Below are 57413 nucleotides of genomic sequence, written 5' to 3' on the forward strand. Positions count from 1 at the left end.
TCACCTCGCGTCACGGCCTCGAATATTTCCGCGCCATCGCAAAGGGCTGGACACTTAGAGACGTGTGCATGCCGTAGACGCCTTCGCGGGAGAGGGTGACCTCGGCAGAAGCAATTGCTTCTACCTGACGGCAGCGGCCGGGTGAGGGTGGTTGCGTCCGCCCGCGCCGAGCATTCGCGCTGGAATAGATAGCCCAGTCCGCTTCAAAAAGCGGACGAGGGTTTACGCGCACAGCGAGATCAGCTTCGTCCCCATTCCCCATTCCCCATTCGCCGCTCGCTGCTCGACGGCTTCAACCGGAAACATTCCTGCCCTAGCATTCCGTCCTCCCTCGGCTGGGGCTGGCCTCATGATCGCAGACTATCTCTCGGGTTTTCCCGCCTTCCTGGCGCATTTTGTTCTGGCGATCGGTTTCGTCGCCATTTTCATCTGGATCTATACCTGGATCACGCCGCATGACGAGATCGCCCTGATGCGTCAGGGCAATGTCGCCTGCGCCATCGCCTTCACCGGCAGCATTGTCGGGTTTTCGTTTCCGCTGGCGAGCGCCATCGAATATTCGGTGTCGATCCTCGACAATACGATCTGGGCCGCCGTGTCGCTGCTGGTGCAGCTCGGGGTCTATCTGATCGTGAAACTTGTGTTCAAGGATCTGTCGAAGCGGATCGAAAACGGCGAACTTCCGGCCGCGATCTGGCTGGCCGGCGTGTCCATTGCCGGCGGCCAGCTGGCCGCGGCATCCATGACCACCTGAGGCGCGCCATGACCATGGGCTCTCCGCATCCCAATCCCGATCAGAAGCGCTCGCGCCTGCTGTCGCCGGCGGGCATCGGCGCCGTCGCGGTCGTTGGTGTCGGCGCCCTGGCCGTGACCAATGGCTTCGGCCTTGGCGGCCAGCGCAATTGCAACACGACGAACCGCATCGCCACGACGGTCCAGCAATGCGAGGCATCGGTCCCGGGGCCGAGCTGCGCGGCGGCCTTTGCCGGCGGGGTGGCGGCCGTCGGGCTGACCCAGACCACCACCGGCGGCTGGCAGCATCAGCCCCTGCGCGTGGCCTCCGGCGGCGGTTATGTCGACATGGCCGGGCGGACCTTCGCCGTCGGCCGGTCATGCCGGTCGTCCTCGTCCGGGTCCTATTATTTCTGGGGCAGCGGCAACAATTCCAGCGCGGGATCGTCGAGCCTGTCGAGCAATCAGAGCCAGAGCGTCCAGCGTGCCGGCTTCGGCTCGACGGCCCGCGGCATGTCCGGTTCGAGCGGGGGCTGAGCGATGCAGCGCAAGACCATGGCGGAGCGGCCGAACTGGCGCGCGCTCGCCGACGAATACGGCTTTGCCTATGCGATGCCGGATGGCGAGCGCTATTGGGACGAAAGTGCCGCCTACCTGTTCACGCTCCGCGAGATCGAGGACGATCTCGAACATGCCGCGGAAGAAATGGTGGCGCTGTGCGGCGAATTCGTCGGCAAGGCGGTGCGCGACGAAGCCTATCTGAAACGCCTCAACATCCCCTCGAATTTCTGGAACTGGATCGCCGAGAGCTGGAACCGGTCGGATCCGAGCCTCTATGGCCGGTTCGATTTCGCCTATGGCGGCAACGGCCCGCCCAAGCTGCTCGAGTTCAACGCCGACACGCCGACCGCGCTCTACGAGGCCGCGGTGTTCCAGTGGCTCTGGCTGGAGGATCGCATGGCGGCCGGCGCGCTGCCGGCGGGCGCCGACCAGTTCAACAGCCTGCACGACAAGCTGATCGCCCGTTTCGCCGCCTGGCCACGTTTTGGCCCGCTGCACCTGACCGCCTATTCCGCCGAGATCGAGGATCGCAAGACCGTCGAATATCTCTCGGAATGCGCGACCGCGGCCGGCCACAAGGTGGTGCTGATCGACATTGCCGATATCGGCCGCGACGGCCAGGGCCGTTTCGTCGACGAACAGGGCAGGGCGATCCAGACCCTGTTCAAGCTCTATCCCTGGGAGTGGCTGATCCACGAGCCGTTCGGCACCTCCATTCCGCTCGCCTCGACGGCGTGGATCGAGCCGGCCTGGAAGATGCTGCTGTCGACCAAGGCGATCCTGCCGGAGCTCTGGCGGCTGGCGCCTGGCCATCCGAACCTGCTCGAGGCCTATTTCGAGGAGGATCCGGCGGCGAAGTCGCTCGGCGATACCTATGTGGCGAAACCCATCCTGTCGCGCGAGGGCGCCAATATCGAGATCTGCAAGCGTGGCATCACGGCGGTGGCGCCCGAAGGTCCCTATCGCAACCAGCCGCGCATCCTGCAGGCGCTGGCCCCCGATGCGGTGTTCGACGGCATGCGGCCGGTGATCGGCTCATGGATCGTCGACGACCAGCCGGCCGGCATCGGCATCCGCGAGGACAAGGGACTGGTCACCGGCAATATGTCGCGCTTCGTGCCCCACGCGATCGTCGGTTGATCCCGCGGCCACGGTCTGCCAGAACCCTCTCCGATCCGGAGAGGCCCATGACCGCACAAACGACCGTTACCGTCGGTTCCGTCCGCTTTGGCAATCGGCTGCCCCTGGCGCTGATCGCCGGTCCCTGCGCCATGGAAAGCCGGGCGCATGCGCTCGAAGTGGCCGCGGCGCTGAAGGAGATCGCGCAGCGCGCCGGCATCGGGCTCGTCTACAAATCCTCGTTCGACAAGGCGAACCGGACCTCCGGAAAGTCTTCCAGGGGCATAGGCCTGAAGGCGGCCATGCCGATCTTCGCCGAAATCAAGGAGGCGCTCGGCCTGCCCGTGGTCACCGATGTCCACGAGATCGAACAATGCGCGCCGGTCGGCGAGGTCGTCGACATCCTGCAGATTCCGGCCTTTCTGTGCCGCCAGACCGACCTGCTGGTCGCCGCCGCCCGGACCGGCCGGGTGGTCAATGTCAAGAAGGGCCAGTTCCTGGCCCCCTGGGACATGGCCAATGTCGCGGCCAAGGTGACCGAGACGGGCAATCCCAATGTGATGGTGACCGAGCGTGGCGCCTCCTTCGGCTACAACACGCTGGTCACCGACATGCGCGGCCTGCCGATCATGGCCGAGACCGGCGCGCCGGTGATCTTCGACGCCACCCATTCGGTGCAGCAGCCTGGCGGCAAGGGTGCGTCGTCGGGCGGCCAGCGCGAATTCGTGCCGGTGCTGGCGCGCGCGGCGGTGGCGGTCGGCGTTGCCGGCGTGTTCATCGAAACCCATCCGGACCCGGACAAGGCGCCGTCCGACGGCCCCAACATGGTGCCCTTGCACGAAATGGAAGGCCTGCTGAAGACCCTGGTCGCCTTCGACCGCCTCGCCAAAGGGCTGAACTGATCGCAAGATCACCGCCTGCTCGAATCGGATGCCTTCGATGACTGACCGCACCTGCCTGTCCGTCGTGCTCGCCGCAGGCGAAGGCACGCGCATGAAATCGGCCAAACCCAAGGTGCTTCACGAGATCGCCGGCCTGTCGATGGTCGGCCATGTGCTGAACGCGGTCGCCGACGCCGGCGGCACGGCGGCGGCCGTGGTGGTCGGTCCGGGCCGCGACGACGTCGCGGCGGAGGCGCGCCGGCTGGTGCCGTCGGCGACGATCCACATCCAGACCGAGCGGCTGGGAACGGCCCATGCCGTCCTGCACGCCGAGACCGAACTCGCCAAGGGTTATGACGACGTGATCGTCGCCTTCGGCGATACGCCGCTGGTGGCGCCCGAGACCTTCGGCCGCCTGCGTTCGGCGGTGGCGGCGGGTGCCGCGGTGGTGGCGCTCGGCTTCGAGGCGGCCAATCCGTTCGGTTACGGCCGGCTGGTGGTCGAGCACGGCCGGCTGACGCGGATCGTCGAGGGCAAGGACGCGACCGAGGACCAGCGGCGCATCAGGCTGTGCAATGGCGGCCTGATGGCGCTGAGCGGGGCCCATGCGCTGGCGCTCCTGAAGCGCATCGGCAACGTCAATGCCAAGGGCGAATATTACCTGACCGACATTGTCGAGCTGGCGCTGGCCGAAGGGCTGTCGACCGCGATCGTGGAAGCGCCGGAAGAAGAGGTCCGCGGCGTCAACGACCGTATCCAGCTCGCCGAGGTCGAGGCGATCGCGCAGGGGCGGCTGCGCGAGACGGCGATGCGCTCCGGCGTCAGCATGACGGCACCCGAGACCGTGTTCATGAGCTATGACACCCGGTTCGGCCAGGACGTCTTCCTGGAGCCGCATGTGGTGTTCGGCCCGGGCGTCAGCATCGACAGCGACGTCACCATCCGGGCCTATTCGCATCTTGCCGGCTGCCATGTGGCCTCGGGTGCCGTGATCGGGCCGTTCGCGCGGATCCGGCCGAAGAGCCGCATCGGCGAGAAGGTCCATATCGGCAATTTCGTCGAGGTGAACCGCAGCGTGCTCGGGGCGAAGGTCGAAGCCAATCACCTGGCCTATCTCGGCGACACCACGGTCGGCGAGGGCAGCAATATCGGCGCGGGCACCATCACCTGCAATTTCGACGGCGCCGACAAGAACCCCACCGTCATCGGCCGGGATGTCTTCGTCGGCTCGAATTCGACGCTGATCGCCCCCCTGACCATTGGCGACGAGGTGCTGATCGCGGCCGGCAGCACGATCAGCCAGGATGTCGAGGCCGGCGCGCTGGCCTTCGGCCGGCCGCGCCAGGCGGCCTTGCCGGGCCGCGGCGCCGAGAAGGTCCGCGCCAACAAGGTGAAGCGGGCCGCACGCAAGGCGCGTGGCGGGTAGGGCGAAGAGTGGTTGGCCCTGCACGAAGGTCGGCCGTCCTTCGAGGCTCGCTTCGCTCGCACCTCAGGATGAGGTTTGTCGTGTATGGCATTGACGCGGCTCATGAAGCGCGATCGATGAAGCGCATCTGGCACCGCCAGAGTTGCAACTCCCAACAGTCCTCATCCTGAGGTGGGAGCGAAGCGACCCTCGAAGGACGGCCGACCGTCGTGCCGCGCAACAAGCGGCACCCAGCGCCTTACTGCCGGCTCATGTTCCAGAACACCGTCACCGGCGCCGGCACGACACCCGTGATGTTGCTGCGCGTGGCCATGCGGTCGCGCCTCTGGCCGAGCGGCACCATGGGCGTCCATTCGATCGCCCGCCGCTGCACGGCCGCCGCGATCTCCTTCTGCCTGATAGGATCGGTCTCGCGGCCGAAGCTGTCGCGCAGGCGTTCCATCTCGGGATCGCAGGGCCAGCCGATCATGGCCCGTTCGCAACGCGAATTGAGGAAGCCGTTCATGACGGGATCGAGAATGTCGGCGGCGCTCCAGGACGAGGCATAGGCGCTCCAGCCGCCGGCATTGGCCGGATCGCGCTTCTGCAGCCGGGAAACGAGGGTCGCCCAGTCCATCGCCTGCATGTCGACGACGAAGCCGGCGCGCTCGAGCAGGGCCTTGGCGACCGGCGCGAGGTTGGCGAGCGAGGCGACATCGGTCGCGTGCAGCAGCACGATCGGCGTGCCGTCATACCCCGCCTCCTTGAGGAGTTCGCGGGCGCGCCTGGAATTGCCTTCGAGCAAGCCGTCCATGCCGGCCTCCGTCATCAGGCGCGACGGGCAGACGAAGATCGAGCGGCAGACCGAATAGAATTCCGGATTGCCGACGGTCGCCTGCAGGAAGTCCTCCTGGTTCAGGGCATGCCAGAGAACCCGGCGGATGCGCGGGTCGTCGAAGGGTTTCTGCAGGTGGTTGGGACGGAAGCTGTACTGGCTGCCCAGGGGATTGGCGCTCCACATGCGAATGGCGCGGTCGGCCTCGAGCAGCGGCGCCTGATCGTGGGGCACCGCCTCCAGCACGTCGATTTCGCCGGCGAGCAGGGCGTTCACCGCCTGCTGCTGGTCGGCCAGCACCAGCCATTCGATCCGGTCGAAACGGGCGACCTTGCCGCCGGCGAGCGCCGACGGCGGCTCGGCGCGCGGCCTGTAGCGGTCGAAGCGGACATAGACCGCCTTGTTGCCCGGCCGCCATTCGTCGCGCCTGAACATGAACGGTCCGGAGCCGATGACCTCGGAGATCTGCACCGTCGGCGGCGTCTCGGCGAAACGCTTGGGCATCATGAAGGGCACGGTGGAGGAGGGCTTGCCGAGCGCATAGATCAGCAGGCCGGTCTTCTCCTTCAAGGTGATGGTGAAGCTGTCGGCGCCGGTGGCGGTCATGTCGGCGACGAAACCCAGCACGGTCTGGCCGAGCGTGTCGCGGGCGCCCCAGCGCCGGATCGAGGCGATGCAATCTTCCGCGGTCACCGGCTGGCCGTCATGCCAGAGCAGGCCTTCGCGCAGCTTGAAGGTATAGGTCAGCCCATCCGCCGAGGCCTCCCAGCGGTCGACCATCTGGGGTTTGATCTCGCCATTCGCATCCATCGCGAACAGCGTGTCGTATACCATGTAGCCGTGATTGCGGGTGATGTAGGCCGTCGAGAAGATCGGGTCGATGGCCCGCACATCCGCATGCATGGCCACCCGAAGGACGGTCTGGGCGGAGGCCTCGAGCCCCCACAGGCAGGATGCGAGCGCCAGGATGGTCCAGGCGAGGGACCTCTTCAGGAATGTCATGATGGATTGTCCCCCGATGAATCTCGCCTGGCGGCGACGATCGATGTCGGCCAGCCGATTAGCACCGGCGCCGCGACCTGTCTCCCGTCGCGTGGGGAAGGTCTTGGCATGACGCTACGTGAGGATTATTGGGCGGATCAAGTGTATTGATTCGCAATACGTTTTCGACCAGACCTTGTGACGCCACCCTGTCTCAATCCGAAACATCAATTCATTTCAGTCGGATATGTCTTCGCCGTTAAACGGACCTTGGTAACGGACCGGCTATCGGTAGCCGGATTCGGATGGAGCTATCAGCATGTGTGGGATCATCGGCATCCTCGGCAAGGACCCTGTCGCGCCGCAACTCCTCGACAGCCTGAAGCGCCTCGAATATCGCGGTTATGATTCGGCCGGGGTCGCGACGCTGGAGAAGGGCGTGCTGGTGCGCCGGCGCGCCGAGGGCAAGCTGCGCAACCTGCAGGCCGTGCTGGCGCGCGAGCCGCTGGAAGGCCGCATCGGCATCGGCCACACCCGCTGGGCGACCCATGGCGCGCCGACTGAGGTCAATGCCCATCCACATGCCTCCGAAGGCGTGGCGGTGGTCCATAACGGCATCATCGAGAATTTCCGCGAGCTGCGCAGCGAGCTCGAAGCCAAGGGCGTGGTGTTTTCGACGCAGACCGACACCGAAGTGGTGGCGCATCTGGTCAGCCAGGAAATGAAGGCCGGCAAGAGCCCGGTGGAGGCGGTCGGCAACACGCTGCCGCGGCTGCGCGGCGCCTTTGCGCTGGCCTTCGTGTTCGAGGGCAACGAGGACCTGCTGATCGGCGCGCGCAAGGGCTCGCCACTGGCGGTGGGGTATGGCGAGGGCGAGATGTATCTCGGCTCGGATGCCATTGCGCTCGCCCCGTTCACCTCGGCGGTTGCCTATCTCGAAGAGGGCGACTGGGCGATCCTCGACCGCAAGTCGGTGGAGATCCGCGACGAGGCCGGCCAGACCGTGCACCGCCCGGTGATCCAGTCCTCCGCCTCGGCCTTCCTGGTCGACAAGGGCAATCACCGCCACTTCATGCTGAAGGAAATCTACGAGCAGCCTGAAGTGGTGGCGCGCACGACGGCGCATTACCTCGACATGGCCAATGGCAAGGTGCGGCTGCCGGCCGACCTGCCGTTCGACTGGGCCAAGCTGCCGCGCATCTCGATCGCCGCCTGCGGCACCGCCTATCTGGCCGGCCTCACCGCCAAATATTGGTTCGAGCGCTTCGCCCGCATCCAGGTCGACATCGATATCGCCTCGGAGTTCCGCTATCGGGAGACGCCGATGGTGCCTGGCGGCCTGATGATCGTGGTGTCGCAATCGGGTGAGACCGCCGATACGCTGGCCTCGCTCCGCTATGCCAAGGACAACGGCCAGCACGTCCTGGCCGTGGTCAATGTGCCGACCTCGACGATCGCGCGCGAAAGCCACATCGTCATGCCGACGCTGGGCGGACCGGAGATCGGGGTTGCCTCGACCAAAGCCTTCACCTGCCAGCTCGCGGTGCTGGCCTCGCTGGCGATCGCTGCCGGCAAGGGCCGCGGTTTCGTCGACGAGGCTGACGAGGACCGCCTGGTCCGCGCCATGATGGAAGCGCCGCGCTACATCAACGAGGCGCTGAAGCTGGAAAACGATATCGCGCAGATCGCCAAGTCGCTGTCCAAGGCGCGCAACGTGCTCTATCTCGGCCGCGGCACCAGCTTTCCGATCGCGCTCGAAGGCGCGCTGAAGCTGAAGGAACTGTCCTATATCCATGCCGAGGGTTATGCCGCCGGCGAGCTCAAGCACGGGCCGATCGCGCTGGTCGACGAGACCATGCCGGTCGTGGTCATCGCGCCCTATGACCGGATCTACGAAAAGACCGTCTCCAACATGCAGGAGGTGGCGGCGCGCGGCGGCCAGATCATCCTGGTGACCGATGAGAAGGGCGCCGAGCACGCCGCGGTCGACACGACCGCCACCATCGTGATGCCGGACCTGCCCGCCATCATCACCCCGCTGGTCTATGCGGTGCCGATCCAGCTGCTCGCCTATCACACGGCGGTCGAGATGGGCACGGATGTCGACCAGCCGCGCAACCTGGCCAAGAGCGTCACGGTGGAGTGACGCGGGCGCGGCTGCGGCAGGGCCCACCGCTCGTCATCCCCGGGGCTTGGCCCGGGGATCCACCATTCAACAGGCAACACGTCGTGGACATCAGGGACAAGCCCTGCCAGGACGATCCAAGACCTCGCTGGAGCGAGTTCTCAAACGGGCCGCTCAAACCTTGCCGCGCGCCCTGACGATGCGCACCGAGACCACCACGACATAACAGGCGAACAAGGCCGCGAGCGTCGCCGGCAGGCCGTTTGGCGGCCACAGGTCCATGCCGATGCCGGCCATTGGCGGCCCGACGATCAGCCCGACCGAATACATCACGATGAAGGCGGCATTGGCCTGGGCGAGATCGGCGCCGCGAAAGCGGCTGCCGAGATGGGTGAGGCCGACCGTATAGAGCGCCGAGACGATGCCGCCCCAGGCGAACAGCAGCACCATCAGCGCCGCGCGCGGCATCGCGACGGCGGCGATGAGCGCCATGCCGACGGCGCCCGCGATGCCGCAGGCCAGGAGGACGAGGCGCCGGTCGACGCGATCGGCGATGAGGCCGATCGGGATCTGGAACAGCAGGTTGCCGAGTGCGACCAGCGAAATGAGCGTCGCGGCGCCGGCGGCGTCGAAACCGACGGATGTGCCATAGAGCGGCAGCAGGGCGAAGGCTCCGGTTTCGGCGGCGCCGAAGACCAGCGCCGCCAAGGTCGCGGCCGGCGCTGCCCACAGGAAGCTGGCGAAGCCGCGTGACGGTTTCTCGTCGATGGTCGGCGCCATGCCCTTGGCGAGCGCCACCGGCAGCGCCGCCAGTGCGAACAGGGCCGAGCCGACCCAATAGGGCGTGGCGCCCGATGTGCCGACCAGGCTCAGGATCTGCGGACCGGCGGCGAAGCCGAGCGACAGCGCGGTGGCATAGATGCCCAGCACCAGGCCGCGGCGGGCTTCGGGCGCGACCGCGTTGATCCAATATTCCGACAGGACGAACAGCACGGCCAGCGCCGCGCCGAAGGCGAAGCGCAGCGGGAACCAGGCCCATAACGGCTCGATCACCAGGAAACCGAGAAACGACATGACCCCGAGCGCGATGGCCGCCGCCAGCACGGAGCGAACGCCATAGCTGCGGGCCCAGCCCGAGATGAACGGCGCGAAGACGATGGTGGCGACCCCGCCCATGGCGGTGTTGAGCCCGATCATGGTGCGCGAGGCGCCCTTGGCGTCGAGCGCGAAGGACAGAAGCGGGATCGACAGCGACAGGCCGAGGCCGACCGCGACGATGCAGGCGACCGCGGCTCCGATCGACAGGACGAGGCGGCGGGTTTCAGGCGCAGGGGTGGTGGCGATGCTGGTCATGGTTGCGGCGTGTCATGGCCGGGCAACACGGCCATGACAAGGCGGCGCCGCGAAGAGCAGCCCGGCAGCCGACCGCGCCGGCCTCGGCGGGGCGGGCCGTGATCACCGGATGACAGGCAGATCGCGGCCCCCGCGGGCGATCGCCGGGGCGCCGGCCTGATGCCGGGCGAGCCTCGGTCGGCACGCCGGCGGGCCGGGTTCCGTACGGTTGTTGATGTCGATCTGTGCAATCACAGGTGTTGCGACAAAGACGGTCCGGGATATCCGGATTTCGCGGCTTGACGGGCTAAATCGCGCATGTAATCGTTGTCATGCTTCATTTTTAGCTGAAGTCAGGGTTCAAGCTGCATGGCTGTGACGGCACAGATTGGCGACGCGGGTATCGGCCGGAAGGCCGAGGGGCGCTCGATCGTCCTCGATCAGATCGAGAAAATGTATGGTGGCACCGGCGGCGTGCGCGCGATCGCGCCGTTGAGCGTCGCGCTGCGGGCGGGCGAAGCCGTCAGCATCGTCGGGCCGAGCGGCTGCGGCAAAAGCACCCTGCTGCGGCTGATCGCGGGATTGGACATGCCGAGCCGCGGCGAGATCCGTTTCGGCGACAAGGCGGTCAAGGGGCCGGTCACCGATGTCGGCATCGTGTTCCAGCGCGACCTGCTGCTCGAATGGCGCAACGTGCTCGACAACGTGCTGCTGCCGGCCGAGATCAAGGGGCTGAGCGGAATGGAGCCGCGGGCGAGGGCGCTCCTGCAGGAATTCGGCGTCGCCGACTTCGCCGGGTCCTATCCCTGGCAGCTTTCGGGCGGCATGCGTCAGCGCGTGGCGATCGCCCGGGCTTTGCTCACCAATCCCTCCATGCTGTTTCTCGACGAGCCGTTCAGCGCGCTGGATGCCCTGACGCGCGATCAGATGAACGTGCTGCTGCAGCGGGTGCAGGCGAACCAGGGCGTGACGACGCTGCTGATCACCCACAGCATCCCGGAAGCCATCTTCTGCGCCGACCGGGTGCTCGTCATGTCGGGCCGGCCGGGCGCGATCATCGACGACATCGCCATTCCGTTCGAGCGCCCCCGGCGGCTCGCCCTTCGCGAAACCAGCGCGTTCACGGCCATTGGCCGCCGCGTTCGCGAGCAATTCGAGAAAGTCGGAGTTCTGGTCGGATGAGCGCTGTGGTGGGGACGGACGCCGCCAATGACGTCGAGCCGCGCGGCACGGCGCTGTTTCGCGGTCTCGGCAACATGGTCGCCGGCGTGCTCTGGCCGCTGATCAGCGGCGCATTGGGGCTGGCGCTGTGGGAGGGACTGGTACGGATCTTCAAGGTGCCGGTGTTCATCCTGCCGGCACCGTCGGTGGTGGTCGCCGCCATCGTGCAATACTGGTCCTATCTGTTGAGCCAGCTGGCGATCACGACCTTCGCCGCCGCGCTGGGCCTGGTCATGGCGGTCGTGCTGGGGCTGGCGGCGGGGGCGGCGATCAGCTCCTCGCGGCTGGTCGACCGGATGCTGACGCCCTGGCTGGTGATCGCGCACGCGGTGCCCAAAGTGGTCATCGCGCCCTTGTTCCTCGTCTGGTTCGGGTTCGGGCTGCAGAGCGAAGTGTTCTTCGTCGTGGCGTTCACCTTCTTTCCGGTCATCGTCAACACGGTGTCCGGGCTGAAATCGGCCGATCCGGAGCAGTTGACCATGGTGCGGGCCATGGGCGCGACGCGGGCGCAGACGCTGCGCAAGATCCAGTTTCCGAACGCGCTGCCGAGCATCTGCGCCGGCATCAAGCTGGCGGTGACGCTGGCGCCGGTCGGTGCCGTGATCGGTGAGTTCGTCGCCTCCAACAAGGGCCTCGGCCACCTCCTGATCCGGGCCGTCGGCGACATGGACACGCCGCTCGCCTTTGCCGCGGTGACGGTGTTCTCGATCTTCGGCGTCCTGTTGTGGCGCCTGGCGGAATGGGGCGAGCGCCTGGTCCTGCCGTGGCATCCGAGCCAGCGCGACGCCGCGCCGCTGCGCGCGACCAATGTCTGAACCTGAGGAGAGCTTTGTGGTCGAACGTGTTCCGGTTTCGCGCGCCCGTCTGCGCGCCGTCCTCTCGGCGGGCCTGCTGGCCCTGGGTCTGCTTGGCGCCGCGACCGTTCCGGCGACGGCGCAGGCGCGGGTGAAGGTGCTGCTCGACTGGGCCTGGCTGCCCTATCACGCTCCGTTCCTGATCGCCGAGGAGCGCGGCTTCTACCGGGAGGCCGGGCTGGCGGTCAGCCTCGAGCAGGGCCGCGGCTCGGCGACGACCGCGCTGCTGCTGTCGCAGGGCGGTTTCGACATCGCCCATCTCAACATCACTAACGCGGCCCAGATGATCGGCCGTGGCGGCGCCATCAAGATCGTCGGCCTGTACCAGCACAGGACGGCCGCGGCCTTCATCGGCATCCGCGGCCGGGTGAAGCTCGATGGCCCGGCATCGCTGCGCGGCCTGAAGATCGGCAGCACGCCGGGCGGATCCGACGCGCTCAGCCTGAAGATCTTCATGCGCGCCAACGGCATGAGCCCGGCCGACCTGAACGTCGTCTCGCTCGACTCCAATGCCAAGACGACCGCCCTGTTCGGCGGCAGCATCGATGTGGTGAGCGGCGACAGCCCGGCCTTCGACGCCTATGTCCGCGCCACCGGCCAGCAGCCCGAGACGCTGCATCTCGCCGATGCCGGCGTGCCGCTGCTCGGCTTCGGTTTTGCTGCCAACAGCGCGTTCCTCGGCCGCAGTCCCGAACTCGTCGGCAAGTTTCTCGCGGCCACCAGGCGCGGGTTCGTCGAGGCCGCACGTGACCCACAGGCAGCCTGCGAACTGATCCGGGCCAAGGTCCATCTCGCCGGCACGGTCGAGCGTTGCGTCGACTACTTCAAGGGATTGCTGGCGCTCTCGACCACGCCCACCGACCCGAGCTGGGGGCGCATGTCCGCGGAGGGATGGAACCGCCTGGCCACGACGCTTCAGGCGGTTGGCGAACTGCCGGCGGACGTCCAGGCGGCGCAGTATTACACCAATGATTTCGTGCCCCAGTGACCGGTTCCATGAGCCTGCCGGCGTCCCGGCCGCGTTCCCATGGACGCTACGACGCCATCATCATCGGCGGCGGCCATAACGGCCTGGTCGCGGCCGCCTATCTCGGTCGTGCCGGGCTGAAGACGCTGGTTCTCGAAGCCCGTCCGATGCTCGGCGGGCCCGGGGCGACCGTCGAGTTCATGCCCGGCTATTTCTCCTCGATCGCCAATTCGCCGGGCTCGCTCGAGCCGAAGATCGTGCGCGAGCTCGAACTCGAGCATTACGGCCTCACCTTCGTGCGGCCGGATCCGACCCTGGTGCAGCCGCTCGACCATGACCGGCTCTATGTCGGCTGGCGCGATCCGGCGCGTAACCAGGCACAGATCGAGGCTTTCGCTCCGGGCGAGGCTGCCCGCTACGACGCCTTTTTCGCCTATCTGCAGACATTCGCCGACCGCCTGGGCATTTCGATCTTCGAGCCGCCGCCGTCGCTGCAGCACCTGGTGCGCAACCTGACCCGCCTGGAGGACCAGGAGGCGTTCAGCCGGATCTTCTTCGGCAATGTCCGCGATCTCATGCAGGAATTCGAGCTGGCGCCGGAGACCCAGGCGCTGATCGCGCCGCTCGCGGTGGTCGGCGGCCAGGCCAGCCCGTCGACGCCGGGTACGCCGTTCAACCTGATGATGCGGCCCTTGTCGCTCGCCTCCCTCAGGGAAGGCGGCGCGCAGGATCCGCGGCTGATCCCGCTGCGGGGCTCCACCGGGCTGCCGGTTGGTGGTCTCGGCGCGATCATCGACGCGCTGCGGGCGAGCGTCCAGGCCCATGGTGGGGTGGTGCGGACCGGCGTCGGCGTCGCCACCATCAGGACACGCGGCGAAAGCGTCACCGGCGTCGTGACGAGCGAGGGCGACGAATATGAGGCGCCGCTCGTCATTTCCGCGATCAACCCGAAGACGACGGTGACGTTGCTCGACGATGCCGATCACTGGGGCGAGCTGAAGCCCAAGATGGAGCGCAAATCCATGCGCGGCCGGGCCTTCAAGGTGGTGCTGGCGCTCGACGGCATGCCGCGTTTCGCGGCGGCGGGGTCCGACGCCGAGGCCGAAATGCTGGCCAGCGCGCAGTTCCGCATCGCCCCGACGGTCGACTATATCGAGGAGGGGCATGCCGACATGCTGCTCGGCCGGCTGTCGCACAAGCCGGTCATCTGGGGCCTTTGCCCCTCGATGACCTCGCCGGAGCTCGCGCCGCCGGGCAAACATGTGCTGAGCATGAATGTCGGCAATGCGCCCTATCACCTGCGCGAGGGCACCTGGGCCGAGCAGCGCGACGTCTTCGCCAGGCGGGCGATCGCCAAGCTCGCGGAATACATGCCGTCGCTGCCGGGCCTGATCAACGACTACCGGGTCATCGATCCCACCCAGTTCGAAAGCCAGTTCGGCCTGGTCGAAGCCAATATCACCCATGGCGACACGCTGCCGCCGAACATGTTCTGGATGCGGCCGATGCCGGGCCTGCACGCCTATCGGACGCCGACCCGGGGGCTCTATCTCAGCGGCAACGGCACCTGGCCCGGCAATTACATTTCCGGGGTGTCCGGCCACAATACCAGCCGGGCCGTGCTGTCCGATCTCAAGCAAGGCCGGGCGACCGAAGCCTCCCAGGCGGCCGCGGCCGCGGTGAGCTGCCCATGACAAGCGTCCTTGCCGTTGCCAAACATGCCGGCGTGTCCACCGCCACGGTGTCGCGCGTCCTGCGAGGCTCGCTGCCGGTCTCCGACGAAACGCGGGCCCGCGTTCTCGCGGCGGTCGATGCGCTCGGCTATCAGCCGAACGAGATGGCGCGCAGCCTGCGCAGCGGCCGGGGGCGGGGGGTTGCGCTCGTCACCGGCGACATCGAGCAGGGTGTCTATGCGGCGCTGGCGCGCGATGTCCAGGCCGAGCTCGAGCCCATCGGCCTCGACCTCTTGCTGTTCAATCTCGGCCATCGCGAAGACCGGTTGCATCATTTGCTCGAACGCGCGCCGTCGCTCGGCCTGCGCGGCGTCCTGTTGTCGTCGCCGCATGTCATGGACATGGCGCGGATCGGCCCGGTGGTCGAGGCGGCGACGGCCGCCGGTGTCGACGTCCTGTCGGTCAGCCAGGACCTGAGCGATTTCGGCATCCGCTCCATCGTGCACGACAATCTCGGCGGGGCCGCCGCCGCCGTCCGGCACCTGTGCGGCCGCAACCTGGGACCGGTCGCCTTCATTGGCCGTATCGCGACATCGGCGATCGGCCGCACCCGCTTCGAGGGCTATCGCATGGGGCTCGCCGAGCAAGGGCAGGCGCTGGATCCGACCCTCGTCTGGGACATCTCCCAGGGCTATCGGGCTGACGCCGGCTACCGCGTCGTCGGCAAGGCGCTGGCGGACGGCCTGCGCTTCCGGTCGGTGGTCGCGGCCAGCGACGAACTCGCCATCGGCGGGATGGCGGCGGTCGCCGACCATGGCCTGTCGGTGCCCGGCGACATCGCCTTTTCCGGCTTCGGCAATCTCGAATGGGGCGTCTATTGCCGGCCATCGCTGACCAGTGTCGCGCAGGATACCGAAGCCATCGCGCGCGCCGTCGGACAGGCTTTCCGCGCCGGCGGCGACGGAGCGGCCGCCTGCCGCGTCATCCCCACCCAACTCATCGTGCGCCAATCGGCGTGAGCCTAAGACAGGGAGCAAAGCCATGTTGATCGATGGCCTCCAATGCGGACATTTCACCCGCGAGACGTTCGCCGAGCTGCGCCGGGCCGATGTCGGCGCCGTGACGGTGACCTGCGGATTCTGGGAGGGAACCGTCGAATCCCTCGATGCGCTGGCCCGCTGGCGCGATCTGGTGGCGGCCAATTCTGATCTGGTCGCCATTGCGACGACGGCCGGCGAGATCACGGCGATCGCGGCCGCCGGCCGGACCGCGATCGTGCTCGGCTATCAGAATTCCAACCTGCTCGAAGGCCGCATCCGCTTTGTCGAGCTTTTCGCGGAACTGGGCGTGCGGGTGATCCAGCTCACCTACAACAACCAGAATGAACTGGGCGCCAGCTGCTACGAGGCCCATGATTCCGGCCTGGCGCGCTTCGGCCGGGAGGTCATCCTGGAGATGAACCGGGCCGGCATCCTGGTCGACCTCTCGCATGTCGGCAACCGGACGACGCTGGACGCCATCGAGTGTTCGCAAAAGCCGGTTGCCGTCACCCACGCCAATCCCGACAGCCTGTTTCAGCACAAGCGCAACAAGACCGACGACGTGCTGAAGGCGCTGGCCGCGCGTGGCGGCGTGCTGGGTTGCGCCACCTATCGCAACATCACCGGCGATCATTATTCGAGCTCGCTCAGGGCCTGGTGCGAGATGGTGGCCAAGACGGTCGACATCATCGGCATCGATCACGTGGCAGTCGGCACCGACCGCAGCCACAATTTCACCAAGCCCGACTATGACTGGATGCGCATGGGGCGCTGGACCCGCAGCATCGACTATGGCGCGGCATCGGCGGCCAGGCCGGGCAAGGCGCCGCCGCCGTCCTGGTTCACCGAGGTCCATCATCTGGGTCTGCTGCCAGGCGGATTGCGGGATGTCGGCTTCGCGCCCGCCGAAGTCGAAAAGATAATCAGCGGCAATTGGTTGCGGCTATATTCCGAAGTGTTTTCTTCGGGGCGGTCGGCGCTGCCCGCCAAGACCGAATTCGTACAGAGTGATCCCGTGCTGGCCCTGTCCTGATGCCGTCGCGGCCGGGCGTTCGCCGCATGGCCCGCGCCCGTGGCCAGGGGGATCCGCCATTGAATCCCGGCCGGGCCCGTACCCGACGTTTCACCTCCCGAACTCCATTGCCGAGGCCCGAGCCTTCACCATGCAACATGCGACACAGTTCTATATCGATGGCCGCTGGATCGAACCGGCCGAACTGCGGCGGATCGCGGTCATCAACCCGGCCACCGAAAGCGCCTTCGCGGAGGTGTCGATCGGCAGCGCCGCCGATGTCGACCGTGCCGTCGCGGCGGCCCGGCGGGCCTTCGACGGTTTCTCCGGGACGACGGTCGCCGACCGCATCGCGCTGCTGCGCCGGATTCTCGCCGGTTTCGATGCGCGCCGCGACGAACTCGCCCGCATCGTCTCGATGGAAATGGGCGCGCCCCTCGCCTTCGCGAAGAGCGCGCAGGTGGCCAGCGGTCCAAACCATATCAATGAGATGATCCGCGTCCTCGAGAGCTTCCCATTCGACGTGGAGCACGAGCGAACCCTGGTCACCAAGGAGCCGATCGGTGTCTGCGCGCTGATCACGCCGTGGAACTGGCCGATCAATCAGGTCATCTGCAAGGTTGCGCCGGCGCTGGCCGCCGGCTGTACGATGGTCTTGAAGCCGAGCGAGATCGCGCCCCTGAGCGCGATCATCATGGCGGAAATCTTCGACGAGGCCGGGGTGCCGGCTGGGGTCTTCAACCTGGTCAATGGCGACGGCCCCGGCGTCGGAGCAGCGCTTGCCGCCCATCCCGATGTCGACATGGTGTCGATCACCGGGTCGACGCGGGCCGGCGTGCAGGTCGCCAAGGCAGCCGCCGACACGGTGAAGCGGGTGGCGCAGGAGCTCGGCGGCAAGTCGCCCAATATTTTCCTGCCCGACGCGGACTTCAAGCGGTGCACCGACCTGGGGGTGGCGCGCTGCTTCAGCAATACCGGCCAGTCCTGCAGCGCCGCCACCCGGCTCCTGGTGCCGGCCGACCGGCACGACGAGATCGCCACCTATGCCAAGGCCGCGGCGGCGACCTACAAGGTCGGCTTGCCGGATGCGGAGGGCACGGTGCTCGGTCCGCTGGTCAATGCCACGCAGTTCGACAAGGTCCAGCGCCTGATCGCAACGGGAATCGCCGAAGGCGCCGCGCTGATCACCGGTGGTCCGGGCCGGCCTGAAGGCCTCGACCGCGGCTATTTCGTGCGGCCGACGATCTTCGGCAATGTGCGTCCGGACATGGTGATCGCCCGCGAGGAGATCTTCGGGCCGGTCCTGGTGATCATGCCTTATGGCAGCGAGGACGAGGCCGTCGCCATCGCCAACGACACGCCCTATGGCCTGTCGGCCTATGTGCAGGGGGCGGACCTGGCGCGTGCGCGCCGCGTGGCGCGGCGGATCCGGGCCGGCAATGTCCATATCAACTATCCGCCGATCGACCGGGGCGCGCCGTTCGGCGGCTACAAGCAGTCCGGCAACGGCCGCGAGTGGGGGGCCTGGGGCCTCAACGAGTTCCTGGAGGTCAAGGCCATCATGGGATATGCGGCATGAGCGGATCGATGCGTGACGGGGACGGCGAGGAGCGGATCGCCCTCGACGTCCATGCCCACCTGGCCCCCGTCGTCGCCGATCGCCTGTCCGGCATGGCCGGCGTCGACTGGAGCGACGAGGCCGGCGCGATGACGATCGACGGCTATACCCTTGCCGCGAAATCGGTCTATCGGCCGGAGGCGCTGGTCGCCTGGATGGACGAGCACCGGGTGGATCGGGCCTGGATCTCGATCCCGCCGCCGCTCTATCGGCTCAACCTGGGTGAGGCGGATGCCCGCGACTGGACAGCCTATGCCAATGACGGGCTCGATGCCTATGCGGCGCGTCATCCCGATCGCCTCGCGCCGCTCTATCATCTGCCGGTGCAACATCCCGGGCTCGCCGCCGACGTCGCGGCCGAGCGTGCGATATCAGGAAAGCCGCGCTTCGCGATGCCGGCGGGCTCGCAAGAGCACAAGATTGCCCTTTGCGACCCCGCCTATGGCCGTTTGTGGTCGGTGCTGAACGCCCAGAAAGCCTTTCTTTTCCTGCATCCCTGCAAGGGCTGCGATCCGCGCTACGAGCCGTTCTATCTGCACAACCTCATGGGCAGCCCGGTCGAGACGGCGCTGGCGGCGGCACATCTCGCCATGTCGGGAGTGCTGGAACAGCACCCGGACCTGCGCATTTGCCTCGCCCATGGCGGCGGGGCTTCCGGTGCCATTGCCGGGCGTCTGGAGCGGGGCCAGGTCACCGGCCGTCCCGGCGCGGATACCGGCGCCGAAAGAGCGCGGCGGGCGTTCCGGCGCTTCTGCGTCGATTGCATCACCCATGATCGGGACGCGCTCGCGCTGGCGGCCGCCGTTCATGGTGACGATCACGTGCTGTTCGGCTCGGATTGGCCGTTTTCGATGGGCTTGCCCAATCCGCATCACCAGCTCGGCGACGTCGAGGCCGGGATGCGCCGGCGCATCTTCATCGACAATCCGACGGAGCTCGGTCTCCTCGACGACCCGGACTAAGCCGGCATCGGCGGCAAAAACGACCGAACTCGATCACCGCACTCGACCACCGAACCAAGCTTCGTCGTCTCGACAGATGACGAAGGCTCTCAGATTTCCCTGCGACGGAAGTTCCGGCGATTCTGACACGGAAGAGCGGCGAACCGTGGTTCGCCACTCAAATTGAATGGCATAGATGTCGGCTGGGCCAAATGCAGGGCGCCGGCCACGCTCCGAGCCGGACGGTGGCCCGGCACGATGACCGGTTTCGCCGCGCCCCTTCAGAGGACTTCGCGGCGGAATTCCTTGCGCACCATGAAATAGAACGGCACCGGCAGAAGCGGCGAAAAGCCCTTGGCGATGCGATCGCCGAGCTCTTCCAGGACCACCGTGGTGATGGTCGGCAGATCCTCGTGCAGCGCATCCTTCAGCGTCAGCCATTTCAGCTCGACCAGCTCGGCATGGGGACCGACGACGCCTTCGATCCGGTGCGCGACATGGTCGGCATCGCAGGCGAAGAAACGGGTGTCGAACCGTTTCGGCCGGCGTGGCGGGGTGATCGCGCGGGCGACGAACTGCAACGATTCGAGATCGGGAAACACGCCGTGTTCGGCGAAACCTTCCCAGCCCTTGGGCACGCCTTCGGGGGCGCCGGCATCCTTGGTGCCGAGCATCAGCCCGGTTTCCTCGAAGGTCTCGCGAATGGCGGTCAGCGCCAGCGAGCGGGCGCGCGACAGCGACGGACGCTGGACCCGCTTCATCAGCCGCTCCTCGGCATGGCTGTCGAGCGTGCCGAAAACCGGCATGCTGCGGTCGTCGGGATCACGCCGGCCGCCGGGGAAGACAAACTTGCCGGGCATGAATTTCAGGTCGTGCCGGCGCTTGCCCATCAGCACCTTCGGCTCGGGGCCGTTGCGGTCGATCAGGATGAGGGTGGCCGCGTCGACCGGCTTCTGGTTGGCCCAACGCTGCTCGCGCTCGGTCTTGGTCAGGCGTTCGGCAAGGGCCGTGCCTGGATTCGCTGTGCCCTGGTCGCTCATGGTCAGATGCTCGCTTCTTCTTTGGCTTCCGGGCTGTCGGGGTCGAAGCCGTGCATGCGCAGCGCCCATTGCAGCGCCACCACCAGGCCCTTGATCGGCGGCAGCAGGCCCAGGCACAGGGCCAGGGTCAGCGGCAGCCAGAGGATGAAATGGATCCACAGCGCCGGCTCGTAGCGCAGCTCGACCCACATCAGGAGCGGCACCACGATATGACCCACGACCATGATGGTCAGGTAGGGCGGGGCATCGTCGGCCCTGTGATGATAAAGCGCCTCGCCGCAGCGGTCGCAATGCGGCGCGACCTTCAGATAGGACGAAAACATCCGGCCTTCGCCGCAATTCGGGCAGCGGCAGAGCGCGCCACGCTTCAGCGCCGTCCACAGGTGACGCACGGGCCTGGTCGTCTCGGCGACGGGCGAACCCTGCAGGATCTGGACGGTCATCTGCGGCCCTTGCGTTTCCAGGACGGCTTCGCCGGCTTGTCGCCCGGACGCGCGCGCCGGCCATCGCCGAAGCCGTCATTGCGCCGGTTGTGCCCCCCTGATCCCTTGGGTGCAAGCCCGGCGCGGCCATCGCTCATCAGTTCGAAACGCAGGGCTCCGGCGACCGGGGCGGCTTCGACCAGCTTGACGGTGACGGGATCACCGAGCCGGTAGGTTTCGCCGGTGCGCGTGCCGACCAGCGCCTGCTGGCCTTCCTCGTAGCGGAAATAATCGCCGCCGATGGTGGAGGCCGGCACGAAGCCGTCGGCGCCGGTGTCGTCGAGCTTCACGAACAGGCCGGAGCGGGTCATGCCGGAAATGCGCGCGCCGAAGATGTCGCCGACGCGCTCGGAGAGATGGGCGGCGATCAGCCGGTCGATGGTCTCGCGTTCGGCGGCCATGGCGCGGCGCTCGGCCGCCGAGATTTCGGCGCCGATCTCGGAGAGCGCGGCGGCCTGGGCATCGGGCAGGCCGTCGGCGCCGAGCCCGAGCGCACGCACCAGGCCGCGATGCACGATCAGGTCGGCATAACGGCGGATCGGCGAGGTGAAATGGGCGTAGCGCCTGAGATTGAGGCCGAAATGGCCGATATTCTCGGGTGAATACTCGGCCTGCGACTGCGAGCGCAGCACCACCTGGTTGATCAGCTCGGTCGAGTCCGTGCCTTTGGCGCGCGCCAGGATCTGGTTGAAATTGGACGGCCGCAGCAGCGCCGCCTTGGGCAGGGAGATGTCCAGCGTCTGGAGGAACTCCTTGAGCGCCAAGAGCTTCTCGTAGCTCGGCACGTCATGGATCCGGTACATGCAGGGGATGCGATGCTTCTCCAATGTCTCGGCGGCGCAGACATTGGCGAGGATCATCATTTCCTCGATCAGCCGGTGGGCGTCGAGCCGCGCCGGCACCACGACCCGGTCGACCGTGCCGTCGGCCTTCAGCAGGATCTTGCGCTCGGGCAGGTCGAGGTCGAGCGGCTCGCGATCGTCGCGCGCCCGTTTCAGGGCGGCATAAGCCTCCCAGAGCGGTTTCAGGATCGGCTCGACAATGGTTTCGGTCGTCTCGTCCGGATGGCCGTCGACCGCTGCCTGGGCCTGGGCGTAGCTGAGCTTGGCGGCCGAGCGCATCAGGATGCGGTGGAACGCGTGCGACTTGCGCCGGCCGTCGGCGCGGATGATCACCCGGCAGGCCATGGCCGGGCGGTCCTCACGCGGCCGCAGCGAACACAGGTCGTTGGAAATGCGCTCGGGCAGCATGGGCACCACCCGGTCGGGGAAATAGACCGAATTGCCGCGGATCGCCGCCTCGCGGTCGAGCGCCGATCCCGGCCGCACATAGGCCGCGACATCGGCGATCGCGATGGTCACGATGAAGCCGCCGGCATTGTCGGGCGAGGGGTCCGGTTCGGCGTGAACCGCGTCGTCATGGTCCTTGGCATCCGCCGGGTCGATGGTGACCAGGGGCAATTCGCGCCAGTCCTCGCGGCCAGCGGGCGTCACCGGTTGCGCCCGCTCGGCCTCGGCCAGGGTATCGGCCCGGAAGACGTAGGGAATGCCGTGGACCTCGATGGCGATCTGCGAGATCGCCTTCTCACTGTTCAGATTGCCGAGCCGCTCGCGCACCTTGGCGACCGGCGCGCCGAAGCGCGAATTCCTGACGACGTCGACGGCGACCAGGTCGCCGTCGCGGGCTTCGCCCATGGCCTCCTCGGGAATATGCAGCTCCCGGCCGAGATTCTTCTTGTCGACCGGCATGAGCCGCCCGCCATGGCCGGGAACCGCGCGGAACACGCCGATCAGCCGGGCCCGGCCGCGATCGAGGATCTTCATGACCCGGGCGACGGGCCTGGGATCGTCGCTCGGCGCGCCGCCATCGGCGATGCGCACCAGCACCCGGTCGCCGAGACCCGGCACCGGGTCGCCCGGACGGGCCTTGCGCGGCACGGCGATGACGATGTCGGGGGCAGGGCCGTGCTCGGCCTCGTCCCATTCGGCAGGGCTGCCGACCAGGTCGCCCTCGGCGTCGCGGGTGGTCACGTCGACGACCAGGACGTTGGGCAGCGCGCCGGGCTTGTGCAGCTTGCCACGGCCCTTGGTGACCAGGCCTTCGCCGACAATGTCCTTGAGCAGGTGCTTCAGCGCGACCTTGTCGGCGCCGTGCAGGCCGAAATGACGGGCGACCTCGCGTTTGCCGATATGGCCGGTCTGCGTCGCGATGAAGGCGAGCACCTCTTCGCGGCTGGGCAGGCGGGAGAGGTGTTCGGTCTTCGGCTTACGGGGCAATGATCTCAGTTCCTGGCGGCGGCGAGGAGCGACGGCCCCTCGACGCTAACCTATTGGCGGATTCGGCGAAACGACGATCCGCGCCGGTGCTGGCCGGCCGTCGGCTCATGCCTTGGCGGCCTTCGCCGCCTTGGCTTTCGGGGCCGCCTTGGCCTTGGGTTCGGCTTTGGCCGCGCCGCCCTTCGCCTTGGCCGCCGTTTTGGCCTTGGCTGCGGGCTTGGTCTTTGTTTCCGATTTGGCCTCGCCATTGGCGGCGGCCTTGCCACGCTTGAACGGCTTCTTCGACGCGCCACCGGCTTCCGCACGGGCCGCGATCAACTGAACCGCTTCCTCGATGGTCAGCGCCTCCGGGCTCTTGCCCTTCGGCAAGGTGGCGTTGACCGAGCCATGCTTGACATAGGGGCCGTAGCGGCCGGCCATGACGGTCATCGGCCCGCCGAGCGTGGGATGTTCGCCGAGCTCGCGGCCGGGCGCCGCCGCGGCGCGGCCGAAGCGGCCCTTGCCGCCGCCGCTTTCCTTGGCGACGATCAGGTCGATCGCCCGGTTGGCGCCGATCGCCAGGAGATCGTCGTCCTTCTCCAGGTTGGCATAGGTCCGGTCGTGCTGGACATAGGGGCCGTAACGGCCGAGGCCGACCAGGATCGGCTTGCCGCTCTCGGGATGGACGGCCACTTCCTTCGGCAAGGCCAGCAAGGCGAGCGCCAGCACGAGATCGAGGGTGGCGGGCGTCATGCCCTTGGGCAGCGACGAGCGCTTGGGTTTTTCACCCTCGCCGAGCTGGATATAGGGGCCGAAGCGGCCGTCACGAACCGTCACCTCGAGCCCGCTGACCGGATCCTCGCCGAGGCGGCGGGTGCCGTCGGGCGAGGCGTCGGCCGGGCCGTCGCCGACGGCGTCCGCCGAGGGCGCCGACAATTGCCGGGTGAAGCGGCATTCGGGATAGTTCGAGCAGCCGATGAAGGCGCCGAACTTGCCGAGCTTCAGCGACAGCGTGCCGTTGCCGCAGGTCGGACAGAGGCGCGGATTGGAGCCGTCGCCCTTGTCCGGGAAGATATGCGGCCCAAGGCTGTCGTTGAGCGCCGACAGGACGTCGGTGACACGCAGTTCCTTGGTGCTGTCGATGGCGGCGTGGAAGTCTTTCCAGAAGTCGCGCAGCAGCGCCTTCCAGTCGAGCTCGTGGTTGGAGACGAGATCGAGCTTCTCCTCCAGCGCGGCGGTGAAGCCATATTCGACATAGCGGTTGAAGAAGTTCTCCAGGAAGGCGGTGACCAGCCGGCCCTTGTCCTCGGGCACCAGGCGCTTCTTCTCGATCTTCACATATTCGCGGTCCTGCAGCGTCTGCAGGGTGGCGGCATAGGTCGACGGCCGGCCGATGCCGAGCTCTTCCATGCGCTTGACCAGGCTGGCTTCCGAATAGCGCGGCGGCGGCTCGGTGAAGTGCTGGGTGGTGGCGATGGCCTGCTTGGTGACCTTCTCGCCGACCGTCATGGCCGGCAGGCGCTTGCCGTCCTCGTCGTCGCCGTCGTCGTCGCGGTCCTCGGTATAAAGCGTCAGGAAGCCGTCGAACTTGACCACCTGGCCGGTGGCGCGCAGCTCGAGCTTGCGGCCGAGCGCCGAGCCGAGGCCGCCGACGGTGGCGACCACGTCGACGGTGGTGCGCTCGAGTTCGGCGCTCTCCATTTGCGAAGCGACGGTGCGCTTCCAGATCAGCTCGTAGAGCTTGGCCTGCTCGGCTTCGAGATAGCGGGCGACGTCCTTGGGGTGACGGCGCGCGTCGGTCGGCCGGATCGCCTCGTGGGCTTCCTGGGCGTTCTTCACCTTGGAGGTGTATTTGCGCGGTGCGCCGGGCACGTAGCGCGGGCCGAAATCCTTGCCGATCAGGCCGCGGATCTCGGTGATCGCCTCGGGCGCCACGTCGACGCCGTCGGTTCGCATATAGGTGATGAGACCAACGGTCTCGCCGCCGATATCGACACCTTCATAGAGGCGCTGGGCCACCTGCATGGTGCGGTTCGGCGCGAAGCCGAACTTGCGGCTCGCCTCCTGCTGCAGGGTCGAGGTGGTGAAGGGCGGGAAGGGGTGACGCCTGGCGGGTTTGGCCTCGACGCCGGCCACGGCGAAATGGGCTTCGTGCAGGGCCTTTTCGAAGGCGCGCGCCTCGGCCTCGGTGCCGACATCGAGCCTTTGGATCTTCTTGCCGTCGGCGCCGACCAGACGCGCCTCGAAATTCTCGGCGCGCGGCGTCGCCAGCGTCGCCACCAGCGACCAATATTCCTTCTTCACGAAGCGTTCGATTTCGGACTCGCGCTCGCAGACGAGCCGCAAGGCCACCGACTGGACGCGGCCTGCCGAGCGGGCGCCCGGCAGCTTGCGCCAGAGCACCGGCGAGAGATTGAAGCCGACCAGATAGTCCAGCGCCCGGCGGGCGAGATAGGCCTCGACCAGGTCCACGTCGATCGCGCGTGGATTGGCCATTGCCTCCAGCACGGCCTGCTTGGTGATGGCGTTGAAGGTCACCCGTTCGACCGGCATGTCCTTGAGCACGCGCTTTTCACGCAGCGCTTCCAGGAGGTGCCAGGAAATGGCCTCGCCTTCGCGATCAGGGTCGGTCGCCAGGATCAGCTTGTCGGCGCCCTTCACGACCTTGACGATCTCGGAGATGCGTTTGGCGCCGCGCCCGTCGGCTTCCCAGATCATGGCGAAATCGTCGTCGGGGTTCACCGACCCGTCCTTGGGCGGCAGATCGCGCACGTGGCCGAACGAGGCGATGACCTCGTAGTTCGAGCCGAGATATTTATTGATCGTCTTCGCCTTGGCAGGCGATTCGACGATGACCACGTTCACGCCCAATCGATTGCGTCCTTTGCCGTGGCGGCTCCGATGATGCGGTGCCGCAAACCGGGCGGAACATGGGGACAAGGCCGCATCAAGTCAAATGGCAGAAGTGACTGGTGGTGCTTTCACCTAGCAGGGCGGCCGACTTGGACTGAGCCGGAATACCCTGCACGAAGCGCGGTCGTCCTTTGATCCGGGATGATAAGAGACCAGATGCACTCCGGTTGCACAAAGAGGCGCAGGGGCCGAGGACTAAAGCCCAGGCCCTTCAGGCCAGCGCGATGCGGCCGCCGGAGTCGCGGATCAGCCGCCCGGCCAGTTCCAGTTCGAGCAGGATGATGCGAACGGCGGCGACGCCGAGCCCCGACAGCCGGATGACGTCGTCGACGGAGACCGGCACCGGACCGAGCAGGGCGACGACCCGGTCGCGCTCGGCCTCGCCGGGATCGGCCGGCGGCATCGGGCGTTCGTCTTCCTCGGCCCGCAGGGCCCGCTGATGGCGCGTCGTCAAGGGGCGGAGCACGCTCTCGACGTCGTCGAGCTCGGTCACCAGCACCGCGCCGTCCTTCAGCAGGCGGTTGGTGCCGGCGGCGCGCGGATCGAGCGGCGATCCGGGCACGGCGAAGACCTCGCGGTTTTCCTCGAGCGCCAGGCGCGCGGTGATGAGCGAACCCGAGCGTTCGGCCGCCTCGACCACGACGACGCCGAGCGACAGGCCGGCGATCAGCCGGTTGCGGCGCGGGAAGTCCTTGGCGCGCGGTTCGTGGCCCATCGGCATTTCGCTGATCGCGCAGCCGGTTTCCAGGATGCGGGCGATGAGCGGCTGGTTCTCCGGAGGATAGATGCGGTCATGGCCACCGGCGAGCACGGCGACGGTGCCGCTGGCAAGCGAGGCCTGATGCACCGCCGTATCGATACCGCGCGCCAGGCCCGAGACGGTGGTGAAGCCCGCAAGGCCGATGCCGCGCGCCAGCAGGCCGGCCATTTTCAGGCCGGCGGCCGAGGCGTTGCGCGAGCCGACCAGGCCGACCATCGGCTGCCCCAGGCATCCGGCGTGGCCCTGGATGCCGATAATCGGCGGCGGCGCGGCGATTTCGCGCAGCAGCTCGGGATAATCGGCTTCGCCCAGCGCCACCATGCGCACGCCGTGGCGGGTGGCGACGGCCATTTCGCGCTCGGCGTCCTGCCGGCTGGCGATGCGGATGTCGCGGCCGCCGCCGCGGCGCGTCAGGCCGGGCAGGGCATCGAGGGCGGCCGAGGCGCCGCCATAGAGATTGATCAGGTCGCGGAAGGTGCGCGGGCCGACATTGTCCGAGCGGGCGAGGCGGAGCCAGTCCAGCCGTTCCGCATCGCTCAGGCTCAGGCGCGGTGCCGCGGTCATGGAGCCTTCGCGGCGCTCTTCTCGCCGATGCGGCTCTCGGTTCCGGCGAGGAGCTTGGCGATGTTCTCGTGGTGCTTGGCCCAGATCACGGCCGTGACCACGAGGGTCGACACGCCGATCTGCAGAGCTGAGCCGAAAGGCGAGGGCAGGACCGATTGCAGGGCCGGCCATTTGGCCAGCACGATCATGAAGACCGGCGCGACCAGGCTGGCGACCAGGGCGGCCAGCGACGAGTAGCGGAAGGCATAGGCCATGGCGAGCCAGACCAGGGCGAAGACCAGGAAGGCCGGCCAGTAGAGGCCGAGCAGCAGGCCGAGAAAGGTCGCGACGCCCTTGCCGCCTTTGAAGCCGAGCCAGACCGGGAAGATATGGCCGAGAAAGGCGCCGATGCCGCCGGCAAGCGCCGCTTCCGGGCCGAAGCGGCCGGCGATCAGCACCGCGGCGGTCGCCTTCAGTGCGTCGAGCAGCAAGGTCGCCGCGGCGAGCTTCTTGTTGCCGGTGCGCAGCACATTGGTGGCGCCGATATTGCCCGAGCCGATGGCCCGGATATCGCCCATGCCGGCGGAACGGGTCAGAAGCAGCCCGAAGGGGATCGAGCCGAGCAGATAACCGAAGGCGAGGGCTGCGAGGAGAGCGGCGGGCGACAGATCGAACATGAGGCGAGGCACCTGACTGATGCCACCGACGCTAGAGGGTTTCTCGCCCGGATTGAAGCATTCCGCCGGAGAGAATTTGCGTCGGGGGCAAGGCCCGCCGTGGATAGGAGGAAGAGGTCCGGGCAAGAGCCTTTCTGCAACCCCACGCTGGCGCAAGTCGTGGATGCCCGGGACAAGCCCTGGCAAGACGAAAATTGTCCTTGGAGGAACGTGGCCGGGTCGGCCGGGTGCAGAGGCGCCGCACTAACCGTGGACGGTGCGTCCGGCCACCAGGGTCCTGATCGCCCGGCCGGTCAGGCGGGCCTCGTCGAAAGGCGAGTTCTTGCATTTCGACTTGAGCGTGTCGCGATCGAGCACCCAGGGCTCGTCGATATCGATGACGACGAGGTCGGCCGGCGCGCCGCGGGCGAGCGTGCCGCCGGGCAGCCGGAGCAGTTTCGCCGGCGTGGTCGAGAGCGCCTTCAGCAAGGTGGCGAGCGGCACCAGGCCGGAATGGACCAGGCGCAGCGCCGCCGGCAGCATGGTCTCGACGCCGACCGCGCCGGGCTCGGCCTCGGCGAAGGGCAGGCGCTTGGTCTCGACGTCGTGGGGATCGTGGTCGGACACCACCACGTCGATCAGGCCGTCGGCGACCGCATCGGCGAGCGCCAGCCGGTCGTCCTCGGTGCGCAAGGGCGGCGTCAGCTTGCAGAAGGTGCGATAGCTGCCGATGTCGTTTTCGTTCAGCGTCAGATGGTTGACGGTGACCGCGGCGGTGACCGGCAGGCCCTCGTTCTTGGCGCGGGCAATGATCGCCAGGCTGTCGCGGCAGGTAATGGAAGCAGCGTGGTAGCGCACGCCGGTCAGCTTCACCAGGCGCATGTCGCGCTCGAGCATGATGGTTTCGGCTTCGACCGGAATGCCGCCGAGGCCGAGGCGCGAGGCGAATTCGCCCTCGTTCATCACGCCTTCGCCGATCAGGTCGGGGTCTTCGGTATGGTGCACGATCAGCGCGTCGAAATCGCGCGCATAGGTCATGGCCCGGCGCATCACCAGGGCGTCGGTGACCGAGCGAGCGCCATCGGTGAAGGCGACGGCGCCAGCCTCCTGCAGCAGGCCGAATTCGGTCATCTCGCGGCCGGCGAGCTTCTTGGTGATCGCCGCCATCGGATGGACGCGGACAATGCCGGTGTCGCGGGCGCGGCGCAGCAGGAAGTCGACAATGGCCGGATCGTCCATCACCGGTTCGGTCGAAGGCTGGCAGACGATGGTGGTGACGCCGCCGGCCGCCGCGGCCCGCGAGGCCGAGGCCAGCGTCTCGCGGTATTCGTAGCCGGGTTCGCCGACGAAACACCGGATGTCGACCAGACCCGGGGCGACGACGGCGCCGCCGCAATCGACGATCTCGGTGCCCTCGGGCACGGCCGAGGCATCGAGCGCCGGGCCATGGTCGCGGATGACGCCGTTCTCGACGAACAGGCCGCCGGGCACGTCGGAGCCGGTCGAGGGGTCGATCAGCCGGGCGTTGGCGAGGAGCAAGGGGCGGGGATCGGTCTGGGCCATGGCGTCACGCGTTCGGCAGGTTGCGCGCGAGCGCTTCGAGCACGGCCATGCGGACCGCCACGCCCATTTCGACCTGCTCGCGGATCAGCGACTGCGCGCCGTCGGCGACCGAGGTGGAGATTTCCACGCCACGGTTCATCGGGCCCGGATGCATCACCAGCGCGTCCGGCTTGGCATAACGCAGCTTGGTCTCGTCGAGCCCGAAGAAGTGGAAGTATTCCTGCACCGAGGGCACGAAGGAGCCGTTCATGCGCTCGCGCTGCAGGCGCAACATCATGACGATGTCGACGTCCTTCAGGCCTTCCTTCATGTCGCGATAGACCTCGACGCCGAGCCGTTCGGCCGAGGCCGGCAGCAAGGTCGAGGGGCCGATGGCGCGCACCCGCGCCTGCATCTGGTTGAGCAGGATGATGTTGGAGCGGGCGACCCGCGAATGCAGGATGTCGCCGCAGATCGCTACCGTCAGCCGCTCGATCCGGCCCTTGTTGCGGCGGATGGTCAAGGCGTCGAGCAGCGCCTGGGTCGGGTGCTCATGGGTGCCGTCGCCGGCATTGACCACCGAGCAGTCGACTTTCTTGGACAGAAGCTCGACCGCGCCGGAGGCGGCATGGCGCATGATCAGGATGTCGGGATGCATGGCATTGAGCGTCAATGCCGTGTCGATCAGGGTCTCGCCCTTCTTGATCGAGCTCTGCGCCACCGACATGTTCATCACGTCGGCGCCCAGGCGCTTGCCGGCGAGCTCGAAGGACGATTGCGTCCGCGTCGAGTTCTCGAAGAACAGATTGATCTGGGTCCGCCCGCGCAGAGAGGTTCGCTTCTTCTCGACCTGGCGGTTGAGGGTGACGAACTCTTCGGCCAGATCGAGCAGGCCGGTGATCTCTGAAGCGGAAAGGCCGTCGATCCCGAGCAAGTGCCGGCGGTTCAGCACGAAGGACGAGGGCGTATTGGTCATAAGCCCTGGCGCTTAAACGGAGTCGCCGGTCAGTTCAAGGCCGATTACTCGGCCGCGTCGCGTTTCCCCAGGCGCTTGTCGAGATAGGTGCCGACGATGCCCATCAGCTCGTCCACCTTGCCCTCGAAGAAGTGGTTGGCGCCGGCCACCACCTGCTGCTCGATGATGATGCCCTTCTGGGTCTTCAGCTTCTCGACCAGGCCCTGCACGGAGGTGAGCGGCGCCACCGCGTCCTTGTCGCCGTGGACGATCAGGCCGGAGGACGGGCAGGGGGCGAGGAACGAGAAGTCGTAGAGATTGGCCGGCGGGGCGACCGACAGGAAGCCTTCCACCTCGGGACGGCGCATCAGGAGCTGCATGCCGATCCAGGCGCCGAACGAGACGCCGGCGATCCAGCAGGTGCGGGCTTCCGGGTTGATCGCCTGGGCATAGTCGAGCGCGGAAGCCGCATCCGACAATTCACCGACGCCATGGTCGAAATTGCCCTGGCTGCGGCCGACGCCGCGGAAATTGAAGCGCAGCACCGAAAAGCCACGATTCACGAACTGATAATAGAGGTTGTAGACGATCGGGTTGTTCATCGTCCCGCCGAATTGCGGGTGCGGGTGCAGGATGATGCCGATCGGCGCGTTGCGGACCTTGGCCGGATGATAGCGGCCCTCGATCCGACCAGCCGGACCGTTGAAGATCACCTCAGGCATATAAGAACCTCGTCAGCACAGCGATGTCGCGGCATCGACCATTCCGATCATGCCTGCGATGGGTGCCCATCCTTGACAGGGCGGGTCAACACCCTTAGTTTTTAGAATTGTTCTAAGTTTGTGCCCGGACACCCAATCAATGGGCTCGGGCGGCTCAGACGCTTGAGGATCGGGCCTATAGCACGATCCGATCACAGAATGCCAAGCTTTTCGGACAGGGCGTTTCGACCGTATGACGCGCGTCTATCTCGACCATAACGCGACGTCTCCGCTCAGGCCGGAGGCTCGCGAAGCCGTGCTCGCCGCCATGGCGCTGAACGGCAATGCCTCGGCCGTCCATGCCGAAGGGCGGGCGGCGCGGCGGCTCATCGAGATGGCGCGCGAAGCGGTCGGTCGCCTCGTCGGCGCCGAGGCGAAGCTCGTCACCTTCACCTCGGGCGGCAGCGAGGCCGCGGCGACCCTGCTGTCGCCGGGTTTCAGGGGGCGGCATGGCCAGGGCGCGCCGGCGCGGTCGCTGATCGTTTCGGCGGTCGAGCATTCCTGCGTGCTGGCCGGCGGCCGGTTCGCCGCCGCCGATATCCATGTCTGTCCGGTCGACGGGCTGGGCCGGATCGACCTCGCGGCACTGGCCGGGCTCCTGGAGACATTGCCGGGGCCGGCCCTGGTGGCGGTCATGCTGGCGAATAACGAGACCGGCGTGCTGCAGCCGCTGGGCGAGGTTCGCGAACTGGTCGCTCGGCATGGCGCGGGCCTCGTCGTCGATGCGGTGCAGGCGCTGGGCAAGGTGCCGGTCGACCTCGCGGCCATCGGCGCCGACGCGATCTTCGTCTCCGGCCACAAGATCGGTGCGCCGCAAGGCGTCGGCGCCATCATCCGCGGGCACGAGGCGGTCGAAATCGACCGGCTGGTGCTGGGTGGCGGGCAGGAGGCGCGCTTCCGGGCCGGTACCGAGAATCTCCAGGGCATTGCCGGTTTTGGCGCGGCCGCCGCCGCCATCCTTGACGGGATTGCTCAAGAAACCGCACGCATCGAGCCGCTCAGGGACTGGATGGAGGCTCGTATCGCCACTATATGTCCTGCGAGCCGGGTTATTGGCTTGCAAGCGAGCCGCTTGGCGAATACCAGCCTGACGATCCATCCGGGTCTGGACGGCGAGACATCCGTCATCGCGCTGGATCTCGCCGGTGTCGCGGTCTCGACCGGATCGGCCTGCGCTTCGGGCAAGGTTGCCCCGAGCCATGTGCTGGCCGCCATGGGGATCGCCGCCGACCAGGCGAAATCCGCAATTCGCGTCAGCCTGGGGTGGTCGACCACCAGGGCTGACGTGGAACGTTTCACGGCCGCCCTGGCGGCGCATGTTCAGAAGCTATCGGACCGGGCTTCCCGGGCCGCATGACAGTGCCAACCTGTGGCCCTTGAAGCCGCAAGGACGAGGAGAGACCAATGCCCGCGGTTCAAGAAACCGTCGAACAGGTTCGCTCGATTGACGTCGACCAGTATAAATACGGGTTTTCGACGGACATCGAGATGGAGCTCGCGCCGATCGGGCTCTCCGAGGACATCGTGCGCTATATCTCGGCGCGCAAGAACGAGCCGGCCTGGATGCTGGAATGGCGGCTGGAAGCCTATCGGCGCTGGCTGACCATGCGCGAGCCGGAATGGGCGCGCGTCAACTATCCGAAGATCGATTTCCAGGACATCTATTATTACGCCGCGCCGAAATCGAATCCGGCGCCGAAGTCGCTGGACGAGATCGATCCGGCGATCCTGGAGACCTATAAGAAGCTCGGCATTCCGCTGAAGGAACAGGAAATCCTGGCCGGCGTCGAACCGAAGAACCGCATCGCTGTTGACGCGGTGTTCGACAGCGTCTCGGTGGTGACGACCTTCAAGGAAGAACTGCGCAAGTCGGGCGTCATCTTCTGCTCGATCTCCGAGGCGCTGCAGGAGCACCCGGAACTGGTCAAGCAATATATCGGCTCGGTGGTGCCGACATCAGACAATTTCTACGCGACGCTGAATGCCGCGGTCTTCTCCGACGGCTCCTTCGTCTATATTCCGCCGGGCGTGCGCTGCCCGATGGAGCTGTCGACCTATTTCCGCATCAACGAGGAAAAGACCGGCCAGTTCGAGCGCACCCTGATCATCGCCGACAAGGGCTCCTATGTGAGCTATCTCGAAGGCTGCACGGCGCCGATGCGCGACGAGAACCAGTTGCATGCGGCGGTCGTCGAGCTGATCGCGTTGGATGACGCCGAAATCAAATATTCGACGGTGCAGAACTGGTATCCGGGCGATGCCAACGGCAAGGGCGGCATCTACAATTTCGTCACCAAGCGCGGCGATTGCCGCGGCGCCCGCTCGAAGATCTCCTGGACCCAGGTCGAGACCGGTTCGGCGATCACCTGGAAATACCCGTCCTGCATCCTGCGCGGCGACGACAGCCAGGGCGAGTTCTATTCGATCGCGGTGTCGAACGGCGCGCAGCAGGTCGATTCCGGCACCAAGATGATCCATCTCGGCAAGAACACCCGCTCGCGGGTGATCTCCAAGGGCATCGCCGCCGGCAAGTCGGAAAACACCTATCGCGGCTTGGTCTCGGCGCATCGGCGCGCCAAGAACGCCAAGAACTTCACCAATTGCGATTCGCTGCTGATCGGCGATCAGTGCGGCGCCCATACCGTACCCTATATCGAGAGCAAGACGGCGACGGCGGTGTTCGAGCACGAGGCGACCACCTCGAAGGTCTCCGAGGACCAGATGTTCTATTGCCGCCAGCGCGGCCTGACGGCGGAAGAAGCCGTGGCGCTGATCGTCAACGGCTTCGTCAAGGACGTGCTGCAGCATTTGCCCATGGAGTTCATGGTCGAGGCGCAGAAGCTGATCGCCATTTCGCTCGAGGGGAGCGTCGGATAAGCGCCGGCTCCCGAGGCGCCGCCGCCCCGGCCGGCAAGGCCGGCGAAGCGCGGCGCGACAGGAACGGATGCGGCCCCCTTCAATCCTTGCGGACACCGGCCAGGCCGGCAGGACGCGTCAAGATATTCCAGGACCAGACCCATGCTCGAGATCAAGAACCTGACCGCCAAGATCGCCGACGAGGACACCCAGATCCTCAACGGCCTGAACCTGACCGTCGAGACCGGCCAGGTCGCCGCCATCATGGGCCCGAACGGCTCGGGCAAGTCGACGCTGTCCTATGTGCTGGCCGGCCGCGACGACTATGAGGTCACCGAGGGCGAGGCCTGGCTCGACGGCGTCAACATCCTGGAGATGGAGCCGGACGACCGGGCCGCCGCCGGCCTGTTCCTGGCGTTCCAATATCCGATCGAGATCCCCGGCGTCGGCCAGATGACCTTCCTGAAAGCGGCGATCAACGCCCAGCGCAAGAAGAACGGCCTCGACGAGATCACGACGCCCGCCTTCATCAAGCTGGTCAATGCCAAGGCCAAGGAGCTCGGCATTTCTCCCGACATGCTGAAGCGCTCGGTCAATGTCGGCTTCTCCGGCGGCGAGAAGAAGCGCAACGAGATCCTGCAGATGTCGCTCCTGGCGCCGAAGCTGGCGATCCTCGACGAGACCGATTCCGGCCTCGACATCGACGCGCTGAAGATCGTCGCCGACGGCGTCAACCGGATGCGCGCGCCGGACCGCTCCTTCGTGGTCATCACCCACTATCAGCGCCTGCTCGACTACATCAAACCGGATGTGGTTCACGTCCTGTCCAAGGGCCGGATCATCCGCTCCGGCGGGCCGGAGCTGGCGCTCGAGCTCGAGGCCAACGGATATGCCGACGTCGTCGGCCAGGCCGCCTGAGGATCACGAGATGAACGCGGTCACCCCCATCCGTACCTCGGCCGAGCAGGCGCTGATCGGCGCCTATAGCGCGGTTCAGGGTTCCGGCGGCGAAGCCCTGGAGGCGCTGCGCGCCGCCGGCTTCTCCCGTTTCGAAACGCTCGGACTGCCGCATCGGCGGGTCGAGGAGTGGAAATATACCGACCTGCGCACGATGATGCGCGAGGCCAAGCCGCTCGCCGGCGTGGCCGATGCGGCGACCACGCTCGCCGCCAAGACCTCGCTTTATGCGCTGCCGCGCATCGGCGGCGCCCGCGTCGTCGTGCTCGACGGCTATTTCGCGCCCGAACTGTCCGACATGGCCAAGCTGCCCGAGGGCGTTTCGGTGTCGGGTCTGGCCGAGGCGCTGGTGCGCCGGCCGGCACTCGCCAACCGGCTGGCCGGCGGCGCCATTGCCCAGGCCAATGCGGCCTTCGCGCTCAACGGCGCCTTCCTGACCGATGGCCTGCTGATCGAGATCGCGCCCGGCGCCGAAGTCGGCCATGCGCTCGATCTCGTGTCGATCGCTTCCAGCGGACCGGCGCGTTTCGTCACCTCGCGCAATCTGCTGCTGGTGGGCGAGGGGGCTTCGGCCGGCATCGTCGAGACCCATATCGGTCCCGACGGCATCGACTACCAGAAGAACTCGGTGCTGCAGATCGTCGTCGGCGACGGAGCGACGCTGGAACATGGCCGGCGCCAGATCGAAGGCGACCAGGCGCTGCATATCGCGACGCTGGAGGCCGAGATCGGCGCCAAGGCGCATTTCGACACGCTGACGCTGACCACCGGGGCCGCCATTTCGCGCAGCCAGCTGTTCGTGCGCTTCGCCGGCGAGCATTCGACCGCGACGCTGCGCGGCGTGTCGATGCTGCGCGGCAAGCAGCACGCCGATACCAGCCTGGTGATGGAGCATGCGGTGCCCCATTGCGACAGCCGCGAGCTGTTCAAGCACGTGCTCGACGGCGAGGCCCATGGCGTGTTCCAGGGCAAGATCATCGTCGCGCGTCATGCCCAGAAGACCGACGGCAAGATGATGAGCCAGACCATCATGCTGGCCGAAGGGCCGGCGATGGACAACAAGCCGGAACTGGAGATCTTCGCCGACGACGTCCAGTGCGGCCATGGCTGCACCTGCGGCGAGCTCGATCCGGACCTGATGTTCTACCTGAAGGCCCGCGGCATTCCCCATGCCGAGGCCGAGGCCCTGCTGATCGAGGCTTTCGCGCGCGAAGCCATCGAGGATTTCGGCGCCGGTCCGCTCGCCGCCGTCGAAGAGCTGCGCGAGGCCATGCTCGGCACCATCGCCGAGTGGATGCGGACGAGAAAGTGACCGGAGCCATGGGCAAGCAGCATCCCGCCGTCGCCAATGGCGGCTATGACGTCGATCTGATCCGCAAGGACTTTCCGGCGCTGGCGCTGAAGCCCTATGGCAAGGATCTGGTCTATCTCGACAACGCGGCCTCGGCGCAGAAGCCGGCCGCGGTGATCGAGCGGATCAAGCGGGCCTACGAGACCGAATATTCCAATGTCCATCGCGGCCTGCATTTCCTGGCCAATGCCGCGACCGAAGCCTATGAGGCGGCCCGTGAGACGGTCAGGGCCTTCCTGAACGCGCCCTCGACCGACCAGATCATCTTCACCCGCAATGCCAGCGAGGCGATCAACCTGGCGGCGGCCTCCTTCGGCGGCATGGTGATCGGCGAGGGCGACGAGATCGTCGTGTCGATCATGGAGCACCACTCCAATATCGTGCCCTGGCATTTCCACCGCGAGCGGCGCGGCGCCAAGCTGGTCTGGGCGCCGATCGACGACGAGGGCAATTTCCTCATCGACGAATTCGAGAAGCTGCTCGGGCCGCGCGTCAAGATGGTGGCGCTGACCCATATGTCGAATGCGCTCGGCACCGTGGTTCCGATCAAGGAAGCGATCCGGCTGGCGCATGCCCGCGGCATTCCCGTGCTGGTCGACGGTTCGCAGGCCGCCGTCCACATGGATGTCGACGTGCAGGATCTCGACGCCGATTTCTACGTGTTCACCGGCCACAAGGTCTATGGGCCGACCGGCATCGGCGTGCTCTACGGCAAGAAAGAGCATCTGGAGCGCATGCCGCCGTTCAACGGCGGCGGCGAGATGATCAATGTCGTCACCATGGACACGGTGACCTATAACGATCCGCCGCATCGTTTCGAAGCCGGTACGCCGGCGATCGTCCAGGCGATCGGGCTCGGCCAGGCGCTCGACTACATGATGTCGATCGGCCGCGACAAGATCCGCGCCCATGAGGATGCGCTGGTCCGCCATGCCCATGAACGGCTCGGCGCGATCAATTCGCTGCGGATCTTCGGCCATGCCCGCGACAAGGGCGCCATCGTCTCCTTCGAGATGAAGGGCGCCCATGCCCATGACGTCGCGACCGTCATCGACCGCTATGGCGTGGCGGTGCGCGCCGGCACCCATTGCGCCATGCCGCTGCTGCAGCGCTACGGCGTGACCTCGACCTGCCGGGCCTCGTTTGCGCTCTACAACACCCATGACGAGGTCGATCGCCTTGCCGAGGCCCTGATCAAGGCCCAGGATATGTTCGGCTGATATGTTCTGCCGAAGGCGGTTCCATTTGAAATGGAAGCCCAGCGGCATTATGTGACTTTCGCGGGTTCTCGTCGGTGAGGCTCGACTTGGCCTCCGCCTGAACCTCCGAACAGGGACCTTGACCCCTATGGACGATACCCAGACGCTCAATACGACGGTTGCCGGCGACGCCGCAGCCATTCCGCCGGAAGAGCTCGACCGCCTGACCGATGACATCGTCGCGGCGATGAAGTCGGTCTACGATCCGGAAATCCCCTCCGACATCTATGAGCTCGGCCTGATCTACCGGGTCGACATCGACGACAACCGCAAGGTGGCGATCGACATGACGCTGACCTCGCCGTCCTGCCCGTCGGCGGCCGAGCTGCCCGGCATGGTCGAGAATGCGGTGGCCTCCGTGCCCGGGATCGCCGAGTGCAAGGTGACGCTGACTTTCGATCCGCCCTGGGATCAGAGCCGCATGTCGGACGAGGCGCGCGTCGCGCTCAACATGTGGTGACGCGGCCGTTTTTACCCGGCTCACCAGGATTTAACTTCGTGCCGGCCATGATTATATTGATACCGTGATGCTTTGGACGCCGGGCCTTGAACCCGGTTCGTCTCGGAGACGTGGACCATGCCGCTACCGAAAATGCAGGCCATGCGCCTGACCGATGCCGCAGCCGATCGCGTGAGAGCGCTGATGGCGAGCGCCGACAAGCCCGAGGCTGGCCTGCGCGTCGGCATCAAGAAGGGCGGCTGCGCCGGCATGGAATATACGATGGAATTCATCGACGGTCCGGCCAAATTCGACGAGATCGTCGAGGATAAGGGCGTCCGGGTGTTCATCGACGCCAAGGCGGTGCTCTATCTGCTCGGCACCGAAATGGACTACGTCACCGACAAGATGGCCGCCAAGTTCGTGTTCAACAATCCGAACCAGACATCGGCCTGCGGCTGCGGCGAATCGATCGCCCTGAAGCCGGCGGCCCCGGAAGCGCTCGGCGCGTCCTGATGCCGGGCAGCCTGCTCGACCCGGATTTCCTGGCCGACCTGTTCCAGCCTTTCGCGACCATCGCCGTGCGCAACATGTTCGGCGGCCAGGGCATCATGCGCGAAGGGCTGATGTTCGCTCTCGTCGACGATGGGGTGATCTATCTGAAATCCGATGCCGAGACCGATGGCCATTTCGCCGCCGAGGGGCTGGAGCTGTTCGTCTACGAGACCAGGGCGGGCAAGCAGATGCCGATGAACTACCGGCGCATGCCGGAGGCCTGTTTCGACGACGAGGACAGCGTCAGGCGCTGGGCCGGCTATGCCTGGAGCGCGGCCCTGCGCGCGGCGGCGAGGAAGCCGGCAGGGAAGACGTCGCGGGCGAAGAGCGAATAGCGAATAGCGAGTGGCGAATAGCGAGTGGGGACGATGCCGCACCCGCCGCGTGAGGGTGGTTGCGTCTGCGCAAGACGTGCATTCCCGCAGGAATTGATGGGCAGGCCCTCTTCAGACCCTCATCCGGCGCCTGACGGCGCCACCCACTCCCGCGTCGCGGGCGAGGGTTTACGCGCACAGTGCGATCGGCTTCACCGCTATTCGCTATTCGCTATTCGCCATTCGCCACTCACGCCACCTTCGAACGGGCCCGATCGGCTTCGGCGTCGGTCTCGCAGACGACGCGGTTGCGGCCGTTGCGCTTGGCGGCATAGAGGCACTGGTCGGCACGTTCATAAAGGGTCGCGGCGGTGTCGCCCGGGTGGAACATGGCGACACCGAGCGAGACGGTGATGCGGCCGAGATTCTCGCTGGTCGAACGCTTGATCAATTCCTTGGTCATGACCGCGCGCCGGATATGTTCGGCAACCGTCACGGCGGCACGCAGCGGCGTGTCCGGCAGGATGATGGCGAATTCCTCGCCGCCGTAGCGGCAGGCGAGGTCATGGCCCTTGACGTTCTGCTTCACCGACAGCGCCACCAGGCGCAGCACCTGGTCGCCGGTCAGGTGGCCGAAGGTGTCGTTGAACTTCTTGAAATTGTCGATGTCGCTGATCAGCAGGGCGAGCGGCGTGCCGGATTTCTGCGCCAGCGCCACCGCCTTGGTGATCGCCTGGTCATAGAATTTGCGGTTGCCGAGCGAGGTCAGCGGATCGGTCAGGGATTCGGTCCGGACCGCATCAAGATTGTCCTGCAACTGCTTGATTTCGCTATGGGAAGCCTTCAGCCGCTGTTCGAGCGCCTTGTTGTTGGCTTCGATCTCGCGGGTCGAGCGCACCAGGGTCTCGATGATCGTCCTGACACCGTCGGTCGAGGCGGCGGCGGCGAGCTTGGCGGTGGCGCCGGCGAGATCATGACCATAGGCGGTGGCCTGGCCGGCAGCGGAATCGATCATCCGCATGACGCCTTCGATCTCGTCCATGACACGATTGCCGACGACGTCGATCTTGTCGGTCAGGCGATTCGGCGAAAGATAGGTGTCGTAGATGGCGTCGAGCTGATCCTGGTCGATCGCGCCGCGCTCGGACAGCATCGTATTGACCGCGTCCGACAGGTCGGTGTGATAGCCGGAGGCGTAGATGTACCAGATCTCGTAATTGCGCGGCACGGCCGCCAGATTGCGGCCCTTGATCTGACCAAATGCGAGATCGCCGAAGGCATGCGTGCGATCGATATCGTCACTGCGGTCAAACATGAACAGCCGTCCCTACTGGGAATAAGGACGTGCCGGGGCACGCCCTCGAGATTTCTGGCCGTCACGCTAGCAAGGTAATGCTGAATGCCCGGTAAAAACCGGGCTTCACAATGGTTACCTGGACTTGAAAGTTATCGGGCGAAGCAGGAACTGCGGCAGGTGCGAAGCATCGCCCTCATCCGACAGGTCGGGGCGCTGCGGCGGGCGTCCGCCGGCCTGAACCGGGCGCGGCCCGGCCTGGGAACGGGCGGGACGCTCGGCCCGTGCGGCCGGACGTGCATCCGCCGGGCGGTCGTCGCGACGCGCGGGGCGATCCTCGGCCGGCCGGGCGGCGCGCGCGGGGCGGTCTTCGCCGGCGGCGGCCTTCTCGCGGCGGGCCGGGCGCTCGTCACCGGCGCGGGCTTCGCTGCGCGCGGTGCCGACGCTGCGGCGTCCGCGGCCACTTTCGCCACGGCCGTTCTCGCCACGTCCACCTTCGCTGCTGCCGCGGCGCTCGCGACGTGCCTCGGTGGCCTCCTCGGCCGAGACCGGGGCGCCTTCCCAGCCGATCGGCTGGCCGATCAGCTTTTCGATCGCCGACAGCGACTTCATATCCTCCGACGTGACGATGGTGATCGCGGTACCGAGGCGGCCGGCGCGGCCGGTGCGGCCGATGCGATGGACATAGTCTTCCGGGTGATGCGGCGTGTCGTAGTTGAAGACGTGGCTGACATCGGGAATGTCGAGACCGCGGGCGGCGACGTCGGAGGCGACGAGCAATTGAATGGAGCCGTCGCGGAACGAGGCGAGCGCCTGCATGCGCGCCCGCTGGTCCATGTCGCCGTGCAGGGCGGTGACCGAGAAGTCGTGCTTCTGCAACGACTTGTAGAGGGTGGCGACTTCGCTCTTGCGGTTGCAGAAGATGATCGCGTTCTTGAAATTGTCGGCGCTGCGGATGAGGTTGCGCAGCAGGTCGCGCTTCTCGAAATCCTTGCGGCCGGATTTGATCAGCTTCTGGGTGATCGTGCCGGCGGTGGAGGCCGGACGGGACACCTCGACCTTCACCGGATTGTGCAGGAACTGCTCGGTGATGCGCTGGATTTCCGGCGGCATGGTGGCCGTGAAGAACAGCGTCTGGCGGGTGAACGGCACCATCTTGCAGATGCGCTCGATGTCCGGGATGAAGCCCATGTCGAGCATGCGGTCGGCTTCGTCGATGACCAGGAGCTCGACACCGGTGAGCAGCAGCCGGCCGCGTTCGAAATGGTCGAGCAGGCGGCCGGGGGTGGCGATCAGCACGTCGACGCCGCGGGTCAGCTTGGCGTCCTGGTCGCCGAACGACACGCCACCGATGAGCAGCGCGACGCTGAGCTTGTGGTTGGTGCCGTATTTGACGAAATTCTCTTCGACCTGGGCGGCGAGCTCGCGGGTCGGCTCGAGGATCAGGGTGCGCGGCATGCGCGCCCGGGCCCGGCCTTCTTCCAGCATGGTCAGCATGGGCAGCGTGAAGGCCGCCGTCTTGCCGGTGCCGGTCTGGGCGATGCCCAGCACGTCGCGCCTGGCGAGAACGTGCGGGATGGCTTCGGCCTGGATCGGGGTGGGGGTGGTATAGCCGGCGCTGGCGACGGCTGCTTGAACCTTGGCGCTCAGGCCGAGTTCGGAAAACGACATGTGTCGGGGGTGTCCTTGGGGGGTGACTCGATAGGGATCTGATGTACGGATGAGGCGACGTTCGGCGCGAAACGGTTTCGCGCGGATCGGCCCCTAGAACCCACGAGGCCGGACGGACGGTGCGAGAGGCGCAATGAAGCGAGCCACCTCGACGCAGTGCAACATAGACGGAGACACCGGATTGTCAATGAAGGGCAGCCGTGCAAACCGTACAACTGTGTGTGTTTGCGTCGACTTCGACGGTTCTTGGTGAAGGAATGCATGATCATGGCCAGTGAGCCGCTCGTCCTCGTCCCGGGGCTGAACTGCACGGCCGCGCTGTTCGGGCCGCAGGTGAAGGTGCTCGGCCGGCGTGGCCAGACGATCGTCGCCGATATCACGCGCGACGCGACGATTGCCGCCATGGCCGACCGGCTGCTGGCCGATGCGCCGCCGCAATTCGCCCTCGGCGGCCTGTCGATGGGCGGCTATGTCGCGCTCGAGGTGACCAGGAAGGCGCCGGAGCGGGTGACGCGGCTCGCCTTGCTCGACACCCGGGCGAGCCCGGACACCGAACAGGATGCGGAAATCCGCGGCATGACCATCAAATTCGCCGAGCGCGGTCATTTCGACGAGGTGCACAAGCTGATGTGGGGCCGGCTCGTGCACGACACCCGGCGCCGGGACACCGCGCTGGAGGCCGTTGTCCATGCCATGCATGCCGAAACCGGGCCCGAGCTCTTCATCCGCCAGCAGAAGGCGGTGCTGGCCCGGCCGGACTTTCAGCCGGGGCTCGCGGCGATCGGCTGCCCGACGCTGGTCCTGGTCGGCGACGGCGACGCGGTGACGCCGCCTTTTATGTCGGAGGACATGGCCGAGGCCATTCCAGGGGCCCGGCTGGTGACCGTGCCGGAATGCGGCCACCTGTCGACCCTGGAACGGCCGGAAGCCGTCACCGCCGCGCTCGGCGAATGGCTGACGTGGTGAGCACCGGCGATCGGGACGGCGTCAACCCTCGGCCGCGCTTTCGGACGCGGGGCTGCGGCGGTTGCCCTGCGAGCCGCGAAGGACGGCATTGCTTTCAGCGGCACGTATCCTCGCGAGGCGATGCTCCTCATCGCGCCGCGAACATGACGTCGCCGGGCGGGCCGACGGTGAGGACATAGGTCCGCCGCTGGCTGTTGGTGAGCACGACGGCGTCGAAGATCACCCGCGAGCCATTGGCATCCGGTTCGATGCGGTAGTCGTCGATCTTGATCCGCCAGTCGAACACTTCGGGGATTTCCTCGGTCGCGACGACGCTGAAGCGATTGCCGCGCGGGTCGAGGGCGAGCCATTGCACATAGAGCCGCATGGCCTCGTCGCGCGGCGACGGCCGGATCAGCACCAAACGCGTCGGGCCGCGGCGATCGTCGCTCGCCCAGCTGCCGGCGATCCGCACGAACATGACTTCGCCGGGGACGGCGGACAGGATCCGGGCCGGGTCCGCGCCCTGGGCAGCGGCGGGAGCCAGCGGCGGAATGGCCAGGATCATGGCCGGGATCACGGCCAGCCATGCGGCCCGCGCCGCGCCTGCCGGAACACCGGGCAGGGCGACACGGCGGGGCATGTCAGATATCCAGTTCCTGGGCGAACTCGGCACGCTCCTGGATGAAGGCGAAGCGCGGTTCGGCCTTGACGCCCATCAGGCGCTCGACGCTGTCATTGGTCTCCGGGCGTTCCTCGGGCACCACATGGACGCGCAGCAGCGTGCGCACCTTCGGATCCATCGTGGTTTCCTTCAACTGCTGCGGCATCATTTCGCCGAGGCCTTTGAAGCGGCCGATCTCGATCTTCTGGTTGCCCTTGAAGGCGCTCTTCAGCAATTCTTCCTTGTGGGCGTCGTCGCGCGCATAGACGGTCTTGCCGCCCTGGGTCAGCCGGAACAGCGGTGGCACGGCGAGATAGAGATGGCCGTTGTCGACCAGCCGCGGCATCTGCCGGTAGAAGAAGGTGATCAAGAGGCTGGCGATATGGGCGCCGTCGACGTCGGCATCGGTCATGATGATGACCTTCTCGTAACGCAGGTCGTCGTCGCGGTAATGCGCGGCCGTGCCGCAGCCGAGCGCCTGGATCAGGTCCGACAATTGCTGGTTCTGCGCGAGCTTGTCGCGGCCGGCGCTGGCGACGTTGAGGATCTTGCCGCGCAACGGCAGGATCGCCTGGGTCTTGCGGTCGCGTGCCTGCTTGGCCGAGCCGCCGGCCGAGTCGCCCTCGACGATGAACAGTTCCGAGCCCTCGGCCTGGTTGTTCGAGCAATCGGCGAGCTTGCCGGGCAGCCTCAGCTTGCGCACGGCGGTCTTGCGGTTGACCTCCTTCTCGGCGCGGCGCCGCAGCCGCTCCTCGGAGCGTTCGATCACCCAGTCGAGCAGGCGGTTGGCCTGGTTCGGATTGCCGGCGAGCCAATGGTCGAAGGGGTCGCGAATGGCGTTTTCGACGATGCGCGCGGCTTCGGCGGTGGCGAGCTTGTCCTTGGTCTGGCCCTGGAATTCCGGCTCGCGGATGAACACCGACATCATCACGGCGCAGCCGGCCAGGATGTCGTCGGTGGTGATCTGCGCGGCGCGCTTGTTGCCGGTGCGCTCGGCATGGTCCTTCAGGCCGCGCAGCAGCGCGATCCTCAGGCCCTGCTCGTGGGTGCCGCCGTCAGGCGTCGGGATGGTGTTGCAATAGGACGATATGAAGCCGTCCTGGTCGCCGACCCAGCCGATCGCCCATTCCGCCGAGCCATGGCCCTGGCGGTCGAGCTTGCCGGAGAAAATGTCCTGGTGGACCATGGTGGCGCCGGTGAGCGTCGCCGCGAGATAGTCCTTCAGGCCGCCGGGGAAGCGCAGAACCGCCTTTTCCGGCGTGTCGGTGCCCTTGACCAGGTCATGGGCGCAGGACCAGCGGATCTCGACGCCGCCGAACAGATAGGCCTTGGAGCGCGCCATCTTGAACAGGCGGGCCGGCTTGAAATGGTGGCCGTCCTTGAAGATCTGCGGGTCGGGCAGGAAGCGGATCCTGGTGCCGCGCCGGTTCTGCACCCGGCCGAGCTCCTCCAGGGGGCCTTGCGGAATGCCGCGCGAGAAGCGCTGGCGGTAGAGCGTCTGGCCGCGCGCCACCTCGACGTCGAGCTCGACGGAGAGCGCATTGACCACGGACACGCCGACGCCGTGCAGGCCGCCGGAGGTCTCATAGACCTTCGAATCGAATTTGCCGCCGGCATGCAGCGTGCACATGATGACTTCGAGCGCCGACTTGTCGGGAAATTTCGGGTGCGGGTCGATCGGGATGCCGCGGCCGTTGTCGGTGACCGTCAGCGAGCCGTCGACATCGAGTTCGACGTCGATCCAGGTGGCATGGCCGGCGACCGCTTCGTCCATCGCATTGTCGATGACCTCGGCGAACAGGTGGTGCAGGGCCTTTTCGTCGGTGCCGCCAATATACATGCCCGGCCGCCGGCGCACCGGCTCCAGGCCTTCGAGCACTTCGATCGAGGAGGCGGTATAGCCCTGTTCGCCCGGCGTTCCCGCCGCGGCTTTCGGCTGAGCCTTCACCGGCTCGGGCTTAGCCCGCGCCGGGGCCGCGGCGGCCGGCTTGTCCGTGCTGGCCGCGCCGCCGAACAGGTCGTTGGAATTCTCCATTGCACACCATGGTCTAAAAGGGCCAGACGACGCGCCCCGAATCACTCGGCGCATCATGGCACAAGCGTGCCAGGAAGCGAACGGAACGGAAACGGAATGCCCGGGAGATTGTCCCGCCGGCGCCCGATATCAGACAATCCGAGGGGGTGGAACCCAGGTCCGGACGTTCGGCCGTCGCCGGCCGGCCGGTTGTCGCGGATATAGGCGAGCGGCGTCGAGACCGCCATGGGCGGGCGCCATGCCCGCGGCCCGGCGCCGGCTTGGCGGAGCCCGGGCAGGGGCCATCGCCCTGGCGGGTGCCGATGGAACCCGACGGATCATCCGCGCGTCATTCGGGCATGATGCCTGCCAGGCCCGAGGAGCCGGTTCATGACGCCGCACCAATCCCTGCCTTCGCCGCACCGGCCGGCACCGGTCTATGCCGGCTTCCTGCTGTTGTGTTTCGCCATCGCCGCCGCTGGCGGCCTCGCCAATTCCTATGGCCTGGCCGACTGGTATCCGGCGCTCGCCAAGCCGTCCTTCAATCCGCCGAACTGGCTGTTCGCGCCGGCCTGGACGGTGCTCTACGCCATGATCGCGGTCTCCGGTGCGCGCCTCTTGCTGTCGCCGAGCCGGGGCAAGGCGCCGGCGATCACCGCCTTCGCCATCCAGCTCGCGCTCAACGCGGCCTGGTCCTGGGTGTTCTTCTACGGCCATGCCATTGGCGCGGCGCTCGCCGTGATCGTTGCCTTGTGGCTCGCCATTGCCGCCACGATCGGGCTCGCCTGGCCGAAGGATCGCATGGCGTCGGCGCTGCTGATCCCCTATCTAGCCTGGGTGAGCTACGCGACGCTGCTCAACGGCGCGATCTGGCGGCTCAACGGCTGACAACGGACAAGGCCCATGACGTTCACTATGCTCGTTCCCTTCGCCATAGGCGCGGTTGCCATCGTGCTGCTGATGGGGCTTGTCAACATGCTGCGCAACGGATCGGCGAGCACCTCGCAGACGCTGATGCGCTGGCGCGTCGGCCTGCAGTTCCTCGCCATCATCATCATCGTCATCGCGATCTATATGAAGGCCGGCTGACCGGCGGAGACGGGAACCAGGCCATGGTGAAACTCAACAAGATCTATACCAAGACCGGCGACGACGGCACGACCGGGCTCGCCGCCGGCGGCCGCCGGCTGAAATTCGACCTGCGCGTCGAGGCCTACGGCATCGTCGACGAAGCCAATGCCGCGATCGGCATGGCCCGGCTGCACACCGCAGACCAGCCGGCGATCGACGCCATGCTGTCGCGCATTCAAAACGACATGTTCGATCTCGGCGCCGATCTGGCGACGCCCGATACCGGCGAGGCGCTCGGCTACGAGGCGCTGCGCATCGTCCCGGCCCAGGTCGAGCGGCTGGAGGCCGAGATCGACCAGCTCAATGCCGAGCTGAAACCGCTGAAGAGCTTCATCCTGCCGGGCGGCAGTCCGGCCTCCGCCAACCTGCATCTCGCCCGCACCATCAGCCGGCGCGCCGAGCGCGTGATGGTGGAACTGTCGCGCCAGATGGGCGAGGTCGTCTCCGAAGCCTCGCTGCAATATATCAACCGGCTGTCGGATTTCCTGTTCGTCGCCGGCCGCACGCTCAACGACAAGGGCGCGGGCGACGTGCTCTGGGTGCCGGGCAAGAACCGCTGAGACCGAGGCAGGCGCCCGAGGCGATCGACGGGGGACAGGATGGTTCCGGAGCTCAAGACGACGCGGCTGAGCCTGCGGCAGCGCGCGGCGGCCGAGATCGACGATTACGTCGCGATGGACGCCGACCTCGAGGTCAGGCGCTACATCACGCCCGACTTCCGCGACAATTTCGACCCCGCCGCCTATCGCGCGGCGCTCGCCGAGCGCATGGCCCGGGATTTCGGGCCGGGCTTCGGTCACTGGAGCATCCGCTCGCGGTATGCGCCGCATCGCTTTCTCGGCATGGCGATCCTGATGCCGGTGGAAGGGCTGGGACCGGAGATCGAAATCGGCTGGCGCCTGCCGCGGTCGGCCTGGGGGCAGGGCCATGCGAGCGAGGCGGCCCGCCGCGTTCTCGTCCATGGCTTCGACACCCTGGCGCTCGACGAGGTCGTGGCCCTGATCGACCCGGACAATGTCAGGTCGGTCGCGGTTGCGACGAAGCTCGGCCTTTCGCGTGCCGGACGGCGGGCGGCCTATGGCACGGAATTCGATCTTTACCGGCGCCGGCGCAACGCCTGATCCCGCAAAAATCCTTGACAGGCGGCCTGCCTCACAGCACATAGGCGGCCCATGAACACGATCTCGACCAGCACCCGACGCCGTAGCCTCATCCTGCGATGAGCGCGCGCGGTCGTTTGCTTCGATCGATCTGATCGCCGCGCCTCCAGCGCGGCTTTTTTTTCACCTGAATCACCCTGATCCGACCTCGCTTCAACATCTCGTCCCAGCGGAGACCTGCCATGGCTACGAAAGCCAAAATCGCGATCCTCGGCGCTTCCGGCTATACCGGTTCCGAACTCGTGCGCCTGCTGCTCCGCCATCCGCGCGTCGAGATCGTGCTGATGACCGCCGACCGGAAGGCCGGCCAGCCGATGGCCGAGGTGTTTCCGCAATTCGCGCCGTTCGCGCTGCCCGATCTGGTGTCGATCGACAGCATCGACTGGAAGACCGCGGCGGTCGACCTGGTGTTCTGCGCCCTGCCGCACGGCACGACGCAGACGGTGATCGCCTCGATCATGAAGGCCAGGGTCGACATCAAGGTCGTCGATCTCTCGGCCGATTTCCGGCTGGCCAATCCGGCCGACTACGCCCGCTGGTACGGCCACGAGCATCACGCGCTGGATGTGCAGCAGGAGGCCGTCTACGGCCTGCCCGAGCTGCATCGCGCGGCGATCAAGAAGGCCCGGCTGGTGGCCAATCCCGGCTGCTATCCGACCTGCTCGATCCTGCCGCTGGCGCCGCTGCTGCGGAAAAAGGCGATCGAGACCGACAATATCGTCGTCGACGCCAAGTCGGGCGTGTCGGGTGCCGGCCGCGCCGCCAAGGAAGGCAGCCTCTATTGCGAGGTGACCGAGGGCATCCATGCCTATGGCGTCGCCGGCCACCGGCATTCCTCGGAGCTCGACCAGGAGCTGTCGCTGATCGCGGGCAAGCCGGTGATCGCCACCTTCACGCCCCATCTCATGCCGATGAGCCGGGGCATGCTGGCGACCACCTATGTCACCGCCAAGCGCGGCCGGACCGCGGCCGACCTGCACGGGCTGATCGCCCAGGCCTATGCCCGCGAGCCCTTCGTGCACGTCCTGCCGCTCGGCCAGACGCCGCAGACCCGCCATGTGCGGGGCTCGAACATGATCATCATCGGGCTGGTCCAGGACCGCGTGCCGAACCGGGTCATCGTGGTCTCGGCCATCGACAACCTGGTCAAGGGTGCCTCCGGCCAGGCGGTCGAGAACATGAACCTGGTGCTCGGCTATCCCGAGACGCTGGGCCTGGAGCAGATCGCGCTGTTCCCCTGAACGGGGGCAGGGCGTCCGGGTTTCAGCCCGGACGCCGGCGGGAGCTTTTGCACTGGCCTGTGCTCCGGTCCGATCCGAGGCAATCAATCTTGATGGCGGTATCGCTCGGGTGTCCCGTCCCCGTGATGACGGTTCTTTGGCCGGTTGGATAAGGCCCGTCTTTTTCGCGATTTTCGATGGTGAACCGCTGAATTCGCGGATGGCCGGGACAGGCCCGGCCAAGACGGATAGAGTGTGACGATGCAGGCCTGGCGCCTACCTCCCTATGCTCGCGCTACTTCGTCTTGCCCGGGCTTGGCCCGGGCTTGGCCCGGGCATCTACGCATTCGTCCGCGCGCGGCAATCAGGCTGTGGTGATTGCTGGGTTCCAACTTTAGATCAACATGCGCTGCACGAAGGCTTGTTGTCCTTCGAGACACGCCGCGCGCCTCGAAGGCCGGCTGACCGGAGAGTGCGCGAAGGCGAGTGCGCTGCCCTACCGCATCATCAGCGTCGCCAGCCGAGCCCTTTGCTCGTCGTTCCACGGCGTCGAGCGCTTCAGGGCGGTGTCGACCTGGGCGGTCGTCGTCGAGGCGCTGACATGGCGCTGGCCGTCGACGAAGATGGCCTGGTCGAAGGCGGCCGAGGCACCGCCGACCTTGACGATGCCGGTCGCGATCTGGACGAAGCCGGGATAGAGGATCTCGCGGTGATAGTGGATCTCGATATGGACCAGCGAGATGCCGCGGCCTGCGCTGGTCAGCCGGATGCCTTCGCGCGCGAAGAACTCCGTGCGGCCGATTTCCAGATAGGTCGCGATGACCGCGTTGTTGACGTGGTTGTTCGGGTCGAGATCGCCGTAGCGGATGGGATGCACCGTTACGAACGGATAGGCGGCGAGCGCGGCGCGCTCGCTCATCGGAATTCTCGGGCTCAATCCTTCACCTTCACATAGCGGCCGGGCGCATCTTCGATGGCCGGATAGGCTTTGGTTCCGACCGGGCGCGCGGCAACCTCCTTGCCGTCGTGACGCCTAACCCATTCGCGCCAGTGCGGCCACCATGAACCGGGATGCTCGGTCGCGGTGGCGAGCCAATCCTCGAACCGGCCGGTCGGCGGCCCGCCGAGCCAGTGCTGATATTTGTTCTTGGCCGGCGGATTGACCACGCCGGCAATATGGCCGGAGCCGGCGACCACATATTCGACCGGGCCACCGAAGGCCGACGAACCGATGAACACCGAGCGGGCGGGCGCGATGTGGTCCTCGCGGGAGGCGAGGTTATAGACGGGAACCTTGACCTTCTTCAGGTCCAGGGTCTCGCCGGCGACCTCCATGCGGCCGTTCGACAGGTCGTTCTGCAGGTAGCAGTGGCGCAGGTAGAAGGAATGATTGGCCGCCGGCATGCGTGGCGAATCGGCGTTCCAGTAGAGCAGGTCGAAGGGCATCGGCGCCTTGCCCTTCATGTAATTATTGACGAAATAGTTCCAGATCAGGTCGTTCGAGCGCAGCATGTTGAAGGCATTGGCCATTTGCTTGCCTTCGAGATAGCCGGTCTGGGCCATGCGCTTTTCGAGCGACTGGATCTGTTCCTCGTCAACGAAGACCTTGAGATCGCCGGCATAGGTGAAATCGACCTGGGTGGTGAAGAAGGTCGCGGTCTCGACCCGGTCGATGCCCTTGGCCGCCATATAGGCGAGCGCCACCGCCAGCAGCGTGCCGCCGACGCAGTAGCCGATGGTATGCACCTTCTTGTGGCCGGTGATCTCGCCGGCGACGCGCAGCGCCTCGAGCGGCCCCTCCAGCATATAGTCGCCGAAGCCCTTGTGGGCGTGGCGCTGGTCGGGATTGACCCAGGAGATGACGAAAACGGTGAGGCCCTGGTCGACCGCCCATTTGATGAAGCTTTTGTCCTGGACCAGGTCGAGAATGTAGAACTTGTTGATCCAGGGCGGCACGATGACCAGCGGCACGGCGCCGACCGTCTCGGTGGTCGGGCTATATTGGATCAGCTGGATCAGGTCGTTTTCGAACACCACCTTGCCGGGCGTCATGGCGAGGTTCTTGCCGAGGGCGAAGGGGGTGTCGTCGGATTGCCGGATCCTGAGGTCGCCGCCGCCGCGCTCGATGTCCTCGGCCATCATCTGCATGCCGCGCACCAGGTTCTCGCCGCTCGACCCGATGGTCTCGCGCAGCAGTTCCGGATTGGTCGGCACGAAATTGGAGGGCGACAGCGCATTGGCGATCTGCCGGGTGTAGAACGAGGCCTTGTGTTTCATATGGCCGTCGATCTCGGCCTGTTCGACGAAGTTTTCGGCGAGCCCCGTGGTTACCAGGTAGAACTGCTTCAGGAAGGCAAAGAACGCATTGTCGTTCCACTGCGGGTCCTTGAAGCGGGCGTCGCGCGGATCGGCCTTGGCGACCGGCTCGGCTTTTTCGCCGGCCATGGCCTTCAGCGAGGCCGACCACAGATCCATGTAGCGGCTGGTGATCTCCGTCTGGGCGGTCATGGCGCGCTGCGGATCCTTCAGCCAGAACTCGGCGACCTGGCCGAGCGTCTTGACCACGTCGGCGACGCCGTCGGGCTGGTCGCTCGGGTGGCTGCCGGTCTCCCGGGGCTTGAGATAGGCGGCGAGCGCCTTGCCGCCGAGCTCGACCATGCGCGCCACGTTGGAGGACAGCCGCTCGACGTCCATGGCGCGGAAGCGGAACGGATCTTCCGGCGACGCGTCGCCTCCGGGCGGCGGCGGCGGTGCCCCGGTCGGCTTGCCTGACGGTGCCGGCTTCGGTTCGGTCGCCGGGCGGGTTGCGGCGCCGCCCTCGATGGCCACCAGGACCGGCTTGGAGACGGGCGGCCTCGCCGCCGGCTTCAATGCGGGCTCCTTCACCGTTTCGACCGGCTTGATCCGCGCCGGCGCTGCCTTGGCCGCCGGGGCCGGAGCCTTGGTCTTGGCGCCGCCTCGCCGGGCCGCAGCCTTGCCGGCGGGAGCGTCCGTTGCGGCGGCCGCGGTCTTGCGGCGCGTGCCGGCAGGCCCGGTGGCAACGGCGGCGGCCGGCTTGGCGGCGCCGGCCGTGACCGTTGTCGATTTGCGCTTGGCCGCCGGCTTGGCGGGGGCGGGCGCAATTGTCGCAGGGGCCGGCTTCGCGCGCGGCGCGGTTTTGGCGGGAGCCGCCGCCGCGGCGGCGGCCATGGCCACGGGGGTGGGGGATTCGCTCTTCGCTTCGACTTTGCCGGCAGGCCGGCGGGGCGCTTTGGCGGGCGATTTTCCAGCATTTGCCGAGGCGCGCGCGGGCCCCGGCGTCTTCGGCTTGCTCGAATCGCGTTTCGCCATGAGCTTCCCTCCGAAATTCGCCGCTTTCGTGCCACACGAAATCGGTCCACTTTTTCGTTGGGACATATTAGGAAGGCCGCAGGCGCGCCGCCAGCGAAAGATGGCGGCGAGGCCACCTGGAGATCGACATGCGTGAGATGACGGATCAGACCGCGACCATCCGGCGCCGGGGCAAGGCGGGTCTCGCCGCAGTGGCGCTCGCGGCCCTCGCGCTCGCCGGCTGCCAGACGGCCAATGACGGTTATCCCTCGCCTTATGGTCCCTCGCGCCGCGTGCCCCTGCCGGCGGTGGCCGGTGGCGGCCTCTGGCAGCCGATCCCGCTGAGGGCCTCGGGTTATGGGGCCTCGACGCTGATCTCGCGCCTGCCGGAGGCACCGCGCGTGCCGGCGCCGCCGCGCTCGTCGGAAACGCCGGAATTGCTGACGCCGGCCCAGCAGACCGCCCGCCGCAACGAGCTGGAGGCGGCGCGCAATGGCCATGTCGGCGCGATGGACCGCCGCCTGACCAGCAGCGGCCGCATTCATGGCCCCGATCCGGGCTCGCGCCCGGCGCTCGATCCGGAAACCGATCGCGAGCCGGCGCCGACCCGCCAGCCGGAATGACGCCGCAGTTGCGGCGCAGCCTGTAGTCGTCCCGCGGCCCGTTGCGCGCGAATTGCGCCGACAGCCCATCAGACAAGCATTCCGCAGCCGTCCCCGCCGTGATAGGTCTTGGCCGCCCGCACGGGACTTCCCTTCACCGCCAACCCGATCAGATCAGATGACAACGACCGACTTTCACCGTATCCGCCGCCTGCCGCCTTATGTGTTCGAGCAAGTGAACAAGGTGAAGGCCGCGGCGCGAGCTAAGGGCGTCGACATCATCGATCTCGGCATGGGCAATCCCGACCTGCCGGCGCCCGATCATGTCATCGAGAAGCTGAAGGAAACCATCGGCAAGCCGCGCACTGACCGCTATTCGGCGTCGAAGGGTATTCCCGGCCTCCGGCGCGCCCAGGCGGCCTATTACGAGCGCCGCTTCGGCGTGAAGCTCAACCCCGAGACCCAGGTCATCGCGACGCTCGGCTCGAAGGAAGGCTTCGCCAACATGGCCCAGGCGATCACCGCGCCGGGCGATATCGTGCTCTGCCCCAATCCGAGCTATCCGATCCACGCCTTCGGCTTCCTGATGGCCGGCGGCGTCATCCGCTCGGTGCCGGCGACCGCCGACGAAGAGTATTTCCGCGCGATGGAACGCGCGATGCAGCACTCGATCCCCAAGCCGCTCGCGGTGGTCGTCTGTTATCCCTCCAACCCGACCGCGCAGGTGGCCGATCTCGACTTCTACGGCGAGCTCGTGCGTTTCGCCCGCAAGCACGACCTGATCGTGCTGTCGGACCTGGCTTATGCCGAGGTCTATTTCGACGACAAGAACCCGCCGCCCTCGATCCTGCAGGTGCCCGGCGCCTTCGATGTCGCGGTCGAATTCACCTCGATGTCGAAGACCTTCTCCATGGCCGGCTGGCGCATGGGCTTCGCGGTCGGCAACGAGCGGCTCTGCGCGGCGCTCGCCCGGGTCAAGAGTTATCTCGACTATGGCGCCTTCACGCCGGTGCAGGTGGCCGCGACCGCGGCGCTGAACGGTCCCGAGGATTGCATCCGCGAGATGCGCGAGACCTACAAGAAGCGGCGCGACGTGCTGATCGACAGCTTCGGCAAGAGCGGCTGGGCGGTTCCCGCGCCGCAGGCTTCGATGTTCGCCTGGGTGCCGATCCCGGAGCCGTTCAAGGCGCTGGGTTCGCTCGAATTCGCCAAGCTGCTGGTCGAAAAGGCCGAGGTGGCGGTGGCGCCGGGCATCGGCTTCGGCGAGCATGGCGACGACTATGTGCGCATCGCCGTGGTCGAGAACGAACAGCGGATCAAGCAGGCGGCGCGCAACGTCAAGCGGTTCTTCGACACCGCCGCGACGACGCTTCACAACGTGGTGCCGCTGGCCGCCGCCGGTCGCTGAACGCCTGGGGCCGGTTCGTCGGCCGCGCCCTATGTCGGCGGCACGCTGTTCGCGGCGCGCAAGGTCGCCGCCCGGACCGGGCTGGTGCGCGGCATCGATCACCTGATCGACGAGAGGCAGATCGTGTCAGATCGAAGCATGGCATCAAGGATAGGCCGTCCTTCGAGGGTCGCTTCGCTCCCACCTCAGGATGAGGACGGTTGGAGATCTGCATTCCCGTTGTTGATGAAGCGTCGAACGAGGTGCGCATTTGGCCCCGCCGCTGCTGCAGCGCCCCACAACCCTCATCCTGAGGTGGGAGCGAAGCGACCCTCGAAGGACGGCAAACCGTGGTGCCGTGCGCTTCAATTTGAGACGATCGGACTCTAGGGCACGCCCTTGGTCCGAATGCAACGGGACGGGGCATCAGCCCAGCCTTCCACAGGCCGGTGCTTTTCTTGCTTTGACCGGCCAAATCGGGCAAAAGCCCGGCGCGGCGCAGTGCCGCGACAGGTCGCGGATCACCTCGTCATGCAGGACATTTTGAAGGTAGGCATTGCCGGCCTCGGCACCGTGGGTGCTTCGGTCGTGCGCCTGATGGCCAAACGCGACAATCTGCTGAGCGAGGCCGCCGGCCGCCACATCAAGGTCGTGGCGGTGAGCGCGCGCTCGCGCGACAAGGACCGCGGCATCGTCACCAACGGCATGCGCTGGGTCGACGACCCGATCCAGCTCGCCACCGATCCGGCCGTCGACGTGTTCGTCGAGCTGATCGGCGGCTCGGAAGGCCCGGCCAAGCAAGCGGTCGAAGCCGCCCTCGGTGCCGGCAAGGCGGTCGTCACCGCCAACAAGGCGCTGCTGGCGGCCCATGGCACGGCGCTGGCGCGGCGCGCCGAAAAGAAGGGCGTGGCGCTGAATTTCGAAGCGGCGGTCGCCGGCGGCATCCCGGTCATCAAGACCCTGCGCGAGGGCCTGGTCGGCAACGCGATCGAGCGCGTCTACGGCATTCTCAACGGCACCTGCAATTACATCCTCACCCGCATGGCGGACGAGGGCATTTCGTTCGAGGAGTGCCTGAAGGACGCCCAGCGGCTCGGTTATGCCGAGGCCGACCCGACCTTCGACGTCGACGGTTTCGACACCGCCCATAAATTGTCGCTGCTCACCAGCCTCGCCTTCGGCACGCTGGTCGACACCAAGGGCATTTCCATCGAGGGCATCCGGTCGATCAAGCCGGTGGACCTCAAGATGGCCGACGAGCTCGGCTACCGGGTGAAGCTGCTCGGCGTCGCGCAGCGCACCGCCGATGGGGTCGAGCAGCGCGTGCATCCGACCTTCGTGCCGAAGGATTCGGCCATCGCCCAGGTCAATGGCGTGCTCAACGCGGTGGCGATCGACGCGGACGCGGTCGACCTGACTCTGGTCGGCCCGGGCGCCGGCGGCGATGCCACGGCCTCCGCCGTCATCGCCGATATCGTCGACATCGCCCGCGGCCATCGCACCGCGCCGTTCATCCGGCCGGTGGCGACGCTGACCCAGCCGACCAGGGCGCCGCTGACCCGCCACGAGGGCGGCTACTACATCCGCCTCGAGGTGGTAGACCGGCCGGGCACCGCGGCCCGGATCGCATCGCGCATGGCGCAGAACAAGATTTCGCTGGAATCGATTGTTCAAAGACGCTCTGGTCCGGTGCGCGGCGGCACCGATCCGGCGGCGGCCGAAGCGCCGGCTCCGGTCGTGCTGATCACCTATGCCACCACCGAGGCGGCGGTGCAGCGCGCGCTGAAATCCATGGATACCGACGGCGTGCTGCTTGGGCGGCCGCAGGTCATCCGCATCGAACGCAGTTGATCAAGAACACTCTCCGAGGGGATTACCGATATGGCCGACCAAGGGCTTTCCATTCCGAAAAACCTCGTCATCGAGCGGGTTCTGTCGATGGAACTCGTGCGGGTGACCGAGCGTGCGGCCGTGGCCTCGGCCCGGCTGCGCGGACGCGGCAATGAGAAGGCCGCCGACCAGGCCGCGGTCGACGCCATGCGGCGCGAGCTGAACAAGCTGCCGATCGACGGCACCGTGGTGATCGGCGAGGGCGAGCGCGACGAGGCGCCGATGCTCTATATCGGTGAGCAGGTCGGCACCAAGCGTGGCCCCAAGGTCGATATCGCGCTCGATCCGCTCGAGGGCACCACGCTCTGCGCCAAGGACATGCCGGGTTCGATCGCGGTCATCGCCATGGCCGAACACGGTTCGCTGCTCAACGCGCCCGACGTCTACATGGACAAGATCGCCATCGGGCCGGGCTACCCCAAGGGCACCGTCGATCTCGACGCCTCGCCGGTCGAGAACATCCACGCCATCGCCAAGGCCAAGGGCGTCAAGCCGAGCGAGATCACCGCGCTGATCATGGATCGGCCGCGCCATGCCAAGCTGATCGAGGCGGTGCGCGGCACGGGTGCGGCGATCCGCCTGATCACCGATGGCGACGTCGCCGGCGTCATTCACACGGCGAGCGTCGCCGAGACCGGCATCGATATCTATCTCGGCATCGGCGGCGCGCCCGAAGGCGTGCTGGCGGCTGCCGCCCTGCGTTGCGTCGGCGGCCAGATGCAGGGCCGCCTGATCTTCGATTCCGAGGACAAGATCGAGCGCGCCCGCACCATGGGTGTCCTGGATCCGAACAAGAAATACGCCATGGAAGAGATGGCCTCGGGCGACGTGATCGTGGCCGCCACCGGCGTCACCGACGGCGCGCTGCTGAAGGGCGTGTTCTTCGGCCCCGACATGATCACCACCGAGACGATCGTCTACCGCTCGACCACCGGCACCGTGCGGCGCATTTTTGGTGAACACCGCCAGTTCGAGAAGTTCCACCTCGATTGATCATGATCAACCCGCGGCGGCTGTTCCTCGGGGTTGAACAATCGGTCCTCGGTCGCGCCTGGCGCGACCGGCTGGACGATCCGGCCCGCGCCCAGGCGCTGGCCATGTCGCAGTCGCACGACCTGCCGGATATCCTGTCGCGGGTGCTCGCCGGGCGCGGCGTGACGGCCGAAGGCGTCGAGGCTTTCCTCGAGCCGA

Annotated in this window: 50 protein-coding genes (1 of these 50 running past the window's edge); 33 read left to right on the plus strand and 17 right to left on the minus strand. The window is 66.9% G+C overall.

The annotated features are described in order from the left end of the window. Nucleotides 1–349: 349 nt before the first annotated feature. The 5 genes from AC07WJ_RS16040 to glmU are packed head-to-tail and all read left to right on the plus strand — an operon-like array spanning nt 350 to nt 4719. Nucleotides 350–754, plus strand: coding sequence for a DUF350 domain-containing protein (locus tag AC07WJ_RS16040; protein ID WP_494935616.1), 405 nt, complete (start codon nt 350–352; stop codon nt 752–754). Between the two features lie 8 nt (nt 755–762). Next, nucleotides 763–1269 carry a hypothetical protein gene (locus AC07WJ_RS16045; RefSeq protein ID WP_494935617.1) on the plus strand — a complete coding sequence of 169 codons (507 nt, stop codon included), beginning with the start codon at nt 763–765 and terminating at the stop codon, nt 1267–1269. Between the two features lie 3 nt (nt 1270–1272). After that, the gene (locus AC07WJ_RS16050) at nt 1273–2433 is read left to right on the plus strand and encodes a glutathionylspermidine synthase family protein (RefSeq protein ID WP_494935618.1); all 1161 of its coding nucleotides are present in this window, start codon (nt 1273–1275) and stop codon (nt 2431–2433) included. 47 nt (nt 2434–2480) lie between these two features. Continuing rightward, nucleotides 2481–3314 (plus strand): 3-deoxy-8-phosphooctulonate synthase, encoded by an 834-nt coding sequence (kdsA, locus tag AC07WJ_RS16055; RefSeq protein WP_494935619.1) that lies wholly within the window; start codon nt 2481–2483, stop codon nt 3312–3314. Nucleotides 3315–3351: 37 nt separating this feature from the next. After that, nucleotides 3352–4719: a bifunctional UDP-N-acetylglucosamine diphosphorylase/glucosamine-1-phosphate N-acetyltransferase GlmU gene (glmU, locus tag AC07WJ_RS16060; RefSeq protein WP_494935620.1), complete on the plus strand. Its 1368-nt coding sequence runs from the start codon at nt 3352–3354 to the stop codon at nt 4717–4719. 238 nt (nt 4720–4957) lie between these two features. On the opposite strand, the gene AC07WJ_RS16065 is transcribed toward glmU, so the two are convergent. Further along, nucleotides 4958–6535, minus strand: coding sequence for an ABC transporter substrate-binding protein (locus AC07WJ_RS16065; RefSeq protein WP_494935621.1), 1578 nt, complete (start codon nt 6533–6535; stop codon nt 4958–4960). A 298-nt stretch (nt 6536–6833) separates the two neighbouring features. On the opposite strand from AC07WJ_RS16065, the gene glmS reads away from it, so the two are divergent. Next, nucleotides 6834–8660 (plus strand): glutamine--fructose-6-phosphate transaminase (isomerizing), encoded by a 1827-nt coding sequence (gene glmS / locus AC07WJ_RS16070; protein WP_494935622.1) that lies wholly within the window; start codon nt 6834–6836, stop codon nt 8658–8660. A gap of 153 nt (nt 8661–8813) precedes the next feature. Here the strand turns inward: glmS and AC07WJ_RS16075 are convergent, their stop codons facing one another. Beyond that, nucleotides 8814–9992: an MFS transporter gene (locus AC07WJ_RS16075; RefSeq protein ID WP_494935623.1), complete on the minus strand. Its 1179-nt coding sequence runs from the start codon at nt 9990–9992 to the stop codon at nt 8814–8816. Between the two features lie 348 nt (nt 9993–10340). On the opposite strand from AC07WJ_RS16075, the gene AC07WJ_RS16080 reads away from it, so the two are divergent. The 8 genes from AC07WJ_RS16080 to AC07WJ_RS16115 all read left to right on the plus strand — a co-directional run bounded on the left by AC07WJ_RS16080 (nt 10341) and on the right by AC07WJ_RS16115 (nt 19318). Further along, nucleotides 10341–11153 (plus strand): ABC transporter ATP-binding protein, encoded by an 813-nt coding sequence (locus AC07WJ_RS16080; protein ID WP_494935624.1) that lies wholly within the window; start codon nt 10341–10343, stop codon nt 11151–11153. Further along, nucleotides 11150–12007, plus strand: coding sequence for an ABC transporter permease (locus AC07WJ_RS16085; protein ID WP_494935625.1), 858 nt, complete (start codon nt 11150–11152; stop codon nt 12005–12007). The genes AC07WJ_RS16080 and AC07WJ_RS16085 overlap by 4 nt, the downstream gene beginning before the upstream one ends. A 16-nt stretch (nt 12008–12023) precedes the next feature. Continuing rightward, nucleotides 12024–13034: an ABC transporter substrate-binding protein gene (locus AC07WJ_RS16090; RefSeq protein WP_494935626.1), complete on the plus strand. Its 1011-nt coding sequence runs from the start codon at nt 12024–12026 to the stop codon at nt 13032–13034. A gap of 8 nt (nt 13035–13042) precedes the next feature. Further along, nucleotides 13043–14707, plus strand: coding sequence for a phytoene desaturase family protein (locus tag AC07WJ_RS16095; RefSeq protein ID WP_494935627.1), 1665 nt, complete (start codon nt 13043–13045; stop codon nt 14705–14707). Continuing rightward, the gene (locus AC07WJ_RS16100) at nt 14704–15705 is read left to right on the plus strand and encodes a LacI family DNA-binding transcriptional regulator (protein ID WP_494935628.1); all 1002 of its coding nucleotides are present in this window, start codon (nt 14704–14706) and stop codon (nt 15703–15705) included. Before AC07WJ_RS16095 ends, AC07WJ_RS16100 begins: the two co-directional genes overlap by 4 nt. 22 nt (nt 15706–15727) lie before the next feature. Then, complete coding sequence (locus AC07WJ_RS16105; RefSeq protein WP_494935629.1) at nt 15728–16759, plus strand: membrane dipeptidase; 1032 nt, start codon at nt 15728–15730, stop codon at nt 16757–16759. A 130-nt stretch (nt 16760–16889) separates the two neighbouring features. Beyond that, nucleotides 16890–18317 (plus strand): aldehyde dehydrogenase family protein, encoded by a 1428-nt coding sequence (locus AC07WJ_RS16110; RefSeq protein ID WP_494935630.1) that lies wholly within the window; start codon nt 16890–16892, stop codon nt 18315–18317. Further along, nucleotides 18314–19318, plus strand: a complete 1005-nt coding sequence (locus AC07WJ_RS16115; RefSeq protein ID WP_494935631.1) for an amidohydrolase family protein — start codon at nt 18314–18316, stop codon at nt 19316–19318. Before AC07WJ_RS16110 ends, AC07WJ_RS16115 begins: the two co-directional genes overlap by 4 nt. 260 nt (nt 19319–19578) lie before the next feature. Here the strand turns inward: AC07WJ_RS16115 and AC07WJ_RS16120 are convergent, their stop codons facing one another. The 9 genes from AC07WJ_RS16120 to AC07WJ_RS16160 form a co-directional block, all read right to left on the minus strand. Next, entirely contained in the window at nt 19579–20337 is a 759-nt protein-coding gene (locus AC07WJ_RS16120) for an NUDIX hydrolase (protein WP_494935632.1), read from the minus strand. A 2-nt stretch (nt 20338–20339) separates the two neighbouring features. After that, nucleotides 20340–20780 (minus strand): DUF983 domain-containing protein, encoded by a 441-nt coding sequence (locus AC07WJ_RS16125; RefSeq protein ID WP_494935633.1) that lies wholly within the window; start codon nt 20778–20780, stop codon nt 20340–20342. Beyond that, nucleotides 20777–23095: a ribonuclease R gene (rnr, locus tag AC07WJ_RS16130; protein WP_494935634.1), complete on the minus strand. Its 2319-nt coding sequence runs from the start codon at nt 23093–23095 to the stop codon at nt 20777–20779. Before rnr ends, AC07WJ_RS16125 begins: the two co-directional genes overlap by 4 nt. 105 nt (nt 23096–23200) lie before the next feature. Continuing rightward, a complete protein-coding gene (topA, locus tag AC07WJ_RS16135; RefSeq protein ID WP_494935635.1) occupies nt 23201–25939 on the minus strand; it encodes a type I DNA topoisomerase in 2739 nt (912 codons plus the stop codon). A 259-nt stretch (nt 25940–26198) separates the two neighbouring features. After that, nucleotides 26199–27311, minus strand: a complete 1113-nt coding sequence (gene dprA, locus AC07WJ_RS16140; RefSeq protein WP_494935636.1) for a DNA-processing protein DprA — start codon at nt 27309–27311, stop codon at nt 26199–26201. Continuing rightward, a complete protein-coding gene (plsY, locus tag AC07WJ_RS16145; RefSeq protein WP_494935637.1) occupies nt 27308–27967 on the minus strand; it encodes a glycerol-3-phosphate 1-O-acyltransferase PlsY in 660 nt (219 codons plus the stop codon). The genes dprA and plsY overlap by 4 nt, the downstream gene beginning before the upstream one ends. A gap of 243 nt (nt 27968–28210) precedes the next feature. Next, on the minus strand, nt 28211–29509 hold the full coding sequence (locus tag AC07WJ_RS16150) for a dihydroorotase (protein ID WP_494935638.1): 1299 nt from the start codon (nt 29507–29509) through the stop codon (nt 28211–28213). A 4-nt stretch (nt 29510–29513) separates the two neighbouring features. After that, nucleotides 29514–30464, minus strand: a complete 951-nt coding sequence (locus AC07WJ_RS16155) for an aspartate carbamoyltransferase catalytic subunit (RefSeq protein WP_494935639.1) — start codon at nt 30462–30464, stop codon at nt 29514–29516. A gap of 44 nt (nt 30465–30508) precedes the next feature. Then, a complete protein-coding gene (locus AC07WJ_RS16160) occupies nt 30509–31165 on the minus strand; it encodes an alpha/beta hydrolase (protein WP_494935640.1) in 657 nt (218 codons plus the stop codon). Nucleotides 31166–31397: 232 nt separating this feature from the next. On the opposite strand from AC07WJ_RS16160, the gene AC07WJ_RS16165 reads away from it, so the two are divergent. From AC07WJ_RS16165 to AC07WJ_RS16200, 8 genes are all read left to right on the plus strand, one after another. Next, nucleotides 31398–32561, plus strand: a complete 1164-nt coding sequence (locus AC07WJ_RS16165) for a cysteine desulfurase family protein (protein WP_494935641.1) — start codon at nt 31398–31400, stop codon at nt 32559–32561. 47 nt (nt 32562–32608) lie between these two features. Beyond that, nucleotides 32609–34081 (plus strand): Fe-S cluster assembly protein SufB, encoded by a 1473-nt coding sequence (gene sufB, locus AC07WJ_RS16170; RefSeq protein ID WP_494935642.1) that lies wholly within the window; start codon nt 32609–32611, stop codon nt 34079–34081. Nucleotides 34082–34222: 141 nt separating this feature from the next. Further along, nucleotides 34223–34978, plus strand: coding sequence for a Fe-S cluster assembly ATPase SufC (gene sufC / locus AC07WJ_RS16175; protein WP_494935643.1), 756 nt, complete (start codon nt 34223–34225; stop codon nt 34976–34978). Nucleotides 34979–34988: 10 nt separating this feature from the next. Further along, the gene (sufD, locus tag AC07WJ_RS16180; RefSeq protein WP_494935644.1) at nt 34989–36329 is read left to right on the plus strand and encodes a Fe-S cluster assembly protein SufD; all 1341 of its coding nucleotides are present in this window, start codon (nt 34989–34991) and stop codon (nt 36327–36329) included. Nucleotides 36330–36337: 8 nt separating this feature from the next. Continuing rightward, on the plus strand, nt 36338–37588 hold the full coding sequence (locus AC07WJ_RS16185) for a cysteine desulfurase (RefSeq protein WP_494936239.1): 1251 nt from the start codon (nt 36338–36340) through the stop codon (nt 37586–37588). 127 nt (nt 37589–37715) lie between these two features. Then, a complete protein-coding gene (locus AC07WJ_RS16190; RefSeq protein ID WP_494935645.1) occupies nt 37716–38087 on the plus strand; it encodes an SUF system Fe-S cluster assembly protein in 372 nt (123 codons plus the stop codon). A 117-nt stretch (nt 38088–38204) separates the two neighbouring features. Then, on the plus strand, nt 38205–38582 hold the full coding sequence (gene sufA / locus AC07WJ_RS16195) for a Fe-S cluster assembly scaffold SufA (RefSeq protein ID WP_494935646.1): 378 nt from the start codon (nt 38205–38207) through the stop codon (nt 38580–38582). Further along, on the plus strand, nt 38582–38956 hold the full coding sequence (locus AC07WJ_RS16200) for a TfoX/Sxy family protein (protein ID WP_494935647.1): 375 nt from the start codon (nt 38582–38584) through the stop codon (nt 38954–38956). Before sufA ends, AC07WJ_RS16200 begins: the two co-directional genes overlap by 1 nt. 229 nt (nt 38957–39185) lie before the next feature. On the opposite strand, the gene AC07WJ_RS16205 is transcribed toward AC07WJ_RS16200, so the two are convergent. Next, nucleotides 39186–40250: a GGDEF domain-containing protein gene (locus AC07WJ_RS16205; protein ID WP_494935648.1), complete on the minus strand. Its 1065-nt coding sequence runs from the start codon at nt 40248–40250 to the stop codon at nt 39186–39188. 114 nt (nt 40251–40364) lie between these two features. Then, a complete protein-coding gene (locus tag AC07WJ_RS16210; RefSeq protein WP_494935649.1) occupies nt 40365–41900 on the minus strand; it encodes a DEAD/DEAH box helicase in 1536 nt (511 codons plus the stop codon). 261 nt (nt 41901–42161) lie between these two features. On the opposite strand from AC07WJ_RS16210, the gene AC07WJ_RS16215 reads away from it, so the two are divergent. Further along, nucleotides 42162–42866 carry an alpha/beta fold hydrolase gene (locus AC07WJ_RS16215; protein WP_494935650.1) on the plus strand — a complete coding sequence of 235 codons (705 nt, stop codon included), beginning with the start codon at nt 42162–42164 and terminating at the stop codon, nt 42864–42866. Between the two features lie 127 nt (nt 42867–42993). Here the strand turns inward: AC07WJ_RS16215 and AC07WJ_RS16220 are convergent, their stop codons facing one another. After that, the gene (locus AC07WJ_RS16220) at nt 42994–43488 is read right to left on the minus strand and encodes a hypothetical protein (RefSeq protein ID WP_494935651.1); all 495 of its coding nucleotides are present in this window, start codon (nt 43486–43488) and stop codon (nt 42994–42996) included. A 1-nt stretch (nt 43489) separates the two neighbouring features. Further along, complete coding sequence (parE, locus tag AC07WJ_RS16225) at nt 43490–45544, minus strand: DNA topoisomerase IV subunit B (RefSeq protein WP_494935652.1); 2055 nt, start codon at nt 45542–45544, stop codon at nt 43490–43492. 369 nt (nt 45545–45913) lie between these two features. On the opposite strand from parE, the gene AC07WJ_RS16230 reads away from it, so the two are divergent. From AC07WJ_RS16230 to argC, 5 genes are all read left to right on the plus strand, one after another. Continuing rightward, nucleotides 45914–46411, plus strand: a complete 498-nt coding sequence (locus AC07WJ_RS16230) for a TspO/MBR family protein (RefSeq protein WP_494935653.1) — start codon at nt 45914–45916, stop codon at nt 46409–46411. Nucleotides 46412–46426: 15 nt separating this feature from the next. After that, nucleotides 46427–46612, plus strand: a complete 186-nt coding sequence (locus AC07WJ_RS16235; RefSeq protein WP_494935654.1) for a twin transmembrane helix small protein — start codon at nt 46427–46429, stop codon at nt 46610–46612. A gap of 23 nt (nt 46613–46635) precedes the next feature. Further along, complete coding sequence (locus AC07WJ_RS16240) at nt 46636–47214, plus strand: cob(I)yrinic acid a,c-diamide adenosyltransferase (RefSeq protein ID WP_494935655.1); 579 nt, start codon at nt 46636–46638, stop codon at nt 47212–47214. A 39-nt stretch (nt 47215–47253) separates the two neighbouring features. Next, nucleotides 47254–47775, plus strand: coding sequence for a GNAT family N-acetyltransferase (locus tag AC07WJ_RS16245; protein ID WP_494935656.1), 522 nt, complete (start codon nt 47254–47256; stop codon nt 47773–47775). A gap of 221 nt (nt 47776–47996) precedes the next feature. Then, on the plus strand, nt 47997–49055 hold the full coding sequence (gene argC / locus AC07WJ_RS16250) for an N-acetyl-gamma-glutamyl-phosphate reductase (protein ID WP_494935657.1): 1059 nt from the start codon (nt 47997–47999) through the stop codon (nt 49053–49055). Between the two features lie 475 nt (nt 49056–49530). Here the strand turns inward: argC and AC07WJ_RS16255 are convergent, their stop codons facing one another. Together AC07WJ_RS16255 and phaC are read right to left on the minus strand one after the other, a co-directional pair. Continuing rightward, on the minus strand, nt 49531–49953 hold the full coding sequence (locus tag AC07WJ_RS16255) for an acyl-CoA thioesterase (RefSeq protein WP_494935658.1): 423 nt from the start codon (nt 49951–49953) through the stop codon (nt 49531–49533). A 14-nt stretch (nt 49954–49967) separates the two neighbouring features. Then, complete coding sequence (gene phaC, locus AC07WJ_RS16260; RefSeq protein ID WP_494936240.1) at nt 49968–51728, minus strand: class I poly(R)-hydroxyalkanoic acid synthase; 1761 nt, start codon at nt 51726–51728, stop codon at nt 49968–49970. Between the two features lie 764 nt (nt 51729–52492). Here phaC and AC07WJ_RS16265 point away from each other — a divergent pair. From AC07WJ_RS16265 to recJ, 5 genes are all read left to right on the plus strand, one after another. Further along, on the plus strand, nt 52493–52966 hold the full coding sequence (locus tag AC07WJ_RS16265) for a hypothetical protein (RefSeq protein ID WP_494935659.1): 474 nt from the start codon (nt 52493–52495) through the stop codon (nt 52964–52966). 157 nt (nt 52967–53123) lie between these two features. Continuing rightward, on the plus strand, nt 53124–54353 hold the full coding sequence (locus AC07WJ_RS16270; protein ID WP_494935660.1) for an LL-diaminopimelate aminotransferase: 1230 nt from the start codon (nt 53124–53126) through the stop codon (nt 54351–54353). A 510-nt stretch (nt 54354–54863) separates the two neighbouring features. Beyond that, nucleotides 54864–56183: a homoserine dehydrogenase gene (locus AC07WJ_RS16275; RefSeq protein WP_494935661.1), complete on the plus strand. Its 1320-nt coding sequence runs from the start codon at nt 54864–54866 to the stop codon at nt 56181–56183. A 30-nt stretch (nt 56184–56213) separates the two neighbouring features. Then, a complete protein-coding gene (gene glpX, locus AC07WJ_RS16280; protein ID WP_494935662.1) occupies nt 56214–57215 on the plus strand; it encodes a class II fructose-bisphosphatase in 1002 nt (333 codons plus the stop codon). Nucleotides 57216–57217: 2 nt separating this feature from the next. Then, on the plus strand, nt 57218–57413 hold the start of the coding sequence (gene recJ, locus AC07WJ_RS16285) for a single-stranded-DNA-specific exonuclease RecJ (protein ID WP_494935663.1). Its footprint extends 1607 nt past the window's final position; only the first 196 of its 1803 coding nucleotides appear in the window; the start codon lies at nt 57218–57220; its stop codon lies off the right edge, out of view.

It is taken from the genome of Phreatobacter sp. GW821-FHT04C01 (assembly GCF_059420385.1).

Coding starts and splice junctions, on each gene's coding strand:
- AC07WJ_RS16095 (WP_494935627.1), top strand. CDS start 13,043: ATGAGCCTGCCGGCGTCCCGGCCGCGTTCCCATGGACGCTACGACGCC.
- AC07WJ_RS16110 (WP_494935630.1), top strand. CDS start 16,890: ATGCAACATGCGACACAGTTCTATATCGATGGCCGCTGGATCGAACCG.
- AC07WJ_RS16105 (WP_494935629.1), top strand. CDS start 15,728: ATGTTGATCGATGGCCTCCAATGCGGACATTTCACCCGCGAGACGTTC.
- AC07WJ_RS16125 (WP_494935633.1), bottom strand. CDS start 20,780: ATGACCGTCCAGATCCTGCAGGGTTCGCCCGTCGCCGAGACGACCAGG.
- AC07WJ_RS16270 (WP_494935660.1), top strand. CDS start 53,124: ATGACAACGACCGACTTTCACCGTATCCGCCGCCTGCCGCCTTATGTG.
- AC07WJ_RS16275 (WP_494935661.1), top strand. CDS start 54,864: ATGCAGGACATTTTGAAGGTAGGCATTGCCGGCCTCGGCACCGTGGGT.
- AC07WJ_RS16050 (WP_494935618.1), top strand. CDS start 1,273: ATGCAGCGCAAGACCATGGCGGAGCGGCCGAACTGGCGCGCGCTCGCC.
- AC07WJ_RS16205 (WP_494935648.1), bottom strand. CDS start 40,250: ATGTTTGACCGCAGTGACGATATCGATCGCACGCATGCCTTCGGCGAT.
- AC07WJ_RS16200 (WP_494935647.1), top strand. CDS start 38,582: ATGCCGGGCAGCCTGCTCGACCCGGATTTCCTGGCCGACCTGTTCCAG.
- AC07WJ_RS16215 (WP_494935650.1), top strand. CDS start 42,162: ATGATCATGGCCAGTGAGCCGCTCGTCCTCGTCCCGGGGCTGAACTGC.
- AC07WJ_RS16255 (WP_494935658.1), bottom strand. CDS start 49,953: ATGAGCGAGCGCGCCGCGCTCGCCGCCTATCCGTTCGTAACGGTGCAT.
- AC07WJ_RS16080 (WP_494935624.1), top strand. CDS start 10,341: ATGGCTGTGACGGCACAGATTGGCGACGCGGGTATCGGCCGGAAGGCC.
- AC07WJ_RS16265 (WP_494935659.1), top strand. CDS start 52,493: ATGCGTGAGATGACGGATCAGACCGCGACCATCCGGCGCCGGGGCAAG.
- glpX (WP_494935662.1), top strand. CDS start 56,214: ATGGCCGACCAAGGGCTTTCCATTCCGAAAAACCTCGTCATCGAGCGG.
- glmU (WP_494935620.1), top strand. CDS start 3,352: ATGACTGACCGCACCTGCCTGTCCGTCGTGCTCGCCGCAGGCGAAGGC.
- AC07WJ_RS16100 (WP_494935628.1), top strand. CDS start 14,704: ATGACAAGCGTCCTTGCCGTTGCCAAACATGCCGGCGTGTCCACCGCC.
- AC07WJ_RS16165 (WP_494935641.1), top strand. CDS start 31,398: ATGACGCGCGTCTATCTCGACCATAACGCGACGTCTCCGCTCAGGCCG.
- AC07WJ_RS16220 (WP_494935651.1), bottom strand. CDS start 43,488: ATGCCCCGCCGTGTCGCCCTGCCCGGTGTTCCGGCAGGCGCGGCGCGG.
- AC07WJ_RS16210 (WP_494935649.1), bottom strand. CDS start 41,900: ATGTCGTTTTCCGAACTCGGCCTGAGCGCCAAGGTTCAAGCAGCCGTC.
- AC07WJ_RS16245 (WP_494935656.1), top strand. CDS start 47,254: ATGGTTCCGGAGCTCAAGACGACGCGGCTGAGCCTGCGGCAGCGCGCG.
- AC07WJ_RS16040 (WP_494935616.1), top strand. CDS start 350: ATGATCGCAGACTATCTCTCGGGTTTTCCCGCCTTCCTGGCGCATTTT.
- argC (WP_494935657.1), top strand. CDS start 47,997: ATGGCTACGAAAGCCAAAATCGCGATCCTCGGCGCTTCCGGCTATACC.
- phaC (WP_494936240.1), bottom strand. CDS start 51,728: ATGGACGTCGAGCGGCTGTCCTCCAACGTGGCGCGCATGGTCGAGCTC.
- AC07WJ_RS16150 (WP_494935638.1), bottom strand. CDS start 29,509: ATGGCCCAGACCGATCCCCGCCCCTTGCTCCTCGCCAACGCCCGGCTG.
- parE (WP_494935652.1), bottom strand. CDS start 45,544: ATGGAGAATTCCAACGACCTGTTCGGCGGCGCGGCCAGCACGGACAAG.
- dprA (WP_494935636.1), bottom strand. CDS start 27,311: ATGACCGCGGCACCGCGCCTGAGCCTGAGCGATGCGGAACGGCTGGAC.
- sufD (WP_494935644.1), top strand. CDS start 34,989: ATGAACGCGGTCACCCCCATCCGTACCTCGGCCGAGCAGGCGCTGATC.
- AC07WJ_RS16240 (WP_494935655.1), top strand. CDS start 46,636: ATGGTGAAACTCAACAAGATCTATACCAAGACCGGCGACGACGGCACG.
- AC07WJ_RS16075 (WP_494935623.1), bottom strand. CDS start 9,992: ATGACCAGCATCGCCACCACCCCTGCGCCTGAAACCCGCCGCCTCGTC.
- AC07WJ_RS16065 (WP_494935621.1), bottom strand. CDS start 6,535: ATGACATTCCTGAAGAGGTCCCTCGCCTGGACCATCCTGGCGCTCGCA.
- kdsA (WP_494935619.1), top strand. CDS start 2,481: ATGACCGCACAAACGACCGTTACCGTCGGTTCCGTCCGCTTTGGCAAT.
- AC07WJ_RS16120 (WP_494935632.1), bottom strand. CDS start 20,337: ATGAGCGACCAGGGCACAGCGAATCCAGGCACGGCCCTTGCCGAACGC.
- sufC (WP_494935643.1), top strand. CDS start 34,223: ATGCTCGAGATCAAGAACCTGACCGCCAAGATCGCCGACGAGGACACC.
- AC07WJ_RS16160 (WP_494935640.1), bottom strand. CDS start 31,165: ATGCCTGAGGTGATCTTCAACGGTCCGGCTGGTCGGATCGAGGGCCGC.
- glmS (WP_494935622.1), top strand. CDS start 6,834: ATGTGTGGGATCATCGGCATCCTCGGCAAGGACCCTGTCGCGCCGCAA.
- sufB (WP_494935642.1), top strand. CDS start 32,609: ATGCCCGCGGTTCAAGAAACCGTCGAACAGGTTCGCTCGATTGACGTC.
- AC07WJ_RS16185 (WP_494936239.1), top strand. CDS start 36,338: ATGGGCAAGCAGCATCCCGCCGTCGCCAATGGCGGCTATGACGTCGAT.
- AC07WJ_RS16115 (WP_494935631.1), top strand. CDS start 18,314: ATGAGCGGATCGATGCGTGACGGGGACGGCGAGGAGCGGATCGCCCTC.
- sufA (WP_494935646.1), top strand. CDS start 38,205: ATGCCGCTACCGAAAATGCAGGCCATGCGCCTGACCGATGCCGCAGCC.
- AC07WJ_RS16155 (WP_494935639.1), bottom strand. CDS start 30,464: ATGACCAATACGCCCTCGTCCTTCGTGCTGAACCGCCGGCACTTGCTC.
- plsY (WP_494935637.1), bottom strand. CDS start 27,967: ATGTTCGATCTGTCGCCCGCCGCTCTCCTCGCAGCCCTCGCCTTCGGT.
- AC07WJ_RS16235 (WP_494935654.1), top strand. CDS start 46,427: ATGACGTTCACTATGCTCGTTCCCTTCGCCATAGGCGCGGTTGCCATC.
- AC07WJ_RS16230 (WP_494935653.1), top strand. CDS start 45,914: ATGACGCCGCACCAATCCCTGCCTTCGCCGCACCGGCCGGCACCGGTC.
- AC07WJ_RS16085 (WP_494935625.1), top strand. CDS start 11,150: ATGAGCGCTGTGGTGGGGACGGACGCCGCCAATGACGTCGAGCCGCGC.
- AC07WJ_RS16190 (WP_494935645.1), top strand. CDS start 37,716: ATGGACGATACCCAGACGCTCAATACGACGGTTGCCGGCGACGCCGCA.
- AC07WJ_RS16045 (WP_494935617.1), top strand. CDS start 763: ATGACCATGGGCTCTCCGCATCCCAATCCCGATCAGAAGCGCTCGCGC.